Genomic DNA, 56,766 nt, shown 5'->3' on the forward strand with positions numbered 1-56,766 from the left:
CAGCCAGTAGTAGGCGCCGGCCGTGCGCCGCTTGAAGAAGGTGTCGGTGCCGCGGTCGCCGCGGACGCCGTAGACGATGTCCAGGTCCTTCTCGCGGGCCAGCTCGTACATCTCGACGATCTTCTCCGGCGGGTCCTGGAGATCGGCGTCGATGCTAACGACGTAGTCGCCCAGGGCGCGGTGGATGCCGGCGGTCAGGGCGGCCTGGTGCCCGGAGTTGCGGGCGAAGCGCACGATGCGCAGCTCGGGCCACTCCTGGCGGATCTTCTGCATGATCACCGGAGTGGCGTCGGTGGACCCGTCGTCGATCCCCACGACCTCGTAGCTGATCCCCATGCCGTCCAGGATCGGGCGCAGGCGCGCCACGGTCAGGGGCAGGGCCTCCTGCTCGTTGTAGATCGGGATCACGACGGACAGCACGGGTGCCGGCCGGTCGGCTGCGTCGCGTGCCGGGGCTGCTGCGTTCTGCATGGAGGGGCTTGTCTTCAATCTCCGAGTGCGGAAGACCGCCGGCGGGTGCCTGACGATCTGGCCTGCCGAGAGCAGGACGTCGGCAGTGGACCACCAGGCCGACGACGCGGAGGCGCACCAGCTACCGGAGCCCTTGGTGCCACAGGGCGGAAGCGAGTGACCCGGGCGAGCGGCAACAATATCATCTGTAAAGCAATCATCATGTGGCCATCTTTGATCCCCACGGGTCCCCAGGCGGGCCGAAGGCCCCGCCCCGCACGGCCCCGACGCCTCGGTAGGGTTGCGGCGTGACCACCGCAGATGACTACGCCACGTACATCGCGAGCCTGCCCCGGGTGCTGGCCGGCGCGGCCGCCCTCTACCGGGACGCCGAGGGCCGGGTCCTGCTCGTCGAGCCCAACTACCGCGAGGGCTGGGCCCTGCCGGGCGGCACCGTCGAGTCGGACCAGGACGAGTCTCCGCGCACCGCCGCCCGGCGCGAGAGCGCCGAGGAGATCGGCCTCGACCTCCCCCTCGGCCGTCTTCTTGTCGTCGACTGGGTCCTGGGCCCGGGCCGCCCGCCGCTGGTCGCCTACGTCTACGACGGCGGCGTCCTCGACGAGGCCCAGCTCGCCTCCGTCACGCTGCAGGAGGAGGAGCTGATCTCCTGGCGGCTGGTCGAGCCCGCCGAACTCACCGCCTACCTGCCCGAATCGCTCGGACTGCGCATCCAAGAGGCCTACCGGATCGTGCAGTCGGGCGAGGGCACCGCGGAACTCGAGAACGGCCGGCGCCCGGTCACCTCGTGACCGGGCGGGCCGTAACACCGGACTTACCCCGACCAGGACAGAATCAGCAGATGATCACGATGTACGCCTGGCCCAGCACCGCCGACGGGCCCGACGCCCTTCCGATGGTGCACTTCACCACCGACCAGCAGGCCGGTGGTGAAGTCACTCCGGAGGGGACCCCGGTCTGGCTCTTCGACACCGCGATACGCGAGGGCGGCTGGGCGCAGTTCACCGATTTCGAGGGCTGGTCCGTCCCGGCCGCCGGCTGGCAGGCCTTCTACCGCCGCGAGGACGACCTCCTCGCCGTCACCGGACCCGGCTCCTGCGAGGGCTGGTACCAGGGCAACCTCGGCGCCGACCCCGACTGGGTGGAGGCCGCCGCCACCCAGCAGAGCGTGGTCCTGCTCGCCGCCCCGGTCCAGCACCCCTCGCTGTACGGCTACGCCGTTGAGGCCGGAGCCGCCTTCGCGCTGCTCGTTCCGCTTCTCGTCGTCTGACCCGGCCGGGTCAGGTCAGGCCAGGAGCTTGGCCTTGGCGCGGTCGAACTCCTCCTGCGTGATGTCGCCCTTGTCCTTGAGGGCGGAGAGCTTGTGCAGCTCGTCCGCGCTGCCTCCGGAGCCCGCCGTCTTCTGGACGTAGTCCCGGAAGGCGGCCTGGTTCTCCTGAGCCTGCTTGAGGTCCCGCTCGCCCATGCTCTTGCCCCGGGCGATGAGGTAGACGAACACGCCCAGGAAGGGCACCAGGAGTACGAAGATCAGCCATCCCGCCTTCCCCCAGCCGCTGAGGCTGTGGTCACGGAAGATGTCCGTGATGACCTTGAAGAGCAGGAAGAACCACATGATCCACAGGAACAGGTACAGCATCGTCCAGAAGATGTTGAGAAGCGGATAGTCGTCCATGCCCGACTCCGATCATGTAGCGGTATTCCATTCATACAACCGCTTCAAAAACTCCGCATTTCGGAATGGGGCAGGGCCGGACCGCCCTTCGGGACCGGCCTTCGGGACAGAACTCAGGCCTGTTCTCCGGACTCGAAGGCCAGCAGCCGGACCTTGCGGTCGAGCCCGCCGCCGTAGCCGGTCATCCCGCCCGACGCGCCGATCACCCGGTGGCAGGGCACGATGATGCCGACCGGGTTCTTCCCGTTCGCCAGGCCCACCGCGCGCGAGGCGCTGGGCTTGCCCAGCCTGGCCGCGAGCTCCCCGTACGACCACGTCTCGCCGTACGGGATCCGCACGAGCTGCTCCCAGACGCTGCGCTGGAAATCCGTGCCCTCCAGGCGCAGCGGGAGGTCGAACTCCGTGAGCTCCCCGGCGAAGTACGCGGTCAGCTGGCGCGCCACCTCGGGGAAGGGCTCCTCGGCGGCGGCCACCCGCTCCCCGAAGGACTCCTCGGCCGGCCGGTGGCGCTGCCCGGTCATGTAGAGGCCGCTGAGGACCCCGTCCGTGGCGACCAGGGTCAGCGGGCCGTAGGGGCTGTCGACGACGGTGTGCGTCTTGGTGCTGTTCATGGTGGATCGCATCGCTGGTGCTCCTCAGGCGGGCAGGTGGTTGATGGGGTGGGCGTCGGTGGCCCACAGGTACTGGACGGCGTACGCGCGCCAGGGCCGCCATGCGGCCGCCCGCGCGGTGAGCGCCGAGGGGGTGGACGGCAGCCCGAGCCCCTGTGCCGCCCGCCGGATCCCCAGATCGGACGGCAGGAAGGCGTCCGGGTCGCCGAGCGCCCGCATCGCGATCACCTCGGTGGTCCACGGGCCGAAGCCGGGCAGCGCCGTCAGCTGGGCCCGCGCCGCCTCCCAGTCACTGTCGAAGCCGAGCACCAGCGAGCCGTCGGCGAGCGCCGAGATCAGGGTGGTCAGCGTGGCGCGCCGGCTGCGCGGCAGGGCCAGCGCCTCCGGGTCCAGCCCGGCGAGCGCCTGCGGGGAGGGGAACAGGTGGGTCAGCCCGCCCAGCGGGTCCTCGACCGTCTCCCCGTGCGCGGCGACCAGCCGGGCCGCGTGCGTGCGCGCCGCCGCGGTGGAGACCTGCTGGCCCAGCACCGCCCGTACGGCGAACTCCGGCGCGTCGACCGTACGGGGCACCCGGCGCCCGGGGGCCTTGTCCACGAGGGGGGCCAGCAGCGGATCGGAGCGCAGCTGCTCGTCGACCGCCTCGGGGTCGGCGTCCAGGTCGAGCATCCAGCGGCAGCGGCTGATGGCGATGGTGAGGTCGCGCAGGTCGGTCAGGGCGAGGCGGCAGCCGATGTGGTCGGGCTGCGGGGTCAGGGCGACGACACCGGTGCCGTACGGCAGGCGCAGGGTGCGGCGGTAGGCGCCGTCGCGCCACTCCTCGACCCCGGGGACGGCGGTGGCGGCGAGGTGTCCGAAGAGGTTGTCGGGGTTCAGCGGGGCCCGGAACGGCAGCCGCAGACTGATCGTGCCCGGGATCCGGGGCGGGGCGTTCCTGCCGCGGCCGGCCTTGACAGCACGCTCCCGCAGTTCGCTCGGGGCGAGGGCGAAGACCTCGCGGACCGTGTCGTTGAAGGTCCGGATGGAGGAGAACCCGGCGGCGAAGGCCACGTCGCCCATCGGGAGCTCGGAGGTCTCGATGAGCAGCCGGGCGGTCTGGGCGCGCTGGGCCCGGGCCAGGGCCAGCGGACCGGCCCCGAGCTCGGCGTTCAGCTGCCGCTCGACCTGGCGGGCGGAGTAGCCCAGCCGTGTGGCCAGGCCCGGCACCCCCTCCCGGTCCACCACGCCGTCCTGGATCAGCCGCATCGCGCGCGCGACGGCGTCGGCGCGGGCGTTCCACTCGGGGGAACCGGGACTCGTATCGGGCCGGCAGCGCTTGCACGCGCGGAATCCTGCCTGCTGGCAGGCGGCCGCGCTGGGCAGGAAGGTCATGTTCTCGACCTTCGGCGGCACGGCGGGGCAGCTGGGCCTGCAGTAGATCCGGGTGGTCAGGACGGCGGTGAAGAACCAGCCGTCGAAGCGGGCGTCCTTCGACTGCACGGCCCTTACGCAGCGCTCGGTGTCGGTGTGCATGCGTCCAGCTTCGGGGTTCCGGTTACGCCGGGCTGGCGGTTTTCCGACATCAAGGTTATGCCGTGTCCTGGCCGGGGGCTCGGAGGTGGGCGGGGGCGGGCTGGGCCGGGTCCGGTGGCGGGGCGGGGGTCGTCCGGGGTAGGCATGATTTATGGCCCCACGGCGGAATGAGAACCGGCCCGGCGGTCCGGGCCAACAAATCACGTTTTATACCCCGGACAACCCCCACCCCACCACCGGCCCCGACCCCGCCCTCGGGTGGTCGGTACGGGCCAGGAACCGCAGGACCATGCCCACCGGGGGCGGGGCTGCAGGAGGGGGCCGCGGCGGGGCGGGGAGTGTCCGGGGTGTGGCCATGCTCCGAGTCCTGTGGCACTCGCCCCGGGGGCCATAAATCATGCCTACCCCGGACACTCCCCGCCCCGCCGCCGCCTCCGGCCCCACTCCGACCCCGGCACCAGGGGAACCGCAGAGGCCCCGGGCCCCGGGAAACGGCAGAAGGCCCCCAGATGCCGATGGCATCCGGGGGCCTTCTCCGGTACAGCTAGCGCAGCGTCGCGGCGCGGGCCTCGCGGCGATTGTGGCGGAAGGTGTTGGCCTTCCGGGTCGTCGCGAAGAGCGGAATCGTCGCCGCCATCGCGATCTGCAGGGCGCATCCGGTCTGGAGCAGCAGCTGACCGCCCGGGGCGTCGAACGCCCAGGCCGCCAGGAGCCCCATCGCGCTGATGATCCAGCAGAGCATCGCCACGGCGAGAACACCCCGCGGCTTGGGGTACTCGACCCGGCTCACCATCAGCCAGGCCACCCCGATGATCGCCAGCAGCGTCGGGACGAACGGCAGCTCCAGCAGCACGATCGAGACGACCGTCAGCGCGCCGAAGGGGCTCGGCATGCCCTGGAACATGCCGTCCTTCATCGTCACGCAGCTGAATCTCGCGAGTCTGAGCACCACGGCGAGCAGCACCACGATCGCGGCCAGCGCCGACATCTTCTGGTGCGCGTCAACGGCGACCATGCCGTAGACGAGCACGAAGTAGGCCGGCGCGAGGCCGAAGCTGATCAGGTCGGACAGGTTGTCCAGCTCGGCACCCATCGGCGAGCTGCGCAGCTTGCGGGCCACGATGCCGTCGAAGAGGTCGAAGACCGCGGCGAGCAGCATCAGTATCACTGCCGTCGCGGCGCTGTTACGGGCCATGCCCGATTCGCCACTGCCGGTGAGGTGCGGGATGAGGATTCCGGTGGTGGTGAAGTACACCGCCATGAATCCGCACGTCGCGTTACCGAGCGTGAGGGTGTCCGCTATCGACAGCCGCAGCGACAGCGGCATGTCGTCCTCGGCGGACTCCTCCTCGGCAGGTTCGGGAACCCAGCCGGCGGCCGGAGTCTCAGGGTCAGTCACGGTCAATTCGTGTCACCCCCGCGGTGGTGGCCTGACCGACCTCGACCGCGACCTCGACGCCCTCGGGGAGGTAGATGTCGACGCGGGAGCCGAAGCGGATCAGACCGATGCGTTCGCCCTGCTCCACCTTGGTTCCGGCCGGCAGGTACGGGACGATCCGACGGGCGACGGCGCCGGCGATCTGCACCATCTCGATGTCACCGAGTTCGGTGTCGAAGTGCCAGACAACGCGCTCGTTGTTCTCGCTCTCCTTGTTGAACGCCGGGACGAATCCGCCGGGGATGTGCTCCACGGACGTCACCGTGCCCGCGAGGGGCGCGCGGTTGACGTGGACGTTCAGCGGGCTCATGAAGATCGCGACCCGGGTCCGTCCGTCCTTCCACGGCATGATGCTCTGCACCACACCGTCGGCGGGCGAGATGACACGCCCCTGAGCGATCTCACGCTCGGGGTCGCGGAAGAACCACAGCATGCCCGCGGCGAGCGCGGTGGCGGGCACGGCCGCCGCGGCCCAGCGTCCGGACTTGCGGGCCCGGGTGAGGCTGAGCGCCGCGGTGGCGACGGTCGGCAGAAGCCACGGCGATGCTCCGCGCGCGAGGCGTACGCCAAGGAGGCTGTCGCGAGGTGCAGAGGTTTGGCTGTGGGGCATGGATGACCTTCGTAGCGGGTGATTGCCGCGCCGTAAACGGGGGGACGGGACGGCGGCTTTACTGGAATGCTATCGGTTGCGCGCAACAACTGGGCAAGCCAGAAGCCGAGTCGATGACGGTCAGCCAGTCACTGCCAGTGATCCTTTCGCAACGAACCCATGGATGATTCGCTGCAAAAGGGACTTTCAGCCCTGAAGCCGGTACTCCTCGAGCAGGCGTCGCCCGATGATCATTTTCTGGATCTCGGCGGTACCTTCACCGATCAGCAGCATCGGGGCCTCCCGGTAGAGACGCTCGATCTCGTACTCCTTCGAGAACCCGTATCCACCGTGGATACGGAAGGCGTCCTCGACGACCTCCTTGCAGTACTCGGAGGCGAGGTACTTCGCCATCCCTGCTTCGAGGTCGTTTCGTTCCCCGGAGTCCTTTTTGCGTGCTGCGTTCACCATCATCGCATGGGCGGCTTCGACCTTGGTAGCCATCTCGGCCAGCTTGAACTGAATCGCCTGGTGCTCGGCGATCGGCTTGCCGAAAGTGTGACGTTGCTGGGCATAGGAGACACCCAGTTCGAAAGCACGCTGAGCGACGCCGCAGCCACGCGCTGCCACGTTGACGCGGCCGACCTCGACCCCGTCCATCATTTGGTAAAACCCTCGGCCCGTCTGACCGCCGAGTACCCGATTGGCCGGAATGCGCAGTCCGTCCATGATGAGCTCGGTCGTGTCGACGCCCTTGTAGCCCATCTTGTCGATCTTGCCGGGGATGGTCAGGCCGGGACGGACCTCACCGAAGCCGGGCTCCTTCTCGACGAGGAAGGTCGTCATCGACTTGTGGGGCGCGGTGCCCTCGGGGTGTCCTTCGTCACTGCGGACGAGAACGGCCACCAGGGTGGAGCTGCCGCCGTTCGTCAGCCACATCTTCTGGCCGTTCAGGACGTACTCGTCGCCGTCCTTCACCGCCTTGGACGAGATGGCCGACACGTCGGAGCCCAGCGCCGGCTCGGACATCGAGAACGCGCCGCGCACCTCGCCCAGGGCCATGCGCGGGAGGAAATGGTCCTTCTGCTCCTGCGTGCCGTGCTGCTTGAGCATGTACGCCACGATGAAGTGGGTGTTGATGATGCCCGAGACGGACATCCAGCCACGGGCGATCTCCTCGACGCACAGGGCGTACGTGAGGAGCGACTCACCCAGGCCGCCGTACTCCTCCGGGATCATCAGGCCGAAGAGGCCGAGTTCCTTGAGACCGTCGACGATCTGCTGCGGGTACTCGTCACGGTGTTCGAGCTCGGTCGCGACCGGGATGATCTCCTTGTCGACGAACTCCCGGACGGTCTTGAGGATCTCCCGCTGGACGTCGGTCAGCCCGGCGGTCTGGGCGAGTCGGGCCATGGCTACTTCCCCTGTTCCTTCAGCGTGGGGCGGCCGGGCTGCTCGCCGCCGCGCTCCTTGATGTACGTCTCGGTCGGGACCATCACCTTGCGCCGGAAGACGCAGACGAGGGTGCCGTCCTGCTTGTAGCCCTTGGTCTCCACGTAGACGATCCCGCGGTCGTTCTTCGACTTCGACGGGGTCTTGTCGAGGACCGTGGTCTCGCCGTAGATCGTGTCGCCGTGGAAGGTCGGCGCCACGTGCCGCAGGGACTCGATCTCCAGGTTGGCGATGGCCTTCCCGGAGACGTCCGGCACGGACATGCCGAGCAGCAGCGAGTAGATGTAGTTGCCCACGACCACGTTCTTGCCGAAGTCGGTCGTGTTCTCCGCGTAATTGCTGTCCATGTGGAGCGGGTGGTGATTCATGGTCAGCAGACAGAAGAGGTGGTCGTCGTACTCGGTGACGGTCTTTCCGGGCCAGTGCTTGTAGACCGCCCCGACCTCGAACTCTTCGTACGTGCGTCCGAACTGCATCGGGATCAGGCCTCCGCCGTCTTCTCGGTCGAGGGGTGTTCGAACTTGGTGGTGCGTTCCATGCCGGCGGCCCGGCCCTTGCCCGCGATGACCAGGGCCATCTTGCGGCTGGCCTCGTCGATCATCTCGTCGCCGAGCATCGCGGAGCCCTTCTTGCCGCCGGCCTCCGAGGTGCACCAGTCGTACGCGTCGAGGATCAGCTCGGCGTGGTCGTAGTCCTCCTGCGAGGGGGAGAAGACCTCGTTGGCCGCGTCGACCTGGCCCGGGTGCAGCACCCACTTGCCGTCGAAGCCCAGAGCGGCGGCCCGGCCGGCCACCTCGCGGTACGCGTCCACGTCACGGATCTGCAGGAAGGGACCGTCGATCGCCTGGAGGTTGTGCATGCGGGCCGCCATCAGGATCCGCATCAGGATGTAGTGGTAGGCGTCCGCCGGGTAGCCGGGCGGCTGCATGCCCACGACCAGGGACTTCATGTTGATCGAGGCCATGAAGTCGGCCGGGCCGAAGATGATGGTCTCCAGCCGCGGCGAGGCGGCGGCGATCTCGTCGACGTTCACGAGGCCCTTGGCGTTCTCGATCTGCGCCTCGATGCCGATCTTGCCGACCTCGAAGCCCATGGTCTTCTCGATCTGGGTCAGCAGCAGGTCCAGGGCCACGACCTGCTGGGCGTCCTGGACCTTCGGCAGCATGATGCAGTCGAGGTTCTGGCCGGCGCCCTCGACCACCGTGACGACGTCCCGGTAGGTCCAGTGAGTGGTCCAGTCGTTGACGCGCACGACGCGGGTCTTGCCGGTCCAGTCGCCGTTGTTCAGCGCGTCCACGATGGTGTGGCGGGCGCCTTCCTTGGCGAGCGGCGCGCAGGCGTCCTCCAGGTCCAGGAAGACCTGGTCGGCCGGCAGGCCCTGGGCCTTCTCCAGGAACCGCGGGTTCGAGCCGGGCACCGCGAGGCAGGAGCGACGCGGGCGAAGGCGGTTCACCGGGTGGACAGGCGTGGTCATGCGGGGACCTCCGTGCTTGCAACGAATTCGTTGTCTATGTCGAGGGGGGCGAGCTTGTTTGCCTTGCGGATCTCGTCGACGATACGGCCGATGATCTCCGTGATGCCGAAGTCCTTGGGCGTGAAGACCGCGGCGACACCCGCGGCCTTCAGGGTCACGGCGTCGGCGTTGGGAATGATGCCCCCGACGATGACGGGGATGTCACCCGCCCCCGCCAGTCGCAGCCGTTCCAGGACGTCCGGGACCAGAGCGCTGTGCGAGCCGGACAGGATGGACAGTCCCACGCAGTGCACGTCCTCGGCCAGCGCCGCGGAGGAGATCTCCTCCGGCGTCAGCCTGATGCCCTGGTAGACCACCTCGAAGCCGGCGTCGCGGGCCCGGACGGCGATCTGCTCGGCGCCGTTGGAGTGCCCGTCCAGGCCGGGCTTGCCCACCAGCAGGCGCAGCCGGCCCGAGCCGAGCTCGTCGGCCGTACGGGACACCTTCTCGCGGACCTCGTGCATCGGCGTTCCGGGCTCGGCGGTGACCGCGACCGGGGCCGAGGAGACCCCGGTGGGGGCGCGGAACTCGCCGAACACCTCGCGCAGGGCGCCGGCCCACTCGCCGGTGGTGACACCGGCGCGGGCGCACTCGAGCGTGGCCTCCATCAGGTTCTCGGTGCCCGCCGCGGCCTCCTTCAGGCGCTCCAGCGCCTGCTGGGTGGTGGGGAAGACGAACGGGTCGCCGTTCCCCTGCCGGTCCGAGGACTCCTGACGCTCTGCCCGCCAGCGGACGATGCGCTCGACGGTGAGCGCCTCCGTTGCCGGGTCGACCGTCATGATGGCGCCGTCCAGGTCGGAGGTGAGCGGGTTCTCCTCGGTCTGCTGGAAGCAGTTGACACCGACGATCTTGTCCTCGCCGGCCTCGATCCGCGCCCGCCGCTCGGCGTGCGAGGAGACCAGCTCGCCCTTCAGGTACCCGGACTCGACGGCCGCCATGGCGCCGCCCATCTCCTGGATCCGGTCGATCTCGGCCAGGCAGTCGGCGACCAGGGAGTCGACTTTGGCCTCGATGACGTGGGATCCGGCGAAGATGTCGTCGTACTCCAGCAGGTCGCTCTCGAGCGCCAGGACCTGCTGGATGCGCAGCGACCACTGCTGGTCCCAGGGCCGGGGCAGGCCCAGCGCCTCGTTCCAGGCGGGCAGCTGCACGGCGCGGGCGCGGGCGTCCTTGGAGAGGGTGACCGCGAGCATCTCCAGCACGATGCGCTGGACGTTGTTCTCCGGCTGCGCCTCGGTCAGACCGAGCGAGTTGACCTGGACGCCGTACCGGAAGCGGCGCTGCTTGTCGTTCTCGATGCCGTAGCGCTCACGGGTGACCTTGTCCCAGATGCGGCCGAAGGCGCGCATCTTGCACATCTCCTCGATGAAGCGGACGCCCGCGTTCACGAAGAAGGAGATCCGGGCGACGACCTCGCCGAAGCGCTCCTCGGGCACCTGGCCCGAGTCGCGCACCGAGTCGAGGACCGCGATCGCCGTGGACATCGCGTACGAGATCTCCTGGACCGGGGTGGCCCCGGCCTCCTGGAGGTGGTACGAGCAGATGTTGATCGGGTTCCACTTGGGGATGTGGTTGACCGTGTAAGCGATCATGTCCGTCGTCAGCCGCAGGGACGGCCCCGGCGGGAAGACGTGCGTCCCGCGCGAGAGGTACTCCTTGACGATGTCGTTCTGGGTGGTGCCCTGGAGCTGGGCGATGTCCGCGCCCTGCTCCTCGGCGGCCACCTGGTAGAGCGCCAGCAGCCACATGGCCGTGGCGTTGATCGTCATCGAGGTGTTCATCTGCTCCAGGGGTATGTCCTGGAACAGCCGCCGCATGTCGCCCAGATGGGAGACCGGGACCCCGACCCGGCCCACCTCGCCGCGGGCGAGGATGTGGTCGGGGTCGTATCCGGTCTGGGTCGGCAGGTCGAAGGCGACCGACAGACCCGTCTGGCCCTTGGCGAGGTTGCGGCGGTACAGCTCGTTGGACGCCTCGGCCGTGGAGTGGCCGGCGTACGTCCGCATGAGCCACGGACGGTCCTTCTGGCGCTCTGTCATCTCAGGCTGTCCCTTAGGCCTTTGAACGGTCTCAGACGTTACGGAAGCGGTTGATCGCATCGAGGTGCGTCGCGCGCAGCTCGTGGTCACGCACGCCCAGGCCCTCCTCGGGGGCCAGCGCGAGGACGCCGACCTTGCCCTGGTGGAGGTTGCGGTGGACGTCGTAGGCGGCCTGTCCGGTGTCCTCCAGGGAGTAGACCTTCGACAGGGTGGGGTGGATCTTGCCCTTGGCGACCAGGCGGTTCGCCTCCCACGCCTCGCGGTAGTTCGCGAAGTGCGAGCCGACGATCCTCTTGAGGGACATCCACAGGTAGCGGTTGTCGTACTCGTGGTTGTAGCCGGAGGTCGAGGCGCAGGTGACGATCGTGCCGCCCTTGCGGGTGACGTAGACGCTCGCGCCGAAGGTCTCGCGGCCCGGGTGCTCGAAGACGATGTCCACGTCCTCGCCGCCGGTCAGCTCGCGGATGCGCTTGCCGAAGCGCTTCCACTCCTTCGGGTCCTGGGTGTGCTCGTCCTTCCAGAACTTGTAGCCCTCGGCGTTGCGGTCGATGACCGCCTCGGCGCCCATGGCCCGGCAGATGTCCGCCTTCTCGGGGCTGGAGACCACGCAGATCGGGTTGGCGCCGCCGGCGAGCGCGAACTGGGTCGCGTACGAGCCGAGGCCGCCGCTGGCGCCCCAGATCAGGACGTTGTCGCCCTGCTTCATGCCGGCGCCGTTGCGGGAGACCAGCTGGCGGTAGGCGGTGGAGTTGACCAGACCGGGGGAGGCGGCCTCCTCCCAGCTGAGGTGGTCCGGCTTCGGCATCAGCTGGTTCGACTTGACCAGGGCGATCTCCGCCAAGCCGCCGAAGTTGGTCTCGAAGCCCCAGATGCGCTGCTCGGGGTCGAGCATCGTGTCGTTGTGGCCGTCCGAGGACTCCAGCTCGACCGAGAGGCAGTGGGCGACGACCTCGTCGCCCGGCTTCCAGGCGTTGACGCCCGGGCCGGTGCGCAGCACGACGCCCGCGAGGTCGGAGCCGATGATGTGGTACGGCAGGTCGTGGCGCTTGGTCAGCTCCGACAGGCGCCCGTAGCGCTCCAGGAAGCTGAAGGTGGACACCGGCTCGAAGATCGAGGTCCACACGGAGTTGTAGTTGACCGAGGAGGCCATGACGGCGACCAGGGCCTCGCCCGGGCCCAGCTCCGGCACCGGGACGTTGTCCAGGTGAAGGGACTTGCGCGGGTCCTTCTCGCGTGTCGTCAGCCCCGCGAACATCTCCGCCTCGTCCTTGTGCACGGTGATCGCGCGGTACGAGTCGGGCAGCGGCAGGGCCGCGAAGTCTGCGGCGGTGGCGGACTGCGACTGAATCGCGTCCAGGATGTCCTTCACGGTAGAGCCTCCGGCTAGCGCTGATGAGGGTGCGCTGAGGGGAACGGGGGTGCGTGGTGCAGATGTGGTGTGCCGTCGGTCCGGCTGGTGCGGTGAAGCTGGGCGACGCCCGTGGTGAGGCGTGCGGTGCCTGGTGACGCAGGCAATCCGGGGCGCGTTCCATGCCGTGTGGGCGTGGGTCGCGGGGACATCCGGACGACTTCAACGTATGGCACCCGGTGTCACCCGGCAAGGCACCGCGTGCCAAAACTTTCTCTCATTTGCCGATTGACCTGCACCGATGAGCGATGATCGATCAGAGTTACCCGCGAGTAGGGGCAAGCCGGACATACGAAAGCGGCCGCCCCCGGATCGGGAGCGGCCGCTGTGACGAGAGTGACTTCTACTTGGCGCGCAGGGCTTCTTCGATGGTTCGCATGACCTCGTCCAGCGGGGCATCGGTGCGGGCCACCGCCACCAGCACCTCGCCCTGCGTACGGACGGCCGCCGGCGCGGCCTGGGCCGTGCTCAGGGTGCGGCCCGCGCCGATGCCCGAACCGAAGGTGTTCCGGACGATCGAGAACGCGTGGTCCAGCTGCGCCTCCACGTCCCCCTGGCCACCCGCGCGCAGCCAGCGCCGCAGCACGTGGTTGTGGGCGGTCACCACCGCCGAGGCGGCCACCTCGGCCAGCAGCGGGTCGTCGTTGCCGTCGTGGTGGTCGTGCTCGTCGAAATGGGCCAGCAGGTAGCGGGTGAACAGCCGCTCGTACCGGGCCACCGAGGCGATCTCCCGCTCCCGCAGCGCCGGCACCTCGCGGGTCAGCCGGTAGCGCTCCACCGACACCGCCGGCGAGGCGGCGTACATCTTCATGACTTCCTTGATCCCGCGGCACACCGTGTCGAGCGGGTGCTCGTGCGCCGGGGCCACGTCCAGGACGGCCTCGGCGCGGGTCAGGGTGTCGTCGTGGTCCGGGAAGATCGCCTCTTCCTTGGACCGGAAGTGCCGGAAGAAGGTCCGCCGCGCCACCCCGGCGGTCGCGGCGATCTCGTCGACCGTCGTCGCCTCGTACCCCTTGGTCGCGAAGAGCTCCATGGCCGCGGCGGCGAGCTCACGGCGCATCTTGAGCCTTTGAGCGGCCGCCTTGGTGCCGGCCGGGCTCTCCGGGGTGTCGGAGGAGGCGGCGGCGCGAGGCGAGGTCTTGGCGGGCTGGGACATAGAGCGAAAGTACTTCATTCGTGCAGGGGAGCGCGCCTGTGGGGGGTGGGAGAGGGGTGGATGCGGGGGAGAGCCCGCACTGGGCTCGTGAGGGTTGGCCCGCCGTGAGGGTCCGGCGGGCCCGAGCAGCCCTCCCCACGCATCCGGCTCGTGGCCCGACGGATTACCGGCGGGCGGCGTACTCACGGAATCCGCGGCCGGTCTTCCGGCCCAGGCAGCCCGCCGCCACCAGGTGCTCCAGCAGCGGGGACGGGGCCAGGCCCGGGTCGCGGAACTCCTTGTGCAGGACCTTCTCGATGGCCAGCGAGACATCCAGGCCGACCACGTCGAGGAGCTCGAACGGGCCCATCGGGTAGCCGCCGCCCAGCTTCATCGCCGCGTCGATCTGGTCGATGTCGGCGTAGTGCTGCTCGACCATCTTGATCGCGTTGTTGAGGTACGGGAACAACAGCGCGTTCACGATGAAGCCGGCCCGGTCGCCGCAGTCCACCGGGTGCTTGCGCACCTTGAGACATATCTCCCGGACCGTGGCGTGCACGTCGTCGGCCGTCAGGACGGTCCGGACCACCTCGACCAGCTTCATCGCCGGCGCCGGGTTGAAGAAGTGCATGCCGATCACGTCCTGCGGACGCGAGGTCACGCGGGCGACCGCGATCACCGGCAGCGAGGAGGTGGTGGTGGCCAGCACCGCACCCGGCTTGCAGACCTTGTCCAGGGCCGCGAACAGCTCCTGCTTGACCGCCAGGTCCTCGGCGACGGCCTCCACGGCCAGGTCCACCTCGGCGAAGGCGTCCAGCGAGCCGGCCGGGGTGATCCGGTCCAGGGTCTGGGCCGCACCCTCCTCGGTCAGGCGGCCCTTGGACACCGCACGGCCCAAGGACTTCCCGATCGCGGCCTTGGCGGCCTCGGCCTTCTCCTGGCTGCGGGCGGCGAGCACCACGCTGTAACCGGCCTGCGCGAAGACCTGGGCGATCCCGCTCGCCATGGTTCCCGAACCGGCCACGCCGACCGAGCTGACGGGACGGCCGCTGCCCACCAGGGACCCGTCGAGCGGGGTCTGCAGGTCGCGGGCGATCACCGAGCTGCCCGGCGCCTCGTACGTGTAGAAGCCGCGGCCGGACTTCTGCCCGGTCAGGCCCGCCTCGGCCAGCTGGCCCAGGATCGGGGCCGGGGCGTGCAGGCGGTCGCCGGAGGAGGCGTACATGGCCTCCAGGACGGTACGGGCGGTGTCCACGCCGATCAGGTCGAGCAGCGCGAGCGGGCCCATGGGCAGCCCGCAGCCCAGCCGCATCGCCGCGTCGATGTCCTCGCGGGAGGCGTACCGCGCCTCGTACATGGCGGCGGCCTGGTTGAGGTAGCCGAACAGCAGGCCGTCGGCGACGAAGCCGGGCCGGTCGCCGACCGGAACGGGCTCCTTGCCGAGCTCGCGGGCCAGTTCGGTGACCGCCTCGACGGCCGGCGGGGCGGTCAGGACGCAGGAGACGATCTCGACCAGCTTCATCGCCGGGGCCGGGTTGAAGAAGTGCAGGCCCAGCACGCGCTCGGGGCGCAGGGACTCGGCGGCCAGGCGCGTCACCGACAGGGCGTTGGTGCCGGTGGCCAGGATGGTGTCAGGCCGCACGATCGCGTCGAGCTCGCGGAACACCTGCTGCTTGATCTCGTACGACTCGGGGACGACCTCGATGACCAGATCGGCCTCGGCGGCGGCGCCCAGGTCGGTGAAGGTGCGGAAGCGGGCGAGCACGTCGGCCCGCTCCTGCTCGGTGAGCCGCTCCCGGGCGACGGAGCGCGCGGTGGCGGCGGCGAGGGCGGTCGCGGCCCGGTGGGCGGCGGCCTCGCTGATGTCGATGCCGATGACCTCGCGGCCGGCCCGGGCGAGGACCTCGGCGATGCCGGTGCCCATCGTGCCGAGGCCGACGACGGCGATGGTCTGGAGGGTGGACTGACTGGACTGACGGTCCATCGAGGGACTCCAGTGGAAGAGGGTGACGACTGAGGGGCGCGCGGCGCACGGCGCGCGCGGATGCCGTACGGAAGAGCCGTGCGGTGAAGGACCCGGGGTGAGCGGGCCCGAGGAGAGGAGCCCGCGGGGAGCGAGTCCCCGGGGCGGAAACGGCGGAACCCTGTCCCGGGGTCACACCGTGGAGAAATGAACCGACCGGCACGAGGCGGCTGCGTCACCAGGCCGCCCTCGTACGTGTTGCAACGACAGTAACCCGCCGGTAACTGGTCCGCCAGAGCTGGGAGATGTGACCTGTACCGCCGAAATGTACCGATCATCGATCATCGATCAACCGGCTGTCGCTGATGTCCGGAAACCCGGCGCGGCGACCGCTGTGTCCCCCTAGGGTGGCCGGGTGAACGACGTGCTGGAGCGCCTGCGGGCGGAAGCGGGACCGTCACCCGAGTACCAAGTGCTGCTCGCGGCCGCCCCCGACGCCCTGGCCGCTTCCCTCACTTCGGCCGGACTGCCCCTGTGGGCCCGCGAACTGGCCGCGTACCGGCTGGGCCTCGCCGGGGACCGCCGCGCCTTCGAATCCCTCGTCCTGCTCCTCAACCACCGGGAGCCGGCGCGCTGCGCCGCCGCCGCGGAGGCGCTGGCCGTCCTGGACGACCCGCGCACCGCCCGCGCGGCGGCGGCCCTCGCCACCAACGGCCTGCGCACGGCCTACGCCCTGCAGCCCGTGCGGCTGCTCACCGCCCTGCGCGCCCCCGAGTCCGTACCGGCCCTGATGGCCACCCTGTCGCGGCTGCTGTCCCCGCACGAGCCGTACTGGCGGGTGGCCCTGGCCTGCGTCGAGGGGCTCGGCACCCTCGGCGACCCCCGTGCCCGCGAACTGCTCGTCCGCGCCCAGTCCCACCCCCGCCTCGCGGTCGCGGCGACGGCGGCCCTGAACAAGCTGCGCAGGCCGTGCTGAGGCGACCGGCGGCATGAGCCGTCCACAGCACCAGGGGGTGTCCGGCCTGATCGGCAAGACACCCCCTGGAGTCACGACTGCCCGCCTCCTCAGCCGGAGACCGAAGCCCTCTCGTCCGACGCCCGGACGGCCGCCTGACCGTCCGACCCGGCCTCCGGCCCCTGGTGCGGGACCGCGGCGGGCGCGGCGGGCGCGGCGGGCGCGACCGCGGCGGCGCCCGGCCGACGGCGCTGCGCCGCCCGCTGGACCCGTCGGCCCAGGCGCTGCGCGGGCAGCTCGACCAGGCGGTACATCAGCCAGCTCGCGACCATCAGCGTGCTGAGGAAGATCCCCGTCCAGGCGATCTTTCCGAGCGGGGACTCCGGCAGCGGCGGGACCCCCAGCGGCTTGGCGATCGTGTGCAGCAGCGGGATGTGCAGCAGGTACATCGAGAAGCTGACCGCACCGAGCCAGGTCATCTGCTTCGGGAAGCGCCGCCCCCGCAGCAGGAAGAAGATGCCGAACAGGACCCAGGCCGCGAGGTACGACAGTGACCAGGCCTTCCAGCCGGAGGTCCAGGTGTGGTCCTGGATCCCGTTCCGGTTGTAGAGCCATCCGACGAGCACGCCCGCGACGAGTACGAAGCCGCAGGCGAGCAGCGCCGGAACCCGGCGGATCGTGCCGTGCTGCGCCCGGTACACGACGGTGCCGGCGAACATGGTCGCGAAGATCATCAAGGTCTCGAACGCGACGGCCCGGCCGTTGAGGATGGCCAGCACCAGGCCGATCGTGCCGAGCAGCAGTGCCCCCGCCGAGGTCGCCCTGCGGTTGCCGCCGAGCACGCACCAGAAGCCCACGAGGATGAGCGGCGTGACGATCATCAGGAGCTGGCGGACCGTGACGAACTCCCGCAGCAGCAGCGCGGGGGCGAGGGCGGTGCCGATCACCAGCGCGGCACCGGCGAAGACGATGGCGATCGGCGCGCTGTGCCGGTGCAGATTCCGGGTGAACAGGGCCGTGACGAGGAAGTAGAAGACCATCTCGAAGCAGAGCGTCCAGGTGACGTTCATGCCGTTGACGACACCGAGCATGTCCTGGAGCATCAGGCCGTTCGCGACGAGCGAGGCGAGGTCGTCGTTGGTGCGCAGCAGCGCGATCGAGCCGTTCTCGGGCGGGAGCATCAGGATCGAGACGATGAAGGCGACGATGACGGCCGGGTAGATGCGGAAGAGCCGGCCGATCCAGAAGCCGCGGACGTCGCCCCGGCGCTCCAGGGAGGCCGGGATGATGTAACCGCTGACGATGAAGAAGAGCATGACCCCGAAGAGGCCCAGGTCGAAGTTCCGCCAGACCATCCCGCCGAAGGGGAGCAGCCGCAGAATCTCGAAGTGCTGCATGACCACGACCAGGGCGGCGATGCCGCGCAGCGCGTCCAGCCAGCCGAGTCGGGCGCCGGCGGCGGAAGCGGCGGCGGGGGTCGAGGTGCCGGCGGTCGAGGGGCCCGGGGCCGCTGTGGCCGCACGTCGGGCGAAGGGGGGTATCAGCTTCTTCACCGCTGGACCTTAGCCCATGTCCGCCCGTCCCGTCCGCGTTCACACGGGCGTTGGGGACGGGACGGACGGAATCAGGTCAAAAGGGCATAAAAGGCTGCGATTCGAGGCCTACCCCCGGAAGCCGAGCAGGCCGTGCAGGGCCGCGCCGCCCGCGGAGGCGGGCACGGCGCGGGTCGCCGTGGTCGGCTTCGGGGCCGCCTGGGCGGGACAGGTGGCGTCCGCGGCCCTGCCCGTCGTCAGATAGGCCGAGACCTTCTCGTCCAGGCACTTGTTGCCGCTCAGGGCGATGCCGTGGTTGCCGCCGCCCTCCTCCACCACCAGGGCCGAACCGGACAGCTTCTCCCGCATGCTGAGCGCCCCCTCGAAGGGGGTCGCCGCGTCGTCCGTCGCCTGGAGCAGGAGGGCGGGCGGGAGATCCGCGTTGGTCACGTCCGGCGCCTGCAGCGGTTCCGTCGGCCAGAAAGCACAGGGGGCGTTGTACCAGGCGTTGTTCCAGGTCATGAACGGCGCCTTGGTGTGGGTGCGCCACATGTCCGCGCGCCACTGGTTCCAGTCCTTCGGCCAGGCCGAGTCCCGGCACTGGACCGCCGTGTAGACGCTGTAGCCGTTGCCCGCGGAGGGCTCCACCGCGCCGAACCGCTCGTAGGCGGCCACCAGCGGCTTCGGGTCCTTGGCCACCGCGTACGCGGCGAAGGCCTCGGCCAGGTGCGGCCAGTAGCCGTTGTAGTACCCGCCCGGCATGAAGGTGTCCTCCAGCTCCGCCGGGCCCACCTTGCCTCCCGCCGGACTCTCGCGCAGCGCGTCGCGCATCGCGTACCAGGCCTCCTCGACCGAGGCCGGGTCGGTGCCGAGCTTGTAGGTGGCGTCGTACCGGGCCACCCAGGCGAGGAAGGCCTTGTGGCGGGCGTCGAAGGCGAGGTCCTGGGCGAGGTTGTCCTCGTACCAGACCCCGCCCGGGTCGACCACGGAGTCCAGGACGAGCCGGTGCACGCGGCCCGGGTGGAGCTTGGCGTACACCGCCCCCAGGTAGGTCCCGTACGAGTAGCCGAAGTAGCTGATCCGCTCCGCGCCCAGGGCGCCCCGCAGCGCCTCGATGTCCCGGGCGGCCGAGACGGTGTCGATGTACGGCAGCACGTCCGCGTGCTTGGCCCCGCAGGACTCGGCGAAGGAGCGCACCCGGTCCAGGTTGGCCTGCTCGGTGGCCTCGTCCATGGGGACGGAGTCCGGCCGGGCGGGCTTGAAGTGCCCGGCCGCGCAGTCCAGGGCGGGCTCGCTCTTGCCGACGCCCCGGGGGTCGAAGCCGATCACGTCGTACTGGGCGGCCACCTCCTTGGGCAGGGCGGAGGCGATGTAACCGGCCAGGCTGCGGCCGCTGCCGCCCGGCCCGCCGGGGTTGACCAGCAGCGGACCCTGGGAGGTGGGGCCGGTGTGGGGGACCCGGGTCAGGGCGAGGGTGATCTGCCGGCCGTCCGGCCGTGCGTGGTCGAGGGGCACCTTGAGGGACGCGCACTGCAGCGTGGGGTACCGCGGAGTGGAGCAGCCGCTCCAGCGCAGCGCGGCCCGCGCCGGGGCGGCGGGATCGGCCGGGGCGGCGGGCGCGGCCGTGACCGGGCTCGCGAGGGCGGCGGCGACGGTGGCGGCAACGGTGGAGATCGACAGCAGGACAGCGGCGCGCTTCTTCAAGGGGTGGAGCATGGGGCCTCCCAGCCGAGGGTTCTGGGCGGAATCGTCCCGGAAACCACGCCTGGAAGGCGGGATTGGGCCGCCGATTGGCCCGATGTGATGACCGTTCAGGCGGCGCCTGCCGTCACAGGAGGCTGAGCTGCGTGGCTTCGGCGGGCGCGGAGCCGTCCGGACGCTCAGGTGCGACGATCTTGCGGACCTCGCCCCGGCGGGCCGGGCCGATGCCGAATTCGGCCGCCAGTTCGTGGACTTGGCGGGTGATCCGGCGCTGGTACCAGGTGGGCGCGTACGACCCGCCCGCGTACATCCGCTCGTACCGGGGGACCAGGTGGGAGTGGTGGGCGGCCAGCCAGGCCATGAACCACTCGCGCGCCCCGGGCCGCAGATGGAGTACCAGGGGTGTCACGGAGGTCGCGCCGGCCCCGGCCACGGCCCGTACGGTCGCCCGCAGCTGCTCCGGCGAGTCCCCGAGGAAGGGGATCACCGGGGCCATCAGCACCCCGCACTCGATCCCGGCGTCGGTGAGCGTCCGTACGGCGCCCAGCCGGGCGGCGGGGGAGGGGGTGCCGGGCTCGACGGTCCGCCAGAGCCCGGTGTCGGTGAAGCCGACCGAGACCGAGATGCCGACCTCGGTGACCTCGGCGGCCTCCCGGAGCAGGGGGAGGTCGCGCAGGATGAGCGTGCCCTTGGTGAGGATCGAGAAGGGGTTGGCACGGTCGCGCAGGGCCTCGATGATCCCGGGCATGAGCCGGTAGCGGCCCTCGGCGCGCTGGTAGCAGTCGACGTTGGTGCCCATGGCGATGTGCGCGCCGGTCCAGCGGGGCGAGGTGAGCTCGCGGCGCAGCAGGTCGGGGGCGTTGGTCTTGACGACGATCTGCGAGTCGAAGCCGATGCCGGTGTCGAGGTCGAGGTAGCTGTGCGTCTTGCGGGCGAAGCAGTACACGCAGGCGTGGCTGCAACCCCTGTAGGGGTTCACGGTCCATTCGAACGGCATGCGCGAGGCGCCGGGCACCCGGTTGACGATCGACCGGGCGCGTACCTCGTGGAAGGTGATCCCCCGGAACTCGGGGGCGTCGATGGTCCGGGTCACGACGGCGTCGGCCCCGAAGAGCGCGGCCGGCCCCGCGGACCCCTCGGTCAGGTTCTCCCAGCGCATGATGCGCCTCCCTCGGTAGCTCGGGGCCCGAGAATAGAACAAATGTTCCCATGATCGTGCGGACCGGATTTCCTTCGATCGCGCCGGGGCCGCGAGGCCGGGCCCCGGCCACCGTCACGACCAGGTGGCTGGAGGAGCTGCCCGGGGACACCCTCCCGGTCCGCCTCCGCTGCCACGTCCGATCCGGATTTGGGTCACCGCCCCGAAGGTGGTTGGCTTCGCCGTGACGAGCGATCACAACTGCTGGAGGAACAGCTATGGCGCAGGTCGAGGCCACCACGGAGCGGATCATCGCGGCTGACGCGGAGACCGTGTTCGACGCGCTGGCGGACTACACCGGGACCCGCAAGAAGCTGCTGCCCGAGCACTTCAGCGAGTACGAGGTGCGCGAGGGCGGCGACGGCGAGGGCACCCTGGTGCACTGGAAGCTCCAGGCCACCAGCAAGCGCGTGCGCGACTGCCTGCTGGAGGTCAGCGAGCCCACCGACGGCGAGCTGGTGGAGAAGGACCGCAACTCCTCCATGGTCACCACCTGGCGGGTCACCCCGGCCGGTGAGGGCAAGTCCAAGGCCGTGGTCACCACCGTCTGGAACGGCGCCGGCGGCATCGGCGGCTTCTTCGAGCGGACCTTCGCGCCCAAGGGCCTCGGCCGGATCTACGACTCCGTGCTGGAGAACCTGGCCACCGAAGTGGAGCGCTGAGCAACGGCGTTGACGGTGAGGCCGGGACAGCGGCCTCACCGGATCGGGTGAACCGGGCGCGTCCGCGGGCCGCAGCTCCCGGGCCGAAGGGCCTCAGCCCCCGGGCCGACGGGCCGGCGGCCGGGGCCGAGGCGTCGGGTGCCGACGGGCCGCGTGCCGAGGGGCCGCGTGCCGAGGGTCACCCACCGCGCGCCGCGCCGGAGCGTGAGCCCCACGGCCACCGGGGGCCCCGGCGGCTAGGGTGGCCCCCTGAGCGCAACCGACCGCCCGGGGGCCCGATGAAGATCCTCATCTCCGCCGACATGGAAGGCGCCACCGGCGTCACCTGGCCCGCGGACGTGCTGCCCGGAACCCCGCAGTGGGAACGCTGCCGCGCGATGTTCACCTCCGACGTCAACGCCGCCGTACTCGGTTTCTACGACGGCGGAGCCGACCAGGTCCTCATCAACGAGGCGCACTGGACCATGCGCAACCTGCTCCTGGAGAAGCTCGACGCCCGCGCCGAAATGATCACCGGCCGCCACAAGACCCTCTCCATGGTCGAGGGCGTCCAGCACGGCGACGTCGACGGGATCGCCTTCGTCGGCTACCACACCGGAGCCGGCTCCGAGGGGGTCCTCGCCCACACCTACCTCGCCAACTCCATCACCGGAGTCTGGGTCAACGGGACGCGCGCCAGCGAGGGGCTGCTCAACGCACACGTCGTCGCCGAGTACGGGGTCCCCGTCATCCTGGTCACCGGTGACGACCTCACCTGCGTCGACGCCGCCGGATACGCCCCCGGAGCCGCGACCGTCGCCGTCAAGGACCACGTCTCGCGCTACGCCGCCGTGTGCCGCACCCCGGCCCGTACCGCCGCCGACATCCGGGCCGCGGCCAAGGAGGCCACCGCCCTGGCCGTGCGCCACGATCCGGTCCGCGGCGGCCCCTTCACCGTGGAGCTGGAGTTCGACGCCGCGCACCTGGCCATGTCCGCGACGGTGGTCCCCGGCGTGGAACGGTCCGGGGAGCGCAAGGTCGCGTACACCAGCGAAACCATGTACGAGGGGATCCGGGCCTTCAAAGCGGTCACGACGGTCGTCTCGGCGGCCGTGGAGGAGCAGTATGGCTGACATGTGCGCAATCAACGCCGAGATCCCCGCGGGCGCGGGCGCCGGCGCCGTCGACACCGCGGACCCGGTGGACACCGCGGGCGGGGCGGGCACGGCGAGCGTGGTGGGCGTGGTGGACGTGGTCGACGAGGTGGCTCTCGGCGAGGCTGTCGAGTTCACCTCCGGCCTCATCCGGATCGACACCACCAACCGGGGCGGCGGCGACTGCCGCGAACGCCCCGCCGCCGAGTACGTCGCCGAGCGGCTCGCCGCCGCCGGCCTGGAGCCGCTCCTGCTGGAGCGCACCCCCGGCCGCACCAACGTGGTCGCCCGGATCGAGGGCACCGACCCCTCCGCCGAGGCCCTCCTCGTCCACGGCCACCTCGACGTGGTCCCGGCCGAGGCCGCCGACTGGAGCGTGGACCCCTTCTCCGGCGAGGTGCGGGACGGCGTGGTCTGGGGGCGCGGCGCCGTCGACATGAAGAACATGGACGCGATGGTGCTGGCCGTCGTACGGGCCTGGGCGCGCGCCGGAGTCAAGCCGCGCCGGGACATCGTGCTCGCTTACACCGCCGACGAGGAGGACAGCGCCGTCGACGGCTCCGGCTTCCTCGCCGCCCGCCACCCGCACCTCTTCGAAGGCTGCACCGAGGGCGTCAGCGAGTCCGGGGCCTTCACCGTGCACGGCGGCCCCGGCGGCCGCGCCCTCTACCCGATCGCGGCGGGGGAGCGGGGCACCGCCTGGCTGAAGCTGACCGCGCACGGCACCGCCGGCCACGGCTCCAAGCCCAACAGGGCCAACGCCGTCAGCCGGCTCGCCGCCGCCGTCGCGCGGATCGGCGAGTACGAATGGCCGGTCCGGCTCACCGACACCGTCACCGCCTGCATCACCGAACTCGCCTCCCTGCAGGGCCTGTCGGTGGACCCCCGGCGGCCGGGCCTCGACGTCGACGAGCTCCTGGGCGCACTCGGACCGGCCGGCGCCCTGGTCCGCGCCACCGTGCGCAACAGCGCCAACCCGACCATGCTCAGCGCCGGTTACAAGCTCAACGTCATCCCCGAGCACGCCACCGCCTACGTCGACGGCCGGACCGTGCCCGGCGGCGAGGCCGAGTTCGCCGCCACCCTCGACGCCCTCACCGGCCCCGACGTGCGGTGGGAGTTCCACCACCGGGAGGTCGCCCTCCAGGCCCCTGTGGACGGCCGGACGTTCGGGATCCTGCGCGAGTCCGTCGAGCGGTTCGACCCGGCCGGACACGTGGTCCCCTTCTGCATGGCGGGCGGCACCGACGCCAAGCAGTTCTCCCGCCTCGGCATCACCGGCTACGGCTTCTCCCCGCTGAAGCTGCCGCCCGGCTTCGACTACTGGGCCCTCTTCCACGGAGTGGACGAGCGGGTGCCCGTCGAAGCCCTGCACTTCGGCGTCCGCGTCCTCGACCGCGCACTGCGGACCCTGTGAGCGGGGCCCGGTGATGACGGCGGCGACCCGGCCCTACGGCAGCTGGCCCTCACCCATCGACGCGGGCCTCGCCGCCTCCCTCGACGGGCGGCCCGAGTACCTCGGCACGGTCGGACCCGAGGTGTGGTGGACCGAACCCCGGCCCGAGGAAGCCGGCCGCCGCACCCTGGTGCGCCGCCGCCTCGCCGACGGCGAGCCCGATATCACCGAACTGCCCGCCCCGTGGAACGTGCGCAGCCGCGTCACCGAGTACGGAGGCCTGCCCTGGGCCGGGATGGAACGGCCCGCCGGCGGACCCCTACTGGTCTTCGTCCACTTCGCCGACCAGCGGCTGTACGCGTACGAGCCCGACGCCCCCGGAGGCCCCGAGCCGCGGCCCCTGACCCCGGTCTCCCGGACCGGCGGCGGGCTGCGCTGGGCCGACCCGGTGCTGCGCGGCGGCGAAGTGTGGTGCGTGCTGGAGGAGTTCACCGGACCCGCGCCGACCGATGTGCGCCGGGTACTGGCCGCCGTACCGCTGGACGGCTCGGCGGCCGGGAACCGCGGCGCGGTGCGGGAGCTGACGCACGACCGGTACCGGTTCACCACCGGGCCCCGGCTCTCCCCGGACGGCCGGCGGGCCGCCTGGCTCGCGTGGGACCACCCGCAGATGCCGTGGGACGGTACCGAGCTGAGGGTGGCCGAGGTCACCGGGGACGGGGAGCTCGCCCACGCCCGGACCGTGCTCGGGGGCCCCGACGAGGCCGTCGCCCAGGTCGAGTGGACGGCCGAGGGGACCCTCCTCGCGGTCAGCGACCGCGGCGGCTGGTGGAACCCGTACAGCGTCGACCCGCGGACCGGCTGGGCGATCAACCTCTGCCCGCGGGAGGAGGAGTTCGGCGGCCCGCTGTGGAAGCCGGGGCTGCGCTGGCTCGCACCGCTCCCCGGAGACACCCCGCACCCGGCGGGCCCGGGGGCCGGGCTCGTCGCCGTCCTGCACGGGCAGGGCTCCCCCGTGCTCGGCGTCCTCGACCCGGAGAGCGGCGACCTGGTGGACGCCGCCGGGCCGTGGACCGCCTGGCAGCCGACCCTCGCCGTGCACGGCACCCGGGTCTACGGGGTCGCCGCCAGCCCGCGCAGCGCGTACGAGGTGGTCGAGCTGGACACCGCCACCGGGCACGCCCGTGCGGTCGGCGGACAGCGCCCGGACCCCGTGGACCCGGCCTACTACCCGGAGCCGCAGAGCCGCACCTTCCTCGGCCCCGACAACCGCCGCATCCACGCGCACGTCTACCCGCCGCACCACCCGGCCTGCCGGGCCGCCGCCGACGAACTGCCCCCGTACGTGATCTGGGCGCACGGCGGACCCACCGACCATGTGCCGCCCGTACTCGACCTGCACATCGCCTACTTCACCTCGCGCGGCATCGGCGTGGCCGAGGTGAACTACGGCGGGTCCACCGGCTACGGCCGCGCCTACCGGGAGCGGCTGCGCGAGCAGTGGGGCGTGGTGGACGTGGAGGACTGCGCGGCGGTCGCCCGCGCGCTGGCCGCCGAGGGCACCGCCGACCCCGCCCGGCTCGCGATCCGGGGCGGCAGCGCGGGCGGCTGGACGGCGGCGGCCTCGCTGGCGGCCACCGACCTGTACGCGTGCGCCGCGATCATCTACCCGGTGCTGGACCTGCTGGGGTTCGCCGGGGAGACCCACGACCTGGAATCCCGCTACGTCGAGAGCCTGGCCGGGCCGCCGCAGACCCTGGCCGTACTCAACCGCGAGCGTTCCCCGGTGGCCCGTGCCGAGGGGATCACGGCGCCGTTCGTCCTCCTCCAGGGACTGGAGGACCCGGTCTGCCCGCCGGCCCAGGCGGAGCGGCTGCTCGACGCCCTGCGGGGCCGGCCGGTACCGCACGCGTACGTGACCTTCGAGGGCGAGGGCCACGGCTTCCGGCGGGCCGACACCATGATCCGCGCGCTGGAGGCCGAACTGTCGCTGTACGCGCAGGTCTTCGGCATCGAACGCACCGACGTGCCGCAGCTGGACCTGGCCCCCTAGGCGACCGGGGGTCGACGGGACACCTGATGCTACGGCGGGAAACGGGGCGCGCCGTCTCCGCCGTAGCATGGGGCCCGGTGGTCACCGGGAAGTGGCGGGGGGCGCGTGGTCAGCCGGGACGTGCGGGTCATGAGGGCAGTGGTCAGGGCGGCGGGCATGGGATCCGGCCCTGCGGCGGATGCGGGAATCGCCCGCTCCTCGCCGTGCGCCGCGGACCTGGCCACTCTCGCTCGCGCTGCCGCGGGGGTTCGCCCGGCTGGCCGCGAACGCCCTGCTGATGTGGTCGACTTGGCAGCGGTGCTGGCTCGTGTGCCGGACCTTCAGCGGGCGTTGGACGTCGTCCGCCTGCTTCACGGACCCGCTGAGCAAGCGCCGGCGTGGCTCGCCGTCGTACGCGAAACCGCCGCCGGCGGCGATCACACCGCCGCCCTGGTGCTGGTCGAAGCGATGGAGCATAGGCCTTCGCGGGCCGAGGCGGCAGGGATGCTCGCGCAGGTCCGCGCCCGGAACGGCGAGCACGAACAGGCCCGGGCTCTTGCGGAAACGATTCCTTACCCGCATGCCCGTCTGCTCGCCTGGGCCATGCTGGCGCAGGCCGCGGCCGATTCCGGCGATCACCCGTGGACGCTCGAATTCCTCGACCGGGCAGAGCAGGTCGAGACGGGGCACGACGAGTGGACAGCGCCCGCCATACCCGTCCTGATCCGCGCGGCCGCAGCCGTCGGCGATCGCGACAGGACCCTCGCATGGATCGAGCGGCTCGAAGGGGTGGCACGGCGTGAGAGCGCCGCCCGGACAGCGCTCCGGGCGGGGCGGGACGAGTCCCGGTCGAAGACGAGTCCGCTGAGCGACACCCCGACGCTGCAGCCCCTGCTCCGGACAGTGGCCGGTGTCGGAGAACACGAGCGGGCAGAGGCCTTGTTGAAGTCGGTGCGCGACAAGGCCCACCGGGCCGTGGCGACGGCGGCGGCTGCGCGGGCATGTGCGCAGTACGGCGACCGCGTCCGTGCCCTGCGTCTGGCACGCTCCATCGAGGACCCCGGTCACCGGGCCGGAGCCCTGGCGGCGGTCGCGGATGCCGCCGCTCGTGCGGGCGACGTAGACATGATCAACACGGTGGGCGAGCTGGTCACGGACGGCGAGCAACTGGTGGATGCCGCAGCTGTCCTCGCGGTGGGCGAGGCGTGGGCCCGAGTGGGTGCGGCCGACCGGGCCGAGGCCTGGACCCGGTCGATCCGCACGCCCGCGCTGCGCCACGAAGCGCGGGCGGTCGTGGCCGAGGGGTTGGCGGGGGCAGGCGACCTCGAGCGGGCAGAGGCCCTCGCCCGTACGCTCGGCGATCCGGAACTCTGTGCGGAGGTGCTGGCCGAAGTCGTTTCCGCCCTGGCCCTGGCGGGATCGACGGGCCAGGCCGAGGCGGTGGCCTACTCGATCCACCGGTCCACCTGGCGGGCACGGGCCCTGGCCGTCGTGGCAGTCCACGCTCAGGACCCCGATGCGCGCCGACTGGTCGTACCGGCACTGGAGCGGGGTGACTGGCCCTCGGTCATCGAGGTCCTGGCCCGGGTGGAGCCGGCCGCGGTGGCCGCCATCGCCGACGAGTCACTGCTCCGGGCCGCCGACCGCCGGAGATGAGGACAGCGGCGCCGCCCACGCCGGCTGCCGAGGCGTCGTACAGGGAGACGAGGAGACGACAGGTGGTGCAGGACTTCGACGGGACCGCCCGCGTGGCGCAGACGGCTCGCGCGCGAGTGGGTTTCGACGGCAGAGCCGTCACCGCACGTCTGCGCCCCGCACCCGGCCTGCCGTGGCGATCCACCACGTACGGCCTCCAGCGGGTGCTGGGCGCGAATCTGGTCTGGCTGGGAGGTGAGGGGGAAAGGCGTCGGTTCGATCTCCACCTCTCCAAGGCGCCGACCCTCGGGATCTCCGTGGCTGTCGGCCGCAACCCCCACCAGGAGGCCAGCCGGAGTACGGCAGAAATAGGCAACAGGCATGACGGCGGTCAGTTCTCTTCTTGATCCGCCTTGGCGCCTGCGCTGAGCAGGTCGGCCAGGCCCTGGAGATGGGCGGCCGGGCCGAGGTCGGTGAATGTGGAGTCGTCGGGCAGCGGCGGCAGCTGTGCGGGGATGGGGGCCTGTTCGAACCGGACGTCGCGCTCCGCGAGCGAGTCGGCGATCTCCTACAGGTGGCGGATGGAGCGGCCGAGCCGGTCGAGTTTGGTGATGGTGAACTCGTCGCCCTTGCGGGGCCCCTTGAGCGCGGTGCGGAGCTCGGGCCGGTTGGAACGTGATTTCGACGGCGCGTCGCCTAGTGTTGATCATGTTCCGTAGACGACCGTTTCCGAACAGGGCACCGAGCCGAGCCGTTGTCACCTCATGTGACACCAAACTGCATGCTCTGGCTGATTTGTACTTGATCTCCACATTGCGGGCTATCGGCAGGGATCGGTGGTGTCAGCGGACTCGCCCGGTGAGACGAGTCCTGTCTCGTAGGCGAGGACGACGGCCTGGGCCCGGTCGCGCAGGGTCAGTTTGGCGAAGATCCGGGCGACGTGGGTCTTCACCGTCGCCTCACTGAGCGTCAGTTTTTGCGCCAGTTCGGTATTCGAAAGACCCCGGCCCATAAGCGTCAGCACCTCGCGCTCGCGCGGCGTCAGTACGGCCAGGTCTCGGTGGACGGCCGGGGTTGCGAGGCGCGAAACGGTTCTGGGGGCGTTGGAGGCGAAGCGCTCCACCAGGCGGCGGGTAATGGAGGGTGCGAGTAGGGCGTCACCGGTGTTGACCAGGCGTACGGCGGCGGCCAGATGCGCGGGGGTGACGTCCTTGAGCAGGAATCCGCTGGCTCCGGCGGCGAGGGCGGCGTAGACGTAGTGGTCGAGGTCGAAGGTGGTCAGCATGATCACCCGGCAGTCCGGGGACTGCGCGAGTATGCTGCGGGCGGCTTCCAGGCCGTCCATGGTGGGCATACGGATGTCCATCAGGACGACGTCAGGCTGCAGCCTCCGCACGGCGGCCACGGCCTCGGCCCCGTCACCGGCTTCGCCCACCACGTCGACGCCGCGGGCGGTCAGGATCAGGCGGAAGCCGGTGCGGACCAGCTCCTGGTCGTCGGCGATCACGACGCGCGGGGCGCGCTCGGTGTGCGTCGTCATGGCCGGTCCAGCGGGATCCGGGCGCGGACGCGGTAGCCGCCGCCGAGGCGACGGCGGGCATCCAGGTCGCCGCCGTAGACGGCGACCCGCTCCCGCAGGCCGAGCAGCCCGCGTCCTGTTCCGTCCGCCCTGCGCGGGGCCAGCTCCTTCCGCGCGGGCCGGCTGCCCGACAGAACGCTCGGTCCGCTGTTCAGCACCTCGACCCGCAGGTAGTGGTCCGCGTATCGCACCGTCACCTCGGCTTTCGCTCCATCCCCGTGTTTGAGGGCATTGGTCAGAGCCTCCTGAATGATCCGATAGGCGGTGACGTCGACCCCGGTCGGCAGCGGGCGCGGCTCGCCCGAGATGCGCATCTCGACGGGCAGGCCGGCAAAGGCGATCCGGTCGACCAGCGGGCCGAGCCGGCTCAGGCTCGGCTGCGGTGACAGGTCGATGTCGTAGGGCTCGTCGTCGCCGTTCTGCGCGGGTGCGAGCAGGCCGAGCAGGTGCCGCAGCTCGGTCATCGTGTTCCGGCCCGCGGTCTCGACGGCGCTCATCGCCGCCGCCGCCTCCTCGGGCATCGTGGCCAGCACCTCGCGAGCGGCCCCGGCCTGGACCACCATGAGGCTCACGTTGTGGCTGACGATGTCGTGGAGCTCGGCGGCGATCCTGGCCCGCTCGGCGTCGACCGCCGCCCGCGTCGCGCTCTCGCGCTCCCGCTCCAGCAGCCAGCCGCGCTCCTCGATGGCCGCCCGGTGCCGCCGCCGCGCCCGCACCGCCACCACGCCCAGCCACCCGGCGGCGCCAACTGCCGCCAGCAGGGCGATGACCAGCCAGATCGTCCAGGATTCCACCAGATCATCTTCGCAGGTGCACGACGCGCCCCGCATCGGCCGCCGGATGCAGCTCTGTACATCCCCGGGATGACCTGCCCGGACGGATACATCCGGGGGGTGACGCCCCGTCATCGGCCCCGGCCTAAGTTCGAGCCATGACAACTGATCACGACAGTGCCCGGCAAGTGGTGGTGCGGCTGGACGGCGTGCACAAGGAGTACGGCGACGCGAAGGCCCTGGACGGCCTTTCGCTGGAGATCCGGGCGGGCGACGCGGTCGCCGTGATGGGCCCCTCCGGCTGCGGGAAGTCCACCTTGCTCAACATGGTGGCCGGCCTGGACCGGCCGACCTCGGGCACGGTCGAGGTGCAGGGCCACGACCTCGGGAAGCTGAACGAGACCGGCTTGGCGCTGTTCCGGCGGCGGAACGTCGGCATGATCTTCCAGTTCTTCAACCTCATCGACGATCTGCCCGTCCTGGACAATGTGGCGCTGGCCGCGCAGCTGACCGGCACCCCGGCCCGGCAGGCGCGCCGCCGTGCCCTGGAGCTCCTGGACGAACTCGGTGTCGCCGAGCGCCGGAACAACTATCCGGCGACGCTCAGCGGCGGCGAGCGTCAACGCGTCGCCGTAGCACGGGCATTGATGAACCGCCCGGCCCTGCTCCTTGCCGACGAGCCGACCGGCGCCCTCGACAGCCGGTCGGGCGAGCAGGTGATGGACCTGCTGATCGACCTCAACCAGATCGGCCAGACCCTGTTGATCGTCACCCACGACCCGCAGCTGGCCACCCGCTGCGCCAGCCGGCTCATCGAAGTCGCCGACGGCCGGGTCGCCCGCGAAAGCACGCTGGAGGCGACCGCGTGAGCGCCGTATGGAGAGCCTCGCGCGCGGCCGTGAAGCGCCGTCGGCTGCAGACCTTCGTCATCGGGCTCGTCGTGCTCTGCTCCACCACGACCGTCCTGCTCGCGCTGGGGCTGCTTGCCGCCGCCTCGGGCCCCTTCGAGAAGGCGTACGCCGAACAGCGCGGTGCCCATACGGTGGCGACTTTCGACACCACGAAGGTCTCGCAGGAGCAGCTGGCGCGGACCGCCCGGCAGCCTGGGGTGGAGGCCGCGGCCGGGCCCTTCGGGCAGGCCGTCGTCGACATCCCCAAGGACTGGCTCTGGATGCCGGGCGGCACCCTCACGGTGGTGGGCCGGGCCGATCCGGCGGGCCCCGTGGACCGGATCGAGCTGCTGGAAGGCCACTGGGCCACCGCGCCCGGCGAGATCGTCGTCAACTGGTCCGTCCAAGGCTCCCCCGGCCCGGAGCTGCTGGGCACCAAGCTGGAGACCCCCGGCGGAGCGACGCTGACCGTCGTCGGATTCGCCGCCAGCATGAGCAAGTCGGCGAGCGCCTGGGTCTCACCCGGGCAGATGGCCGCACTGCACCCGTCCTCCGCCCAGATGCTCTACCGCTTCACGGACTCCTCGACGGAGGCCCAGCTGAGCGCCGGGCTGGCCGGGGCCACCGCAGGGCTGCCCGAGGAATCGCTGACCGGCGCACAGACCTACCTCACCCTCAAGCAGGCCTTCTCCGCGCTGGCCGACTCCTACCTCCCGTTCATGACGCTCTTCGGCATCCTCGGCCTGCTCGTCTCCACCCTGATCGTCGGCAACGTGGTCAGCGGGGCGGTCGTCTCGGGGTACCGGCACATCGGGGTGCTCAAGTCCCTGGGGTTCACCCCGAACCAGGTCGTCGCCGTCTACCTGACGATGCTCTCCGTACCGGCGGTGGTGGGCTGCTTGCTGGGCACTCTGGCCGGCAACGCGCTGGCCCGGCCGATCCTGAAGGTCGCGTTCGCCGGCATCGACGTGGGCCGGGCCTCGGTCGGCGACATCAGCCCGTGGGTGTCCGTGGCCTGCCTCGTGGGCATGCCCGCCCTCGTCCTGCTGGCCGCGCTGGTCCCCGCCCTGCGAGCCCACCGGCTACCCGCCGCGCAGGCGATCAGCGCGGGCGGCGCGCCGCGGGCCGGGCGCGGGCTGCGCGTCCAACGGGTGCTCGGCGCCACCCGGCTGCCGCGCCCGGTCAGTCTGGGCCTGGGCCAGCCGTTCGCCCGCCCCAGCCGCACCCTGCTGACCATGGCGGCCATCGTCCTCGGGGTCACCACGGTGACCCTGTCGACCGGACTGACCAGCACCATGATGGCGTACGGCGAGGTCGGGCGGGAGGACCGAGGCGCCAGGATCCACGTGACGACCGGGGGGTCCGGCAACGACCGGACCCCGCCCCGGCTCAGTGACCTGCAGATCGAGAAACGGCTGCGGTCCCTGCCGGGTGCGGAGGGGGTACGGGCCCGCGCGCTGTCCCAGGTGAACATGACCGGGCAGACCCAGCCCGTCTTCGCCGACTTCTACCGTGGCGACGATTCCTTGTACGAGCACACCATCGTCAAGGGCCGTGCGCCGGCCGCGGCGGGCGAGATCGTGGCCGGGCCGGCGTTCCTGACTCAGCGCGGGCTGAAGCTCGGTGACCGGGTCACCCTGGAGCTGAACGGCAGGAAGATCACCGCGACCGTCGTGGGTCAGCTCATAGAGGGCAACGCCCGGGCCCTGGAGGCCGCTTGGGACAGTTTCGCCCAACTCGCACCGGACGCCCACGCCACCGAGTACACGGTGCGGCTCGCCCCCGGCGCCGACGCGCGCGCCTACGCCGAGGCGGTCGCGGCGCTCGACCCGGGCCTGCACGCCTCGGTGATGGACTCCGGCAACGCCGGCACCGCCACCGTCATCACCTTCTCGACGGTGTTCACGGTGCTGCTGACGCTCGTCGCGTCGCTCGGTGTCTTCAACACCGTCCTGCTGAACACCCGCGAGCGGCGCCGGGACCTGGGCATGCTCAAGTCGATCGGGATGACCCCCCGGCAGGTGGTGGTGATGACGGTGACCTCGGTCGCCGGGCTGGGCGCGGTCGGCGCGCTGCTCGGCATCCCGCTCGGGATCGTGGCGCACCGCCTCGTCGTGGACCATGTCGGGGTGGTCGACTTCCCCGCGTATATGAAGGACGTGTGGCACGCGCCGCAGCTGGCCGCGATGCTCCTGGCGGGTGTAGCGATCGCAGTCCTCGGCGCCCTGGTCCCGGCCCGGTCGGCGGCCCGGATGACCATCGCCTCGGTGCTGCACACCGAGTAGATCCCCGTCAGCACCAGCCTCTGGAACCGGCCCAAGGCAGCCGACGGCGTCAGCCGTCGGCTGCTGGCTCTACGGTTACGCCCGTGTGCTGCTGACCGTCGCGGGCGACGGCACCGCCGAGGGCCAGCTGCTGGGCGGCGCGGTCTCCTTCATGTCCGCGCGGAACCACGCCGCCCCCGTCTGCGGCAACCCCGCCCACTGGGCCGCCGGCCTCCCGGAGAAGGGGCGGGCGGCCCGGCACAGCCCGGAGCGGATCAGCGCCGCGGCCGAGGAGGCATTCCACGTGCGGTTCCTCGTCCAGTCCGCGGTGTCGGACGCACAGATGACAGAAGTCACCGTGCACGATGTCGACGGTCACCTCGGACTCGTTCTTCAGCAGCCCCTCGAACAGATACACCGCCTCCCATACCCCGCACGGGATGAAGTGGCTGAACAGCGCGATGTAGGTATCGGAGACATGCCGTAGCGAGAGCCCGCCAAATCCCCCGTACCGGATGTGGGACTCGGCGAGGAGGTTGTTCTCCCAGGTGTCGTACTGGGAGCCTAGGGGGTGCGCAGGCTCCACCAGACGGAGCCGAGCAGCAGGACGCCGGGGGCGATGCCCGCGACGGCCGCGATGACGGCGAGGGAGGCCCCGCAGGCGGCCAGGACCAGACCGGCGGCGCCGCAGGCGGCCATCGTGGCCGCCAGCAGCCGGAGCGCCGGCATGCGCCAGACGACCGCAAGACCGGAGAAGTGCAGGCCGACGACCAGGGAGATCCAGGCCACCGTGGCCTGGGGGACGTGCAGCACGAGGTTGATGACGAGGACGCCGGCCAGCGCGGCGGCCACCTCGGCGGCCACCACGAGGACGTAGCCCCGCCCGAACATCCTCGGCGCCGTACCGGGGCGGGTGTCGCCGCCCACGCCGCCGGCCGGGGACGTACGTGCCCGCCGCAGTGCGATGAACAGCCAGATGAAGGAGGCGATCGCGAGGAGGCGCAGGGGAACGGCGGCGGCCGTGGGCAGGGCTCCGGCATTCGCCACGACGAAGACGAGTCCGAATAGGGCGCCGATGAGTCGGCTTGTCTGATGCGATGTCACGGCGTCAGTCTCACCCGAAGTTGATCACTGGGCCAAAAAGCCAGACCCGCAGCGGGCCGATGGGGGCGAAGCCGCACCGGATCGCCGCCTCCAGGTCCTCCCCGCGCTCGTAGCCGACCACGTCCAGCTCCGGCCACCGGGCGCAGACCGCACCGAGGACACCCGCCCAGGCGGCCCCGAACAGGTTGGACACGCCGACCACGCCCCCGCCGGTGCTCGCGACGGCCCCGGCGACGATCCTGCCGTCGGCGCGCCCGGCCAGGAAGACGATCCCCTCGCCGAGCAGGCCGGGCCGGAACAGCCCGTCGCCTTCGGCGCTTTCCCCGCCGCCGAAGGCGGCCTCCCAGGCCACCAGCTCCCCGGCACCCGAGACCTCGGACCACTCCAGCCCCGCCGCTTCCCCCTCGGCCTCGGGGAGCGGCGCCCCGGCGGGCCGATGGATCCACTGCGCCTCGAACAACACCTCGAAGCCCGCCCCGGTCAGGTCCAGGTCGGCGAAGCTGTCCTTCACGGAGCAGCCGGGGGAGGCGGTGTCGACGCCCCGGACCACGCTCCCGGCCGGCAGGGCCGGTTCCAGGGTCACGGCATCGGGATACATCGGCGGAGTCCGCCGTGTGCTGAACCACAGGCGCTCGCCGTCGTGGCCGGGCGTCAGCCCGTGCGCACGGCAAACCGCGTCACACCACGCTGCGTTGTTCACCGCGGCCCGGCGGAGGATCGTCGTCTTCGTCGTCTCGTCCGTGATCACGCGGTGATGGTGCCACCGTCCGGCGGCGGTGTCGATCGGGTTGTGCGATCAAGATATTGTTCGTCCTTTGCGTGTGCATCATGCGGAGGGAACACGGCGCCATGGGACTGACCGAACGGATAGCCAGTTGCCGTGAAGGCCGGGGGGATCCGGCGCGCTTGGTGGGGGAGTTCCGCCGCACTGCCCTCCTCGTGCCGCTCACCACGACCGACGTCGATGCGGATGCCGAACGTCCCTTTGTTGCCGCCGGTGGTCTGATGTCGGCGGTGTCGGGCGGGATCCGCTGGCTGTACGCGTTCACGGACGAGGAGGCCCTCGTCCGCTTTGCACAAGCGCGGGGAGAGGGCAGCCGGGACTGGCCGTACCTGGCGATGCTCGGCGCCCGGCTGCTGGATGCGGTCGTGCCGATGTCGGACGGTCCGACGGGAGTTGCCGTCGACGTTGCGGACGGTGACGGATCGATGCTGTTCCCGCCGGTGGCCGGGATCGTCCCGGATGCCTTCGCCGTCGACCTGCGCCAGGGTGCCGACAGCGACAGCGACAGCGACAGCGACAGCGACCGCGGAGCGGTGGCCTGATGGCGGGCGACGGCGACCTCGAGGTCTCCCCACAAGCGGTCGCGGCGATCCAGTCCGGCCTGCGGGCCGCGATATCCGAGCTCCGCGAGTCCGGGGACGCGGCGGGCGCCTCGCAGGGCGCCGGCTTCGAGAACCTGTCGATGACGGGGATGGAGACCGGACACGCCGGACTGGCGGCCGACTTCGAGGACTTCTGCGAGCGCTGGGAGTGGGGTGTGCGCGCCCTGATCCAGGACGCGTCGACGCTGGCCGCGAACCTGGGGATCGCGGCGGGGACGATGTGGGAGGAGGACCAGTACATCGAGGGCGCCTTCAAGGTCGCCGCGAACGCCGCGTACGGAAATCCGTTCGCGAGCGAGGACGAGATCGAGAAGAAGAAGTGGGGCGACATCTTCCGCGCTGACGTCTACAAGCCGGACTACAGCGACGAGTCGTTCGAGAAGGGCGCCAAGGACATCAAGCAGACGTGGTCGGACACCAAGGACACGGTGACCTCGAACGGCAAGATCGGTTCGCTGATGGACCTGCTGGACCAGTCCGGCGTGAGCAACGGGGGAAAGGGCTAGATGGGCTGGCGGGATTGGGTACCGGACTCGGCGGAGGACTGGGCCGAGGACCGGGCGGAGGACATCGGTGACTTCGTCGAGTGGGGCGGCGACAAGGCCGCAGGCTTGGCCGACGAGGTCGGCGCGCACGACGCGGGCAACTGGCTGCGGGACAAGAGCCGCTCCGCCGCGAACCAGCTCGGCGCGGAGGTCGGCGAGCTCGAACTCGGGCAGACCGACGACCCGAAGCGGCTGGTCTACGGCAGCACTGCCAAGATCCGCGAACAGGTCGCCCATCTGAACGACTTCAAGAAGGCCTTCGAGTCCGTCGGCAACGGCCTGAAGAACCTGGCCGAGCCCGACGGGCTCAAGGGCGCGGCCGCCACTGCCTTCCGCGAGTCCGTCGCGAAGGAGCCGCCGCGCTGGTTCGACGCGGCCGACGCGTTCGGCAAGGCCGCCGATGCGATGAACCGGTTCGCCGAGACCGTCGAGTGGGCCCAGGGCAAGGCCAAGGAGGCCCTGGAGGACTACAACAAGGCGCTGAAGGCCTCCCAGGACGCCTACGACGCGCACGAGAAGCTCCGCAAGACCTACAACGACGCCCTGAAGGCGAAGTCGGACCACCTGCCGCCGCGGCCGTCGGAGGACTACCCCGACCCCGGGAAGGAGATGGAGAAGGCCGCGAAGGAGAAGCTCAACAGCGCCCGCAAACAGCGCGACGAACAGGCCGACACCGTCGCGGCGGCCGTCCGCGCGGCCCGGGAGTCCGCCCCGCGCAAGCCCTCGTACAGCGAGCAGCTCGCCGACGGCGTCGACTACCTCGACCTGGCCTCCACCCACCTGGTCGGCGGCCTCGTCAAGGGTGGCGCCGGCGTGGTCAACTTCGCCCGCGGACTCAACCCGTTCGACCTGTACAACCTGTCCCACCCCGCCGAATTCCGGACCAACCTGAGCTCCACGGCCGCCGGCCTGGTCGTCATGGCCAACGACCCCGTGGGCGCGGGCAAGCAGATGCTCGACGAGTTCATGAAGGACCCCACCGAAGGAGTCGGCAAACTCATCGCCGAAGCCATCGGCTCCAAGGGCACCGGCGCGGCCAAGAAGCTCGCCACCGCCACCAAGCACCTGGACGATGTCAAGGGCCCGGCCCGCAACGGACTGGACACGGATGGTCCGCACCACTCGGAACGGCCGGACAACACCAAGACGAGCGGTAAGACGGACCCCATCGACCTGGCGACGGGGCGGATGTACCTCCCCCAGACCGACGTGGTCCTTCCGGGTACGCTCCCCCTCGTCTTCAGCCGCCGGGCGGAATCCGGGTACACCGCCGGACGCTGGTTCGGGCCGACCTGGTCGTCCACGATCGACCAGCATCTGGAGATCGATCCCGAGGGCATCGTTCTCGTCACCGAGGACGGCCTTGTCATCGCCTATCCGCACGTGGCGCCCGGCATTGCGGTACTACCCGTCTCCGCGTCGGCGCCGCAGCGCCGGCTCGAGCGCCTGCCGGAAGGTGACTGGACGGTCACGGACCCGGTGACCGGCCACTCCCGCCGTTTCAGCCTGCCGGCCGGATCCACCGCGGGAGACGAGCACGGCGAGGTGAACGGCATTGCGCCGATCGTCGAGCTGGAGGATCGCCACGGCAACCTCATCACGTTCGAATACGACGAGCAGGGCACTCCGAACGGCATCAGCCACAACGGCGGTTACCGGCTCCGGCTCGATTCCGCCGATGGTCGCATCACTGCGCTGCACCTCGACGATGGGCCGCGCATCCTCTCGTACGGCTACACCGACGGGAACCTGACCGATGTCACGAACTCGTCCGGCCTGCCGTTGCGTTTCACCTACGACGAGCACGCACGGATCACCTCCTGGACCGACAGCAACGGGAGCAGCTACGCCTACACCTACGACGAACTCGACCGGTGTGTCGCGGAAGCAGGAGAAGCCGGTCACATCGCCCTGACCATCACGTACGGGGAGGCCGATCCCGAAACCGGTCTCCGTACGACCCGGTTGACCACGGCTGCCGGCCAGTCCCACCGTTACCTCATCGACAAGCGCTGCCGAGTCGTCGCGGAGATCGACCCGCTGGGTGCCGAGACCCGCAACACGTATGACCTCAAAGGCCGTCGGCTCGCCCAGATCGGGCCGCTCGGCATGACCACGCAGAACGCCTATGACGATGAGGGACGTTTGGTCTCGGTCACGCGTCCGGACGGCCGCGCGGCACGAGCCGAGTACGACGTACACGGGAACGCGGTCAAGCTGGTCGGCTGGGACGGCAATGTCGTCCGTCAGACCTTCGACGACCGGGGCAACCGGACGTCGATCACCCGGGCGGACGGTTCCGTCACCCGGTATACCTACAACGATCGTGGGCACCTCACCACGATCACGGATCCGCTTGGGTCGGTAACCCGTATCGCCTGCAATCCGGCAGGTCTTACCGTAGCGGTCACAGACCGTCTGGGCGCCACCACCGCGTGCAAGAGGGACGGCTTCGGCCGACCGGTCGAGGTCACCGATGCCGCGGGCGGTGTCACCCGCACCGAATGGTCGGTCGAAGGCAAGCTGCTACGCCAGGTCGGACCGGATGGCGGGGAGCAGCGTTGGGTCTACGACGGCGAGGGCAACTGCCTCTCGGAGGACGACGGTTCCGGCACGGCATCCACGCGCTTCGAGTACACCCACTTCGATCTTCTTGCCGCGCGAACCGACGCGGACGGTGCGCGCCATGAATACACCTACGATGCCGCCCTGCGCCTGACAGGGGTGCGAAATCCGCAGGGCCTGCTCTGGGAGTACGAGTACGACGCGGCCGGACGGCTTGTCGCGGAGACGGACTTCGACGGTCGCTGTCTGCGCTACGAATACGACGCGGCATCACGGCTCGTCGCCCGCACCGACGCGCTGGGACAGCGGGTCACGTACGAGCGCGACACCATGGGCCAGGTCGTCCGCAAGGACGCTCAAGGCTTTGTGACATCGTACGAGTACGACATCTTCGACAAGGTGGCAAGGGCTGCCAGCGCCGACTCGGTACTGGTCCGTCTGCGCGATCGCACGGGACGGCTCCTGCGGGAGACCGTCGACGGCCGCACCCTCACCTTCGACTATGACGCCGCTGGCCGTCGTACGGGTCGAACCACTCCGACCGGTGCGAGCACAGAGGCTGGGTTCGATGCGGCGGGGCGTCGGGAGACGCTCACCACCTCCGGACGGCCGATCTCGTTCACTCACGACGCCCTGGGCCGCGAGATCGGCCGCGCATACGGTGACGTGGTGTCCTTGGTCAGCAACCGGGACGCGGTCGGCAGGCTGACGGGCCAGTTGCTGACCGATCGGGACGGGCGCGTTCTTCAGCGCCGCGGCTACGCCTACCGGGCCGACGGACACCTGACCGGCATGGACGATCTCCTTGCCGGGCCGCGCACCTTCGAACTCGACGTGCTCGGCCGCGTGACGGCGGTCCACGCCGAGGACTGGACCGAACGGTATGCCTACGACGTGGGCGGCAACCAGACGTCGGCCTCCTGGCCCGATTCCCACCCGGGCGGCCAGGACGCCGGCGGCCCCCGCATTTACGACAACGGCCGGTTGGTCCGTGCAGGTGGAGTGCGGTACGAGTACGACGGACTCGGCCGCATCACCCTCCGCCAGAAGACCCGGCTGTCGCGCAAGCCCGATACTTGGCTGTTCAAATGGAACGCCGAGGACCAGATCACCGAGGTCACCGATCCGGCCGGCACCCGGTGGCGGTACACCTACGACGGACTCGGACGGCGCACCGCCAAGGAGAAGCTGACGGCCGACGGCCGGGAGGTGGCCGAGCGGACGGTCTTCACTTGGGACGGCGAGGTGCTGTGCGAGCAAGTGACCCATGCTCCCGCAGACAGTCGGTCGACCGGAGTGGCGATCACCTGGGACCATCAAGGCTCCATACCTATCGCACAGACCGAGCGCGTCCTCTCGGACGCAGAAGTGGTCGATGAGCGATTCTTCGCAATCGTCACAGACCTCATCGGTGCACCTCGCGAGCTGGTGGACGAAGACGGCAACATCGCCTGGCGAACCAGATCCACCCTCTGGGGCAGCACCACATGGAATCGCGATGCCTCCGCGTACACTCCGTTGCGGTTTCCCGGCCAGTACTACGATCCCGAATCGGGCCTGCATTACAACTATTTCCGCACCTATGACCCGGAAACCGCTCGGTATCTTTCCCCGGACCCGCTAGGGCTGGCGCCTGCTGCGAACCCGGTGGCCTATGTCCAGAACCCTCATCGGTGGGCCGACCCGCTCGGCCTCTCTCCGTACGATCTGGAGGATTTGGGTGACGGCTGGTTCCGTAGCCGGGAGGGACTGGACTACGGACCGGGCCGGAACGGTGAGCATCGGATCACGCATGTGATGGACCATGGGCATCCGAATCCTGCCAAGCCTGATCACGGTGTCTTCGATACGGGCAGCAAGGGCATCCTCGAAACAGTTGACGAGGCGTGGGTGAAGCGAGACCTTGCCGTGAATGTGAACGTCCAAGGGGCGCGTACCACCTATATCATCCCCATGAGCAGACAAGTCGGCTATGAATTCGGGCAGGACTATATATCGATAACCGTCGAGCACGGAAACGAAGTCATCACCGCCTTTCCCAGGAGCTTCCCATGAGCAGCAAGGTCGTCTGTCGTCACTGCCAGCAGGACTGGCTGGCCCCGTACGAAGTCAAATCCACGGGCGAGAAGTTCTTCATGTGCCCGGAGTGTGAATCGATTTGGCTGGGTCACCAGGACACGTCCGAGGAGACGGAGGATTATCTCAGCGAGTTCCTCGAGTCGAGAGGGCTCTCCTGGAGTGACCTCGAAAGGCGGGAATCCTAGATTCGCCGAACTCACATTGAGCGACCGCGGTCCGTGGCGCTGACAGCCGTCGCGCGGCCGCTCCGGGGAAATGCCGGGCCCCGAGGGGGCGCATCGCACAGGATGAAGGCATGCGAACCCTCGTGCTTCTCGATGCCCCCTCCAACCTCGGACTGCGCCCGCCCGCGCCCGGCGCCGTACCCGGCGTATACAAGCTCGCCGGGGCCCTGCGCGAGCAAGGCCTGCTGGCCCGGCTCGGTGCCATCGAGGGCGGGGTGGTGGTGCCGCCGCGCTACGACCGCGGCGACTGGCGGGAGGGTGACGGCGTGTTCCACGCCGAGGCCCTCGCCGCGTACACCGTCACCCTCGCCGACCGCATCGAACGGCACCTGCGGGCGGGGGAGTTCCCCGTCGTGCTCGGCGGCGACTGCTCCATCCAGCTCGGCGCGGCCCTCGCCATGCGCCGCCTCGGACGCTACGGACTGGCCGCCATCGACGGCTCCGCCGACTTCCGCCACCCCGGCAACGAGGCCGTGAACGGACCTGTCGGCGCCGCCGGCGGCGAGGAGCTCGCCCTGTCGACCGGCCGCGGCCAGGCGGATCTCGCCGAGCTGGAAGGGCGCGGCCCCTACCTGCGCGACGAGGACGTACGGCTCTTCGGGCTGCGCGACGGCGACCCGGACCTGGCCGAACTGCACGCGGCCCGGATCTCCGTCGCCACCGTCGGGGAGATCCGGCGGCGCGGCGCGGGACCGGTGGCCCGGGCCGCCCTGGACGGACTGCACCCGCCGGAGACCGCCGGGTTCTGGGTGCACCTGGACGCCGACGTGCTGGACCCCGCCGTCATGCCGGCCGTGGACAGCCCCGACCCGGGTGGCCTGCTCCCCGACGAACTCGCCGAACTGCTCGCCGTCCTCGTGGGCTCGCCGCGCTGCGCCGGGCTCAACGTCACGATCTACGACCCGGACCTGGATCCGGACGGACGTGCGGGCGCCCTCCTCGCCGACCTGGTCGCGGGCGCCTTTGCGTAATCCTGACCGGTGGTGATCCGCGGAACCCCTGTGCACCGGCCGCCGTGGCGTGTTCCATTTCCCTCATGGCCACCACCGTCCGACGCGCCGTACTGACCCTCCCCGCAGCCCCGTTGGGCTCGGACAACCCGCTGCCCGCCCTGCGCGCGCCCGACGAGGCGCACGTACTGGACGAGCGTGCGCGCCAGGGGATGCCGCGCGACATGGCACGCCAGATCGGCTACGAGCCACTGCGCTCGCTCCTGCCCGTCCGGATCCGCGACGGGTACGGACGGGAGCGCGCGGAGCGGGAGTTCGAGTCGATCGTCATCGAGAACGACCACCTCCGGGTCACCGTGCTCCCGGGCCTGGGCGGGCGCGTCCACTCGCTCGTGCACCTGCCGACCGGCCGTGAACTCCTCTACCGCAACCCGGTGTTCCAGCCCGCCAACTTCGCGCTCAACGGCGCCTGGTTCTCCGGCGGCATCGAGTGGAACACCGGTGCGACCGGACACACCACCCTGTCCTGCGCCCCGGTGCACGCCGCGCTCGTCCCGGCCCCCGACGGGGGCGTGATGGTCCGGCTCTGGGAGTGGGAGCGGCTGCGCGACCTGCCCTTCCAGGTGGACCTGTGGCTGCCGGAGGACTCGGAGTTCCTCTACGTCGGCGTCCGCGTGCGCAACCCGCACGAGCGGCCCGCCCCCGTGTACTGGTGGTCCAACATCGCCGTCCCGGAGGACCACGGCACCCGGGTGCTCGCCCCCGCCGACGAGGCCTGGCACTTCGGCTACGAGCGCGCGCTGCGCCGCATCCCCGTACCGGAGTGGGAGGGCGCGGACCGCACGTACCCGCTGCGCGGCGAGTATCCGGCCGACTTCTTCTACGAGGTCCGGGGCGGGGCCCGGCCCTGGATCGCCGCCCTGGACGCCGCCGGGCACGGGCTCGTGCAGACCTCCACCGCGCGGCTGCGGGGGCGCAAGCTGTTCGTGTGGGGCGCGGGCGGTGGTGGCCGGCGCTGGCAGGAGTGGCTGACCGAGCCGGGCACCGGTGGCTACGCGGAGATCCAGGCCGGGCTGGCCCGGACCCAGCTGGAGCACGTACGGCTCGAGGGCGGGGCGGAGTTCAGCTGGCTGGAGGCGTACGGGCCGCTGTCGGCGGATCCGGAGCAGGTGCACGGCGCGGACTGGGCGGCGGCCCGTGGCGCGGCCGAGGGCGCGCTGGACGCCGTACTGCCGCGGGAACGGGTGGACGCGGCGTACGAGGCGTGGCGCGGCCGCGCCGACGCCGAGCCGGGGGAGCGGCTGGCACAGGGCTCCGGCTGGGGCGCGCTGGAGCTGCTGTGCGGGCGCTTCGAGCTGCCCGGCACCCCCTTCGCGGAAGACACGCTCGGGGAGGAGCAGGAGCCGTGGCTCCAGCTCTGGCGCACGGGCGTCCTGCCGACCCCGCGCCGGGTGGTTCCGCCGGGGCCGAGCCTGGTCGCCACGCACTGGCGGGACATGCTGGAGACGGCCCCGGCGGACCCGCTGACGGAGTACCACCTGGGTGTGGCCCAGTGGCACGCCGGGGACGTGGCCCAGGCGGTCCGCAGCTGGGAGCGCGGGCTGGCGCTGGCCCCCTCGCGGTGGCCGCTGCTGCGGTGCCTGGCAGTGGCGGACGCCCTGGCGGGCGACACGGAGAGGGCGGCCGACGGATTCGCGGCGGCCTTCGAGGACCTGGCCGTGGAGAGCCGCGGCAGCGAGCCGTGGACGGCCGCCGAGTCGGCGCTCGGCCAGGAGGCGATGGCCGCCCTCCTCGCGGCGGGCCGGCTGCCGCAGGCCCGCGCCGTCTGGGACCGGATGCGGCCCGCCCTGCGCGAACAGGGCCGCTTCCGGCTCCTCGCGGCCCGGCTCCTCGCGGCGGAGGGGCATGTGCGGGCGGCGCGCCGGGTCTTCGAGGACGGCTTCGAACTCCCGGACCTGCGGGAGGGCGAGGAGACCCTCGCCGAGGTCTGGTCCACCCTCACCGACTGCCCGCTGCCGGCCCGCTACGACTTCCGCATGCGGCCGCCTACTTCTTCTTGATCCCGTCGAAGCAGAGCACGAACCGCTTGCCGGACTTGTGCCGGGCCCTGTCGGCCTGCTCCTCGTAGCCGATGTCCGACACCCCCAGGCACCTGGCGGTGTCGACCGTGTCGTGGAGCACCTGGACCACCTTGTATTCGGCGTCGGCGTCGCCACAGTCGACCACGCGCAGGTCGGGGAAGATCGGGTCCCCGTCGTTCTTGAGGCAGTCGCCGGCCACGGCACGGTCCGCGCCGTCCTGGCTCAGGAAGTAGTAGCCGACGCCGACCCCGACGGCGACGAGGACGGCCAGGGCCCCGATGATCGCCAGGGCCTTCCGGCCGCCGACGCCTCCGCTCCGGGACGGCGGCTGCGGGAGCGGCGACTGCTGGGGCGGGGCTCCCTGCGGCGGTTGGGTCATGGGTGTGTCCCCCGGTGTGCGTGACGTGCGTATTGACGTGCACACGCTATATCAACGGGCTGACACTCCCGGGGGCGAGGCGAGGCCGCCTGGCATCGGACCCGGCGTCGGACCCGGCGTCACGCCCGGCACAGGATCTCGGCGTTCAGGACCGAGAACCACGCGTCGGGGTCCGCGCCCCAGGCGTGCCAGGCGTCGGCGACGGCCGCCAGCTCCGCGGCCGTCGTGTGGCCGCCGCGGGTGGCCACGGAGGCGTATGCGGAGGCCTGCGTACGGTCCGCCCACAGCGCCGACCACCAGGCCGTCTCCTCCGGGGTGGCGAAGCACCAGGCCGCCGCCGAAGAGGCCACGTCCGTGAAACCGGCCTGCCGGGCCCAGGCCCGCAGGTGGCGGCCCGCGTCCGGTTCGCCGCCGTTGGCGCGGGCCACCCGCCGGTACAGGCTCAGCCAGTCGTCCAGGCCCGGCGCGGCCGGGTACCAGGTCATCGCCGCGTAGTCCGCGTCGCGCGCGGCCACGATCCCGCCCGGCCGGCACACCCTGCGCATCTCGCGCAGCGCCTGGACCGGATCGCCGACGTGCTGCAGCACCTGGTGGGCGTGGACCGCGTCGAAGGAGTCGTCCGGGAAGTCCAGGGCGTGGACGTCCGCGGTGGCGAAGGACACGGAGTCGTCCAGGCCGCGCTCCGCGGCGTACGTACGGGCCTGCTCCAGGACGTCCTCGGCGGCGTCGACGGCGGTGACGTGGCCGCCCGGCGCGACCAGCTCCGCCAGGTCCGCGGTGATCGTGCCCGGGCCGCAGCCGACGTCCAGCACCCGCATCCCGGGGCGCAGCTCGCCGATCAGGTACGCGGCGGAGTTCTGGGCGGTGCGCCAGCGGTGCGAGCGCAGCACCGACTCGTGGTGGCCGTGCGTGTAGACGGCGGTCTCCCTGGCGGCGACTTCGCTGGCGGCGACTTCCCTGGCGGCGGTCATGGCCGGACCCCTCCTCGTTTCCTCGTCGAAGCGTTGTCCCCACCGTAGAGGATCAGTTCGTCATATGAGATCGCCGTTTTGACATGTGGACAGGGGTGTTGTGTGCCAAGGCGATCGGGTGGGGCGGTGGCAGGCCGATGCGGGTGCGAGGAGAGTGGCTTCAGGGGACACAACCCCATGGCGGAGGGCGGTGAGGGTCATGACGGACACGCTGCTCGAACGGCACGCCGAGGCACTGAGGCTCTTCGGCGAGCGGGTGCGTGACGTCCGTGGCGGCCAGTGGGGGGAGCCGACCCCGTGCACGGAATGGAACGTGCGGGAGCTGGTCAACCACGTCACGGCGGAGCAGCTCTGGATCCCTCCACTGGTCATCGAGGGCCGGACCGTCGAGGAGCTGGCGGGCAGGTTCTCCGGCGACGTGCTGGGCGAAGACCCCGTCGCGGCCTGGGACCGGGCCTCGGCCGCCGCGCACGCCGCCTTCGCCGCGTCCGGCGCGATGGACCGGACCGTGCGCCTGTCGTACGGGCCCGCGCTCGGATCGGCGTACTGCTCGGAGCTGACCGCCGACTGTGTCGTGCACACCTGGGACCTCGCGAGGGGCATCGGCGCGCAGGACCGGCTGCCCGACAGCCTCGTCGAGTTCTCGATCAAGGAGATCATGCCGTACGCCGACGGGCTCGCGGCCAGTGGCGCGTACGCCGAGCCGGTGGAGGTCCCGGCGGGCGCGGACGCGCAGACCAGGCTCCTGGCGATGGTGGGGCGCAAGGGCTGACGCGCAGAGGCGGGTATCCGCATAACAGGCATCCAGTACTAAATAATCGTATAAAGGTCAGGTCTGGCGGGGTGTCGTGGTGCGTCGCGGGACCCGGCGGGCGTGGCAGGGCGAGCGCGGAAGGCGGGAAGCGGTGGAGGGGATGCAGCGCACGGCGGCCGAGGGCCGCGGCCCGGTCCGGTACGGCCCGCCCGCCCCCCAGCCCGGCCTGCCCGTGCTCCCCGAGCTGCTCTCCGTCCTCGCCGCGGCCGCCGGACGCGCCGCCCCCGAACCCCCGGGCGGCGGCGAGGCCGTACGGGCGGCCGCCTGCCGGCACTGGGGACGGCGGGGGCTGGCCACCTCCCCCGAGAACGTGGCCGCGGGCCCCGGAGCCCCCGCGCTGCTCCTGGCCCTGCTCGGGGCATACGGGGGAGACGTGATGCTGCCCCGGCCCTGTCCCGCCTGGTGGACCCCGCAGGTCCGGCTGCTGGGACGGCGGGCCTACCACGTGCCGACCCCGGCCGAGTGCGGCGGAATTCCCGACCCCTACGCCCTGCTGGAGACCGTCCGTCGGGTGCGCGCCGAGGGCGGTGACCCGCGCGTGCTGCTGCTGTCGGTCGCGGACGACCCCACGGCGACCGTGCCGCCGCCCGAGATGCTCCGTGAGGCCTGCGAGGCCGCCGAATCCGCCGGACTGTTCGTCGTCAGTGACGAGAGCTGGCGAGACACCGTCCACCGTCCCCACGACACCCTGGTCCTGAGCCCCGCCGAGATGCTCCCCGAACAGGCGGCCGTCCTCGTCGACCTGTCCGGGGCGATGCTGCCGGCCGGCTGGCCCGCCGCCGTCGTCCGCTTCCCCGACACCCCGCGCGGGACCTGGCTGCGCGCCCGTACCCTCGACGTCCTCACCGCCACCGGGGCGATGGTCGCCGGACCCGTCGCGGGGGCCGCCGCGCACGCCCTCGACGAACCCGACGCCGTCACCGGGCGTGCCGGCGCCGCCGCCGCCCTGCACGGGGTGGTGGCCGCCGCCGCGCACCGGCGGCTGCTGGAGGCCGGGGCGCTGGCCCGGCCCCCGCAGGCCGGCCGGCACCTGTACGCCGACCTCACCCCGCTGCGCGCCGGACTCGCCCGGCACGGGGTCGGCGACGCCATGGAGCTGGAGGACTGGCTCGGCGGCCGGCTCGGCGCGCCCACGCCCGGCGGGCAGCGGTTCGCCGACGAACTGGGCGCGCTGCGCGTGCGGTTGTCCACCGGACCGCTGCTCGGCGCCACCCCGCAGGAGCGGCTGGCCGCGCTCACCGCCCGCGACCCGCTCGGGCTCCCGCACGTACGCGACTCCCTCGAACTCCTCGGATCAGTCCTGGCCGGGCTGGCCTGACCACCCGACCCCGGTGAACGGAGACTTCGCGATGAGGGACCGGACGGACGCCCCCGCCCATGCCCCGCCCGTACGTCCGCCCGTACCCCCGGCGCCGCAGCCGGCCCGGCCCCCGCGGCGCCGCAGCCCGCGTCCGCGTCCGCGCCGCGCCCGCTCGGTGCGCACCGCCGGTGGCCCGGCTCGTTCGCTGACCGGCTGACCGCCCCGCTCCCCGGGGTCCGCAGCTACGCCCGCCTCGCCCGCGAGGGCGCCTTCCGGCCCGGCCCCGAAGGGCTGCGCGGCATTCCCGACCTGCCGTACGAGCCCGGCCCGCTGCCCCCGGCGCCCCCCGGCACCGTCTGCGTCACCTGGGCCGGACGCGCCAGCTGGGTCCTGCGGACCGGCGGGCTGACCAGGAACCCCTGCACCGCACCGTGGCCGCCTGGCACCGGGCCGGCCTGCCCCGCGAGGACCTCTGGGACCTGCCGATCGGCGCTTCCCGCACGCTGGCCCCGGAGGCCTCCCGGACCGGCGGGTGAGTGGCGCCGCCGGGCTCAGTGGTGCCAGGCCCGACCGGCCGCGTTGTGGATGAACCGCTGGAGCACCTTGAGGGTGATCAGGTACTCCTCGTCGGAGATTCCCGCGTGCCGCTCGTCCCACAGGTCCTTCTGCAGGGCTGCGGCCCTGTCGAAGAACACCCGCCCCTCGGGAGTCATCTCCAGGCGCCCTCCGGCGTCCTGCGTGATCCAGCCCCGGACGATGACCGTGTCCATCTCTTCGGACAGCGCCTCCTCGCCCACGGCGAGGTAGCCCCGCAGGGTCTCGGTCAGCCCGTCCCCGGTCCTGACCTCGTCGCCCGCCAGGGCGACCCGGGCGAGGATCCACCACTGCGGCTGGGTGGTACCGAGCTCGGCGAGCGCGCCGCGGGTGCGGCTCACGATCGCGTCGTAGGCGGCCCAGCTCCAGTAGCCGATGGGCTGGCGGATCAGTTCGGCGTCGTCGTGCGAGTACTCCATGGCGGATCGACTCCCCGTCGGTGGTGCGGGGTGATGCGGTGCGGTGCGATGCGCAAGACCCTATGAACTCAACCGCACTTGAGGTCCAGCCCCGGGCGGACCCGTCCCGATCCCGCCCCCCGCGCGGGTGCGGCGGGGCCTGGGCGTTCTGTCCGGGGACGGTCTCCCCGGGTGACATCACGCGGGGCGAGGCCGATCCGCCGGACGCGCGGGACCACGGCATTGGAGTGGCCGCCGGCCGTTCCGATGGCGTGGCTCCCGCACCGGCGCCCGGCGCTTCCTAGGGTCGGCGGGGGTACGGCACCGGGCCGGCCGACCGTCCGGATCAGGTGGGTGAGTCGTGGAACGCATGACGGCCGAGTCACGAACGCAAGCACCCCGGGCCGCCCGGCGGTGGACCCGGCGGCTGGCCGCAGCGGTGGCGCTGCTGATGCTCTGCGCGCTCCCCGCAGGCGCGGCGCAGCCCGCGGACCCGCGGTCGCCCGCCGGCCCGCCCCTGTACGTGTCCGACTACGGCAACAACCGGGTCGTGACCCTGCCCGCGGACGGCGGCGACCAGAGCACCGTCCCCCTCGACGGTCTGGTGCGCCCGACCGGCCTGGCCTGGGACGCCGCGGGCCGGCTCTACGTCGCCGACACCGGCAACAACCGGGTCCTCGTACTGCCCCCGGACGGTGGGCAGCAGGCCGTCGTCCCCACCACCGACCTGTCGCGCCCGCTGGGGCTCGCCGTCGACCCGGCCGGCAACCTCTACATCGCCGACAGCTTCAACGACCGGATCGTGAAGGTGCCGGCCGGCGGCGGGGGCCAGACGACCGTCCCCACCACCGGGCTGCTGCACCCCTGGGGGCTGGCGTGGGCGCCCGGCGGGGAGCTGTACGTCTCCGACTTCGTCAACGACCGCGTCGTCGAGGTGGCCGTGGACGGGAGCGGCCAGAGCACCGTGCCCACCACCGGCCTCTCGCAGCCGACCGGGCTGGCCCGGAACGCCGCCGGTGACCTCTACATCGCCGACAGCGGGAACAACCGCGTGGTGAAGGTGGCCGCGGGCAGCGGCGCGCAGAGCACGGTGCCCACCACCGGCCTCAGCTCACCGCTGGGCCTCGCGCTCGACGGCTCCGGCCACCTCTACGTGGCCGACGGCTTCAACAACCGGGTGGTCCGGGTCCCCGAGACGGGCGGCGCACAGGTCACGCTCGCCTCCACCGGCCTCAACACGCCGACGGGCCTCGCGTTCCCCCCACCCGGCGCCCGCCCGGGACACGACCGGGACCGGTAGGACCCCGCAAGGCCCCGCTGGGCCCCGCAAGGCCCCAGTAAATGCAGGCAGGCCGTGAGGGCCGGCTCAGGGGCGGCGGCGCAGGCGGCGCCAGAGCGAGGGGCCCGTGCTGATCGCGAGGGCCAGGCCGACCGCCAGGGCCACGCCCTTCCAGGGCTCCGCGAAGAGGGTGCCGCCCAGGATGCCGATCAGACCGTACGTCGCCGCCCAGGCCAGGCAGGCCGGGGCGTCGCCGCGGGCGAAGCGGCGCAGCGGCATCTGCGCCAGGAGACAGGCCAGCATCACCGGGATCCGGCCCGCCGGGACCAGCCGCGACAGGACCAGGACCAGTACCCCGTGCTCGTCGAGCCGCGTCCGCGCCTGCTCCAGCCGCTCCGGCGTGGCCCGGCCGCGCAGCGTCTCCAGCCAGCGAGAACCGCCCCGTGAGCGCACCCCGCGCTGCCCGAGCCAGTACAGCGTCATGTCCCCGGTGAACGCCGCCAGCGCCGACACCGCGAACACCAGCAGCACCCCGTAGGGCAGCGACTGGTGGTGGAAGGCCACCACCGCCGCCGAACTCACCAGCGCACCCGTCGGGATGACGGGTACCAGCGCACCCAGGGCGACCAGCAGGAACAGCGCCGGGTACCCCACCGCCTGCTGGGTGCTCTCCGGCGGTACCTCCCCGGCCGCCGCGGCGAACTCGCGCCACGTCACGGCAGTCGCACCCGCTCGCCGTGCCGCGGCACCCGTACGGTCACCTTGGGCGCCAGGTGCCGCGCGAGCCGCTCGAAGTCCTCGCCCGGCGCGTGGAATTCATGCGGCCGCACCGCGTCCATCCCGACGGGCCAGTAGGTCCCGTAGTGCACCGGGACCGCCGCCGCGGGCGCCAGCCGGGCCAGCGCCTGCGCCGCCCGCCCCGCGTCCAGGTGCCCCGGGCCGAGGTACGGTCCCCAGCCGCCCACCGGCAGCAGGGCCACGTCCACCGGCCCGACCTCCTCGGCCATCGTGTCGAACAGCCCGGTGTCCCCGGCGAAGTACGTCCGCGCCGCGCCCCGCACCACGTAGCCGAGCGCCGGACACCGGTGCGGCCCGAACGGCAGCCGTCGTCCGTCGTGCCGCGCACCGACCGCCCGGATCCGTACGCCGTCCCGTACGGGGACCTCCTCGCCCGGCACCACCTCCGTCACGGCCAGCCCGCGCAGCCCGGCGACCCGCGCCAGCCCCGGCACGGCCCGGCGCGCCCCGCGCGGCACCAGCAGCCGGGTGCCGGGCGCGAGGCGGGCCAGCGACGGCAGGTGCAGGTGGTCCGCGTGCAGATGGGAGACCAGCACGACGTCCGCCACCGCCGCCTCGGGCGGGGGCACCGCCCCGCGCCGCCGTCGCAGGTGCGCGAGCCGCCGCGCGAACAGCGGGTCCGTGAGCAGCCGGACCCCGGAGTCCTCCACGGTGCACGTGGCATGACCCCACCAGGTGATCTCGACCGGCACCCGGCCCTCCCTCCCTCACGCCTCGCTCACGAGCCTAGGTCCTGTCGTCGAAGTGGCGTCGCGGGCCCGACGGGACTTTGACGGCAGGGCCTAGTAGGGGGTGTCTGCCCCGCACGGCCGCTCGGAACCGGATCTCGGCCGCCCCCTCCTCTACGGCGGAGTATCGGAGTAGGGTCCGGCGGCATGGAAGAATTGCGCGTGGCCGCGATCACCAGCCTGGCCCCGCTCGAAGACCTCGACGCCGACCCCTTCGCCGTGGACACCCGCGGCCAGCACGCCATGTGCGCGCGCTGGGCCGCCGACCGGGGCTACGTCGTGACGAAGCAGTTGCTGGTCTACGGGCTGCGCGCCGACCACTGCGGGCTCTGGTCCGACGTCGACACCGGGCAGGTCGACCTCTTCGTCGCCGCCAACCACCGGGTGCTGGCCCGCGCGCTGCGCTCCGTCGAGGAGTTCACCGCCGAGTGCGAGCGGCGCGGCGTACGGCTGGAGACCGCCGGGGGCGAGGAGCCCCGGTACACCTCCGCGATGAAGGCCGAGGTGCACCGCAGGCTGTCCATGCCGACCGCCGGCTACGACGGCACCTGACCGGGCCGGGACGCGCGGCCCGCCCTCTGCGGCCTGCCCCGCCCCCGTCCGCCCCGATCCGGCCCGCCCCGCCCCGCCGGCCATGTGCCCCTGTGCGCCGTCCGCTTCGCCCGACCGGGTGCGCCGGGCTGTGCGAGCCTGGAAGGCGGGACCGGGCGCGCGGGAGGTGGCGGCGTGGGGCGAGGACGGTGGCGGACCGCGGGCAGCGCCCTGGTGCGGGTGCTCCTCGTCTGGGCCGTGTCCACCCTCACGATGCTCGCCCTGGCCGGGATCCTGCCGGACTTCCGGCTCCAGTCCGACGACGGTGACAGCATCACGCAGATCGGGCTGACCGCCGCCTGGACCGCCGGGGCCTTCGGTCTGCTGAGCGCGCTGGTCTGGCCGGTGCTCGTCCGGGCCCTCCTGCTGGTGCCCGCCCTGGTGCTCGGGCTGCTCGTCTTCTTCCTCAACGGCTCGCTCCTGCTGATAGCGCTCAGCCTGATCCCGGACGGCCGCAGCGAGGTGGCCCCCGAGACCGCGGTGGTCGTCGCCGCCGTGATGTCGGCGGTGGCGTCGGCGACCTCCACCGCCCTCGCCGTGCGCGACGACGAGGCCTACCGGCGCCGGCTCTACCGGCTCGCCGACCGGCGCCGCCGCAGGCAGGGCGGGGCGGGCCCGTCCCGGGCGGCCGCGGAGGCGCCGCCCGGCCTGCTGATGCTCCAGCTGGACGGGCTGGGGTACGAGGAGTTGCGCCGCGCGTGCGGCAGCGGGCTGATGCCCACCGTCGCCGGCCTGCTGGAGGACAGCCACCGCGCCCGGCCTTGGCATACGGACTGGTCGAGCCAGACCGGTGCCAGCCAGCTCGGGATCCTGCACGGCTCCACCTTCGACGTGCCCGCCTTCCGCTGGTACGAGAAGGACACCGGCGAGGTGATGGTCTGCAACCGGCCGACCAGCGCCGCCGAGCTCCAGCGGCGGGCCATCGGGCGCACCGGTGACGGCGGACTGCTCACGCTCGACGGGGCGAGCCGGGGCAACCTGTTCAGCGGCGGCGCCGACCAGCTGGCGCTGGTGCTGTCGGTCTCGGCCCGGCGGGGGCGGGCCAACCGCTCCCGCGCGGGCTACTTCGCGTACTTCTCCGATCCGGCCAACGCCGTCCGTACGGCCGGGTCCTTCGCGGCCGAGGTGGTCCGGGAGATCGTCCAGTCACTGCGGGCGCGGATCCGCGGGGACCGGCCACGGGTGTCGCGCGGCGGGCTGTACCCGCTGATCCGGGCCTTCGCGACCGTGGTCGAACGGGACGTGGTCGTCGCGGCCGTGATCGGCGACATGCTCGCCGGGCGCACCGCGGTCTACGCCGACCTGGTCGCCTACGACGAGGTCGCGCACCACTCGGGCCCGCGCGGCCGGGACACCGACCGGGTGCTGCAGCGCCTGGACCGCAGCCTCGCGCTCATCGCCCGGGTCGCCGAGCACGCGCCGCGCCGGTACCGGATCGTGCTGCTCTCCGACCACGGCCAGAGCCCGGGGGAGACCTTCCTCGGCCGGTACGGGCTGACCCTGAAGGACCTGGTCCGGGCGGGCTGCGGGCTGCCGGTACCGCGCCGGGCCGGCCGTACCCGCAGCGGGGCCGAGGCCCGGGCGGCCGTGCTCGCGGCGCTCCACCGGCCGGTGGAGGAGGGCGAGGAGGCGCGCCCGGGCCCGGGCTCCGATCCGGTGGTGCTGGCCTCGGGCAACCTCGGACTGATCTCCTTCCCGGACATCCCCGGCCGGGCTTCGCGGGCGCGCGTCGAGCGTGCGCACCCCGCCCTGCTGACCACGCTGGCGAACCATCCGGGTGTGGGATTCCTGCTGGTGGGCGGGGTGGTGCTGGGCCGGGACGGAAGGGTGGCCCGGCTGGACGTCCCGGGGGAGGCGGAGGAGCTGCTGGCTCCCTTCGGCCCGGGCGCGGCGCAGGCCGTCCGCCGGACCGACGCCTTCCCGCACGTGGCGGACGTCATGGTGAACTCGGCGTACGACCCGCGGACGGGCACGGTGCACGCCTTCGAGGAGCAGATCGGCTCGCACGGCGGGCTGGGCGGGGAGCAGGGGCACCCGTTCCTGATGTGGCCCGCGGAACTGTCCGACCCCGGGTCCGGGGAGGAACTGGCCGGCGCGGAGGCGGTGCACGCCGTGCTGCGGCGCTGGCTGCGGGAGGCGGACGGGCCGCAGATACCGGTGGCCGCACCCCGGGCCGCGCCCCTGGCCGCGCCCCTGACCGTGCCCCTGGCTCCGCCGGTGGAGGAAAGCCCGCCCGAGGACGGAAATAACGGAAGCCTTCCTTCCGCAGGGGTGCCCGCACGGGACGAAATCCGCTGATTTTGTGGCGCATTCAGGGTGGTCAACCATGTGTTGACCTGCCCAGCATGTGAGACATCCAGAGGCGCACCACCGATGACCAGCACCGCAACCCTGCCCGCCGAGGCCGCCGCACCCCCCGAGCAGGGCCGCGACCCCCGCGCGAGCCGTGACCCCCACGTGCGCCGCTTCGGCCTGCCCGTCGCGACCTGCCTGGTCATGGGCAACATCATCGGCGGCGGGATCTTCATCCTCCCCGCCTCGGTGGCCCCCTTCGGCACCATCAGCCTCGTCGCCTTCGCCGTCCTCACCGCCGGCGCGATCGCCCTCGCCCTGGTCTTCGGCCGGCTCGCCGAACGCCACCCGCAGACCGGCGGCCCCTACGTCTACGCCCGCGCCGCCTTCGGCGACTTCGCCGGCTTCCTCGCCGCCTGGAGCTACTGGATCACCGCCTGGGTCTCGAACGCGGCCCTGGCCGTCGCGGCCGTCGGCTACCTCACCGTGCTGTTCCCCGCCGCGGGCGAGCACAAGTGGTCCATGTGCCTGGCCGCCCTCGCCGTCCAGTGGCTCCCGGCCCTCGCCAACCTGGCGGGCACCCGCTACGTCGGAGCGGTGCAAGTCGTCGCCACCGTACTGAAGTTCGCCCCGCTCCTCCTGGTGGCCGTCGGCGGGCTGTTCTTCTTCGACCCCGCCAACCTCGGCCCCTTCCGGGCCACCGACCAGAGCGCGGCCGGCGCCGTCTCGGCCTCCGCCGCGATCCTGCTGTTCAGCTACCTCGGAGTCGAGTCCGCCACCGTCAGCGCCGGCGAGGTCCGCGACCCGGCCCGCAACGTCGGCCGGGCCACGGTCCTGGGCACCGTGGGCGCCGCCACCGTGTACCTGCTCGGCACGGTCGCCGTCTTCGGCCTGGTCGCCCACGACCGGCTGATCGCCTCCACCGCCCCCTTCACCGACGCCGTCAACGCCATGTTCGGCGGCACCTGGGGCGGCACCGTGGTCGCCTGCGCCGCCGTGATCTCGATGCTCGGCGCCCTCAACGGCTGGACCCTGCTCAGCGCGCAGACCCCGTACGCCGCCGCCAAGGACGGGCTCTTCCCGACGGCCTTCGAGACCAAGAAGCGCGGCGTCCCCGTCGTCGGCGTGATCGTCACCGTCTCCCTGGCCTCCGCCCTCACCGTCTACAACTACACGGCCGCAGCCCAGGGCGTCTTCGAGAGCCTGGTCCTGATCACCACCTTCACCGCCACCGTCCCGTACCTGCTGGCCACCGCCGCGCAGATCTACTTCCTGCTCTCCGGGCAGCGTGAGCGGGTCCACCCCGGCCGCCTGGCCCGCGACGGCGTCCTCGCCGCCCTCGCCTTCGGCTTCTCGATGTGGCTGGTCGCGGGCTCCGGCTACGCGGCCGTCTACCAGGGCGTGCTCTTCCTCTTCGCGGGCGTCCTCGTCCACGCCGCCATGTCCGCGAGGAAGCACCGCGCCGCCGCGTCCCCAGCGGAGTAGCGTGGAGGAAGGGGCCGGCCAGGGGGCGCCAAGGAACCATCATGTCCGCGATGAGGAAGAGCATCGACATCGACCGCAGGCCCGAGGACGTCTACGCGTACCTGACGGACCCCACGCACCTGCCGGAGTGGCAGGACAGCGCCGTATCCGCCGTCCCGATCGGCGATCTCCCCGTGCACGTCGGTTCGAGGGTGCTCGTCACCCGGCAGATCGGCCGCCGGCGGGTCCCCACGACCATGGAGTTCGTGGAGCTCGACCCGCCGAGGAGCTGGCACGTGCACGGGGTCGACGGCCCGGTACGACCCGATGTGCGCGGCACCGTCGAACCCCTTGACGGCGGCGCCCGCTCCCGCCTCACCCTGGACATCGACTTCGAGGGCCACGGCGTGGGCCGGGCCCTGGTACCCCTCGTGGTGAGGCCCATGGTCCGCAAGGAGATGCCCCGGGGCGAGGAGAAGCTCAAGCACCTCCTCGAGGCCTGACGGCTCGCGGCCGGGGCCGGGTGAACAGCCGGGGGAAAACCGGATGCCCCGCGGTCCTCGGCGGCCTGGCCAGCGGCCTGAAGAGGCGCATCCGGCGCGAACACGCCTATCTGATCCCCCAGGGCGCCTCCCTGCCGTTCACCCCCAGGGGACCGGTCTTCGGCCTGGCCTGAC

Annotated in this window: 48 protein-coding genes and 4 pseudogenes; 25 read left to right on the forward strand and 27 right to left on the reverse strand. The window is 71.8% G+C overall.

Features of this window, described 5'->3' with window-relative positions; translation table 11 throughout:
* A partial coding sequence (locus ACZ573_RS04915) for a glycosyltransferase family 2 protein (RefSeq protein WP_471299116.1) occupies positions 1-471 on the reverse strand: 471 nt, incomplete at its 3' end.
* A 287-nt stretch (positions 472-758) separates the two neighbouring features.
* Between ACZ573_RS04915 and ACZ573_RS04920 the strand changes: the two genes are divergently transcribed.
* Together ACZ573_RS04920 and ACZ573_RS04925 are read left to right on the forward strand one after the other, a co-directional pair.
* Positions 759-1,259, forward strand: coding sequence for an NUDIX domain-containing protein (locus tag ACZ573_RS04920; protein WP_471299118.1), 501 nt, complete (start codon positions 759-761; stop codon positions 1,257-1,259).
* A 50-nt stretch (positions 1,260-1,309) separates the two neighbouring features.
* Entirely contained in the window at positions 1,310-1,738 is a 429-nt protein-coding gene (locus ACZ573_RS04925) for a hypothetical protein (RefSeq protein WP_471299121.1), read from the forward strand.
* A gap of 15 nt (positions 1,739-1,753) precedes the next feature.
* Here the strand turns inward: ACZ573_RS04925 and ACZ573_RS04930 are convergent, their stop codons facing one another.
* The 12 genes from ACZ573_RS04930 to ACZ573_RS04985 form a co-directional block, all read right to left on the reverse strand.
* Positions 1,754-2,140, reverse strand: coding sequence for an SHOCT domain-containing protein (locus ACZ573_RS04930; protein ID WP_471299124.1), 387 nt, complete (start codon positions 2,138-2,140; stop codon positions 1,754-1,756).
* A gap of 113 nt (positions 2,141-2,253) precedes the next feature.
* Positions 2,254-2,763: a methylated-DNA--[protein]-cysteine S-methyltransferase gene (locus ACZ573_RS04935; protein ID WP_471299126.1), complete on the reverse strand. Its 510-nt coding sequence runs from the start codon at positions 2,761-2,763 to the stop codon at positions 2,254-2,256.
* A 12-nt stretch (positions 2,764-2,775) separates the two neighbouring features.
* Complete coding sequence (locus ACZ573_RS04940; protein ID WP_471299129.1) at positions 2,776-4,260, reverse strand: AlkA N-terminal domain-containing protein; 1,485 nt, start codon at positions 4,258-4,260, stop codon at positions 2,776-2,778.
* 544 nt (positions 4,261-4,804) lie between these two features.
* Entirely contained in the window at positions 4,805-5,665 is an 861-nt protein-coding gene (gene pssA, locus ACZ573_RS04945; protein WP_327265231.1) for a CDP-diacylglycerol--serine O-phosphatidyltransferase, read from the reverse strand.
* Positions 5,652-6,308, reverse strand: coding sequence for a phosphatidylserine decarboxylase (locus ACZ573_RS04950; RefSeq protein WP_030010161.1), 657 nt, complete (start codon positions 6,306-6,308; stop codon positions 5,652-5,654). The genes pssA and ACZ573_RS04950 overlap by 14 nt, the downstream gene beginning before the upstream one ends.
* A gap of 186 nt (positions 6,309-6,494) precedes the next feature.
* The gene (locus ACZ573_RS04955; RefSeq protein WP_189967951.1) at positions 6,495-7,700 is read right to left on the reverse strand and encodes an acyl-CoA dehydrogenase family protein; all 1,206 of its coding nucleotides are present in this window, start codon (positions 7,698-7,700) and stop codon (positions 6,495-6,497) included.
* 2 nt (positions 7,701-7,702) lie between these two features.
* Positions 7,703-8,215 (reverse strand): MaoC family dehydratase, encoded by a 513-nt coding sequence (locus tag ACZ573_RS04960; RefSeq protein ID WP_030010163.1) that lies wholly within the window; start codon positions 8,213-8,215, stop codon positions 7,703-7,705.
* 5 nt (positions 8,216-8,220) lie between these two features.
* On the reverse strand, positions 8,221-9,213 hold the full coding sequence (locus tag ACZ573_RS04965) for an HpcH/HpaI aldolase/citrate lyase family protein (RefSeq protein ID WP_030729863.1): 993 nt from the start codon (positions 9,211-9,213) through the stop codon (positions 8,221-8,223).
* The gene (locus ACZ573_RS04970) at positions 9,210-11,291 is read right to left on the reverse strand and encodes a protein meaA (RefSeq protein WP_471299132.1); all 2,082 of its coding nucleotides are present in this window, start codon (positions 11,289-11,291) and stop codon (positions 9,210-9,212) included. The genes ACZ573_RS04965 and ACZ573_RS04970 overlap by 4 nt, the downstream gene beginning before the upstream one ends.
* Positions 11,292-11,322: 31 nt before the next feature.
* Complete coding sequence (ccrA, locus tag ACZ573_RS04975; protein ID WP_053169246.1) at positions 11,323-12,660, reverse strand: crotonyl-CoA carboxylase/reductase; 1,338 nt, start codon at positions 12,658-12,660, stop codon at positions 11,323-11,325.
* Between the two features lie 382 nt (positions 12,661-13,042).
* A complete protein-coding gene (locus ACZ573_RS04980; RefSeq protein WP_471299135.1) occupies positions 13,043-13,855 on the reverse strand; it encodes a TetR family transcriptional regulator in 813 nt (270 codons plus the stop codon).
* Between the two features lie 163 nt (positions 13,856-14,018).
* On the reverse strand, positions 14,019-15,818 hold the full coding sequence (locus ACZ573_RS04985; protein WP_471299137.1) for a 3-hydroxyacyl-CoA dehydrogenase family protein: 1,800 nt from the start codon (positions 15,816-15,818) through the stop codon (positions 14,019-14,021).
* Positions 15,819-16,212: 394 nt separating this feature from the next.
* Here ACZ573_RS04985 and ACZ573_RS04990 point away from each other — a divergent pair, with 394 nt between their 5' ends.
* Positions 16,213-16,773, forward strand: coding sequence for a HEAT repeat domain-containing protein (locus ACZ573_RS04990; protein ID WP_471299140.1), 561 nt, complete (start codon positions 16,213-16,215; stop codon positions 16,771-16,773).
* Between the two features lie 89 nt (positions 16,774-16,862).
* On the opposite strand, the gene ACZ573_RS04995 is transcribed toward ACZ573_RS04990, so the two are convergent.
* From ACZ573_RS04995 to ACZ573_RS05005, 3 genes are all read right to left on the reverse strand, one after another.
* On the reverse strand, positions 16,863-18,305 hold the full coding sequence (locus ACZ573_RS04995) for an acyltransferase family protein (protein WP_471299143.1): 1,443 nt from the start codon (positions 18,303-18,305) through the stop codon (positions 16,863-16,865).
* A 108-nt stretch (positions 18,306-18,413) separates the two neighbouring features.
* Positions 18,414-20,000, reverse strand: coding sequence for an alpha/beta hydrolase (locus ACZ573_RS05000; RefSeq protein ID WP_471299146.1), 1,587 nt, complete (start codon positions 19,998-20,000; stop codon positions 18,414-18,416).
* Positions 20,001-20,112: 112 nt separating this feature from the next.
* Positions 20,113-21,144, reverse strand: a complete 1,032-nt coding sequence (locus ACZ573_RS05005; protein ID WP_471299149.1) for an Rv2578c family radical SAM protein — start codon at positions 21,142-21,144, stop codon at positions 20,113-20,115.
* A gap of 257 nt (positions 21,145-21,401) precedes the next feature.
* Between ACZ573_RS05005 and ACZ573_RS05010 the strand changes: the two genes are divergently transcribed.
* The 5 genes from ACZ573_RS05010 (at position 21,402) to ACZ573_RS05030 (ending at position 28,062) form a co-directional block, all read left to right on the forward strand.
* The gene (locus tag ACZ573_RS05010; protein ID WP_033220130.1) at positions 21,402-21,845 is read left to right on the forward strand and encodes an SRPBCC family protein; all 444 of its coding nucleotides are present in this window, start codon (positions 21,402-21,404) and stop codon (positions 21,843-21,845) included.
* A 278-nt stretch (positions 21,846-22,123) separates the two neighbouring features.
* Positions 22,124-22,957, forward strand: a complete 834-nt coding sequence (locus tag ACZ573_RS05015; RefSeq protein ID WP_189740868.1) for a M55 family metallopeptidase — start codon at positions 22,124-22,126, stop codon at positions 22,955-22,957.
* A 1-nt stretch (position 22,958) separates the two neighbouring features.
* Entirely contained in the window at positions 22,959-24,395 is a 1,437-nt protein-coding gene (locus ACZ573_RS05020; RefSeq protein ID WP_471299152.1) for a M20/M25/M40 family metallo-hydrolase, read from the forward strand.
* A 13-nt stretch (positions 24,396-24,408) separates the two neighbouring features.
* Positions 24,409-26,427: a S9 family peptidase gene (locus ACZ573_RS05025; protein WP_471299155.1), complete on the forward strand. Its 2,019-nt coding sequence runs from the start codon at positions 24,409-24,411 to the stop codon at positions 26,425-26,427.
* Positions 26,428-26,736: 309 nt separating this feature from the next.
* Complete coding sequence (locus ACZ573_RS05030) at positions 26,737-28,062, forward strand: hypothetical protein (RefSeq protein WP_471299158.1); 1,326 nt, start codon at positions 26,737-26,739, stop codon at positions 28,060-28,062.
* A 547-nt stretch (positions 28,063-28,609) separates the two neighbouring features.
* Here ACZ573_RS05030 and ACZ573_RS05035 read toward each other — a convergent pair.
* From ACZ573_RS05035 to ACZ573_RS05045, 3 genes and pseudogenes are all read right to left on the reverse strand, one after another.
* Positions 28,610-28,708, reverse strand: a pseudogene (locus tag ACZ573_RS05035) (recombinase family protein); the annotation flags it as partial.
* 153 nt (positions 28,709-28,861) lie between these two features.
* Complete coding sequence (locus tag ACZ573_RS05040; RefSeq protein WP_471299161.1) at positions 28,862-29,581, reverse strand: response regulator; 720 nt, start codon at positions 29,579-29,581, stop codon at positions 28,862-28,864.
* Entirely contained in the window at positions 29,578-30,414 is an 837-nt protein-coding gene (locus ACZ573_RS05045) for a sensor histidine kinase (protein WP_471299164.1), read from the reverse strand. The genes ACZ573_RS05040 and ACZ573_RS05045 overlap by 4 nt, the downstream gene beginning before the upstream one ends.
* A gap of 137 nt (positions 30,415-30,551) precedes the next feature.
* On the opposite strand from ACZ573_RS05045, the gene ACZ573_RS05050 reads away from it, so the two are divergent.
* From ACZ573_RS05050 to ACZ573_RS05060, 3 genes and pseudogenes are all read left to right on the forward strand, one after another.
* Positions 30,552-31,262 (forward strand): ABC transporter ATP-binding protein, encoded by a 711-nt coding sequence (locus ACZ573_RS05050; protein ID WP_471299166.1) that lies wholly within the window; start codon positions 30,552-30,554, stop codon positions 31,260-31,262.
* Positions 31,259-33,568: an FtsX-like permease family protein gene (locus ACZ573_RS05055; RefSeq protein ID WP_471299169.1), complete on the forward strand. Its 2,310-nt coding sequence runs from the start codon at positions 31,259-31,261 to the stop codon at positions 33,566-33,568. The genes ACZ573_RS05050 and ACZ573_RS05055 overlap by 4 nt, the downstream gene beginning before the upstream one ends.
* A gap of 61 nt (positions 33,569-33,629) precedes the next feature.
* Positions 33,630-33,920: pseudogene (locus ACZ573_RS05060) on the forward strand (ATP-grasp peptide maturase system methyltransferase); the annotation flags it as partial.
* On the opposite strand, the pseudogene ACZ573_RS05065 reads toward ACZ573_RS05060, so the two are convergent.
* The 3 genes and pseudogenes from ACZ573_RS05065 to ACZ573_RS05075 all read right to left on the reverse strand — a co-directional run.
* Positions 33,900-34,112, reverse strand: a pseudogene (locus ACZ573_RS05065) (Tn3 family transposase); the annotation flags it as partial. The pseudogenes ACZ573_RS05060 and ACZ573_RS05065 overlap by 21 nt on opposite strands.
* Positions 34,112-34,651, reverse strand: a complete 540-nt coding sequence (locus ACZ573_RS05070) for a hypothetical protein (RefSeq protein WP_471299172.1) — start codon at positions 34,649-34,651, stop codon at positions 34,112-34,114. The gene ACZ573_RS05070 and the pseudogene ACZ573_RS05065, both read right to left, overlap by 1 nt.
* A gap of 10 nt (positions 34,652-34,661) precedes the next feature.
* Positions 34,662-35,399, reverse strand: a complete 738-nt coding sequence (locus tag ACZ573_RS05075) for a hypothetical protein (RefSeq protein ID WP_471299174.1) — start codon at positions 35,397-35,399, stop codon at positions 34,662-34,664.
* A 101-nt stretch (positions 35,400-35,500) separates the two neighbouring features.
* Here ACZ573_RS05075 and ACZ573_RS05080 point away from each other — a divergent pair, with 101 nt between their 5' ends.
* The 6 genes from ACZ573_RS05080 to ACZ573_RS05105 all read left to right on the forward strand — a co-directional run bounded on the left by ACZ573_RS05080 (position 35,501) and on the right by ACZ573_RS05105 (position 44,460).
* Positions 35,501-35,977: an SseB family protein gene (locus ACZ573_RS05080; RefSeq protein ID WP_471299177.1), complete on the forward strand. Its 477-nt coding sequence runs from the start codon at positions 35,501-35,503 to the stop codon at positions 35,975-35,977.
* Positions 35,977-36,543, forward strand: coding sequence for a hypothetical protein (locus tag ACZ573_RS05085; RefSeq protein WP_471299178.1), 567 nt, complete (start codon positions 35,977-35,979; stop codon positions 36,541-36,543). Before ACZ573_RS05080 ends, ACZ573_RS05085 begins: the two co-directional genes overlap by 1 nt.
* Entirely contained in the window at positions 36,544-41,202 is a 4,659-nt protein-coding gene (locus tag ACZ573_RS05090) for a putative T7SS-secreted protein (protein ID WP_471299180.1), read from the forward strand.
* The gene (locus tag ACZ573_RS05095; protein WP_471299183.1) at positions 41,199-41,411 is read left to right on the forward strand and encodes a hypothetical protein; all 213 of its coding nucleotides are present in this window, start codon (positions 41,199-41,201) and stop codon (positions 41,409-41,411) included. The genes ACZ573_RS05090 and ACZ573_RS05095 overlap by 4 nt, the downstream gene beginning before the upstream one ends.
* A gap of 110 nt (positions 41,412-41,521) precedes the next feature.
* Positions 41,522-42,421 (forward strand): arginase family protein, encoded by a 900-nt coding sequence (locus tag ACZ573_RS05100; RefSeq protein ID WP_471299186.1) that lies wholly within the window; start codon positions 41,522-41,524, stop codon positions 42,419-42,421.
* A gap of 65 nt (positions 42,422-42,486) precedes the next feature.
* A complete protein-coding gene (locus ACZ573_RS05105) occupies positions 42,487-44,460 on the forward strand; it encodes a DUF5107 domain-containing protein (RefSeq protein ID WP_471299188.1) in 1,974 nt (657 codons plus the stop codon).
* Here ACZ573_RS05105 and ACZ573_RS05110 read toward each other — a convergent pair.
* Together ACZ573_RS05110 and ACZ573_RS05115 are read right to left on the reverse strand one after the other, a co-directional pair.
* Positions 44,447-44,860, reverse strand: a complete 414-nt coding sequence (locus tag ACZ573_RS05110) for an LppU/SCO3897 family protein (RefSeq protein ID WP_471299191.1) — start codon at positions 44,858-44,860, stop codon at positions 44,447-44,449. The genes ACZ573_RS05105 and ACZ573_RS05110 overlap by 14 nt on opposite strands.
* Positions 44,861-44,979: 119 nt before the next feature.
* Positions 44,980-45,831: a methyltransferase domain-containing protein gene (locus ACZ573_RS05115; protein WP_471299194.1), complete on the reverse strand. Its 852-nt coding sequence runs from the start codon at positions 45,829-45,831 to the stop codon at positions 44,980-44,982.
* Positions 45,832-46,030: 199 nt separating this feature from the next.
* Here ACZ573_RS05115 and ACZ573_RS05120 point away from each other — a divergent pair, with 199 nt between their 5' ends.
* From ACZ573_RS05120 to ACZ573_RS05130, 3 genes and pseudogenes are all read left to right on the forward strand, one after another.
* Entirely contained in the window at positions 46,031-46,603 is a 573-nt protein-coding gene (locus ACZ573_RS05120) for a TIGR03086 family metal-binding protein (protein ID WP_471299197.1), read from the forward strand.
* Positions 46,604-46,745: 142 nt separating this feature from the next.
* Complete coding sequence (locus tag ACZ573_RS05125; protein ID WP_471299199.1) at positions 46,746-47,963, forward strand: aminotransferase class I/II-fold pyridoxal phosphate-dependent enzyme; 1,218 nt, start codon at positions 46,746-46,748, stop codon at positions 47,961-47,963.
* A gap of 72 nt (positions 47,964-48,035) precedes the next feature.
* Positions 48,036-48,356: pseudogene (locus tag ACZ573_RS05130) on the forward strand (MBL fold metallo-hydrolase); the annotation flags it as partial.
* Positions 48,357-48,496: 140 nt separating this feature from the next.
* Here the strand turns inward: ACZ573_RS05130 and ACZ573_RS05135 are convergent.
* The gene (locus ACZ573_RS05135) at positions 48,497-48,958 is read right to left on the reverse strand and encodes a MarR family transcriptional regulator (RefSeq protein WP_471299201.1); all 462 of its coding nucleotides are present in this window, start codon (positions 48,956-48,958) and stop codon (positions 48,497-48,499) included.
* Between the two features lie 349 nt (positions 48,959-49,307).
* Here ACZ573_RS05135 and ACZ573_RS05140 point away from each other — a divergent pair, with 349 nt between their 5' ends.
* A complete protein-coding gene (locus ACZ573_RS05140; RefSeq protein WP_471300588.1) occupies positions 49,308-50,237 on the forward strand; it encodes a virginiamycin B lyase family protein in 930 nt (309 codons plus the stop codon).
* Between the two features lie 66 nt (positions 50,238-50,303).
* Here ACZ573_RS05140 and ACZ573_RS05145 read toward each other — a convergent pair whose 3' ends face one another.
* A complete protein-coding gene (locus tag ACZ573_RS05145) occupies positions 50,304-50,933 on the reverse strand; it encodes a DedA family protein (RefSeq protein ID WP_471299204.1) in 630 nt (209 codons plus the stop codon).
* A complete protein-coding gene (locus ACZ573_RS05150) occupies positions 50,930-51,706 on the reverse strand; it encodes an MBL fold metallo-hydrolase (protein WP_471299207.1) in 777 nt (258 codons plus the stop codon). The genes ACZ573_RS05145 and ACZ573_RS05150 overlap by 4 nt, the downstream gene beginning before the upstream one ends.
* Positions 51,707-51,889: 183 nt before the next feature.
* On the opposite strand from ACZ573_RS05150, the gene ACZ573_RS05155 reads away from it, so the two are divergent.
* From ACZ573_RS05155 to ACZ573_RS05170, 4 genes are all read left to right on the forward strand, one after another.
* Positions 51,890-52,294 (forward strand): recombinase family protein, encoded by a 405-nt coding sequence (locus ACZ573_RS05155; RefSeq protein WP_314246320.1) that lies wholly within the window; start codon positions 51,890-51,892, stop codon positions 52,292-52,294.
* A gap of 174 nt (positions 52,295-52,468) precedes the next feature.
* Positions 52,469-54,631 (forward strand): phage holin family protein, encoded by a 2,163-nt coding sequence (locus ACZ573_RS05160; protein ID WP_471299211.1) that lies wholly within the window; start codon positions 52,469-52,471, stop codon positions 54,629-54,631.
* Between the two features lie 75 nt (positions 54,632-54,706).
* Positions 54,707-56,110: an amino acid permease gene (locus ACZ573_RS05165; RefSeq protein ID WP_471299214.1), complete on the forward strand. Its 1,404-nt coding sequence runs from the start codon at positions 54,707-54,709 to the stop codon at positions 56,108-56,110.
* Positions 56,111-56,151: 41 nt separating this feature from the next.
* A complete protein-coding gene (locus ACZ573_RS05170) occupies positions 56,152-56,592 on the forward strand; it encodes an SRPBCC family protein (RefSeq protein WP_471299216.1) in 441 nt (146 codons plus the stop codon).
* Positions 56,593-56,766 lie beyond the last annotated feature (174 nt).

The sequence above is a fragment of the Streptomyces sp. NPDC040545 genome (genome assembly GCF_055595065.1).

Bases quoted from the DNA above. Each gene is read 5' to 3' on its own strand.
- ACZ573_RS04925 (WP_471299121.1), top strand. From the start codon at position 1,310: ATGATCACGATGTACGCCTGGCCCAGCACCGCCGACGGGCCCGACGCC.
- ACZ573_RS04930 (WP_471299124.1), bottom strand. From the start codon at position 2,140: ATGGACGACTATCCGCTTCTCAACATCTTCTGGACGATGCTGTACCTG.
- ACZ573_RS04935 (WP_471299126.1), bottom strand. From the start codon at position 2,763: ATGCGATCCACCATGAACAGCACCAAGACGCACACCGTCGTCGACAGC.
- ACZ573_RS04940 (WP_471299129.1), bottom strand. From the start codon at position 4,260: ATGCACACCGACACCGAGCGCTGCGTAAGGGCCGTGCAGTCGAAGGAC.
- ACZ573_RS04950 (WP_030010161.1), bottom strand. From the start codon at position 6,308: ATGCCCCACAGCCAAACCTCTGCACCTCGCGACAGCCTCCTTGGCGTA.
- ACZ573_RS04955 (WP_189967951.1), bottom strand. From the start codon at position 7,700: ATGGCCCGACTCGCCCAGACCGCCGGGCTGACCGACGTCCAGCGGGAG.
- ACZ573_RS04960 (WP_030010163.1), bottom strand. From the start codon at position 8,215: ATGCAGTTCGGACGCACGTACGAAGAGTTCGAGGTCGGGGCGGTCTAC.
- ACZ573_RS04965 (WP_030729863.1), bottom strand. From the start codon at position 9,213: ATGACCACGCCTGTCCACCCGGTGAACCGCCTTCGCCCGCGTCGCTCC.
- ACZ573_RS04970 (WP_471299132.1), bottom strand. From the start codon at position 11,291: ATGACAGAGCGCCAGAAGGACCGTCCGTGGCTCATGCGGACGTACGCC.
- ACZ573_RS04980 (WP_471299135.1), bottom strand. From the start codon at position 13,855: ATGTCCCAGCCCGCCAAGACCTCGCCTCGCGCCGCCGCCTCCTCCGAC.
- ACZ573_RS04985 (WP_471299137.1), bottom strand. From the start codon at position 15,818: ATGGACCGTCAGTCCAGTCAGTCCACCCTCCAGACCATCGCCGTCGTC.
- ACZ573_RS05000 (WP_471299146.1), bottom strand. From the start codon at position 20,000: ATGCTCCACCCCTTGAAGAAGCGCGCCGCTGTCCTGCTGTCGATCTCC.
- ACZ573_RS05005 (WP_471299149.1), bottom strand. From the start codon at position 21,144: ATGCGCTGGGAGAACCTGACCGAGGGGTCCGCGGGGCCGGCCGCGCTC.
- ACZ573_RS05010 (WP_033220130.1), top strand. From the start codon at position 21,402: ATGGCGCAGGTCGAGGCCACCACGGAGCGGATCATCGCGGCTGACGCG.
- ACZ573_RS05015 (WP_189740868.1), top strand. From the start codon at position 22,124: ATGAAGATCCTCATCTCCGCCGACATGGAAGGCGCCACCGGCGTCACC.
- ACZ573_RS05020 (WP_471299152.1), top strand. From the start codon at position 22,959: ATGTGCGCAATCAACGCCGAGATCCCCGCGGGCGCGGGCGCCGGCGCC.
- ACZ573_RS05025 (WP_471299155.1), top strand. From the start codon at position 24,409: ATGACGGCGGCGACCCGGCCCTACGGCAGCTGGCCCTCACCCATCGAC.
- ACZ573_RS05040 (WP_471299161.1), bottom strand. From the start codon at position 29,581: ATGACGACGCACACCGAGCGCGCCCCGCGCGTCGTGATCGCCGACGAC.
- ACZ573_RS05050 (WP_471299166.1), top strand. From the start codon at position 30,552: ATGACAACTGATCACGACAGTGCCCGGCAAGTGGTGGTGCGGCTGGAC.
- ACZ573_RS05080 (WP_471299177.1), top strand. From the start codon at position 35,501: ATGGGACTGACCGAACGGATAGCCAGTTGCCGTGAAGGCCGGGGGGAT.
- ACZ573_RS05085 (WP_471299178.1), top strand. From the start codon at position 35,977: ATGGCGGGCGACGGCGACCTCGAGGTCTCCCCACAAGCGGTCGCGGCG.
- ACZ573_RS05090 (WP_471299180.1), top strand. From the start codon at position 36,544: ATGGGCTGGCGGGATTGGGTACCGGACTCGGCGGAGGACTGGGCCGAG.
- ACZ573_RS05095 (WP_471299183.1), top strand. From the start codon at position 41,199: ATGAGCAGCAAGGTCGTCTGTCGTCACTGCCAGCAGGACTGGCTGGCC.
- ACZ573_RS05100 (WP_471299186.1), top strand. From the start codon at position 41,522: ATGCGAACCCTCGTGCTTCTCGATGCCCCCTCCAACCTCGGACTGCGC.
- ACZ573_RS05105 (WP_471299188.1), top strand. From the start codon at position 42,487: ATGGCCACCACCGTCCGACGCGCCGTACTGACCCTCCCCGCAGCCCCG.
- ACZ573_RS05110 (WP_471299191.1), bottom strand. From the start codon at position 44,860: ATGACCCAACCGCCGCAGGGAGCCCCGCCCCAGCAGTCGCCGCTCCCG.
- ACZ573_RS05115 (WP_471299194.1), bottom strand. From the start codon at position 45,831: ATGACCGCCGCCAGGGAAGTCGCCGCCAGCGAAGTCGCCGCCAGGGAG.
- ACZ573_RS05120 (WP_471299197.1), top strand. From the start codon at position 46,031: ATGACGGACACGCTGCTCGAACGGCACGCCGAGGCACTGAGGCTCTTC.
- ACZ573_RS05125 (WP_471299199.1), top strand. From the start codon at position 46,746: ATGCAGCGCACGGCGGCCGAGGGCCGCGGCCCGGTCCGGTACGGCCCG.
- ACZ573_RS05135 (WP_471299201.1), bottom strand. From the start codon at position 48,958: ATGGAGTACTCGCACGACGACGCCGAACTGATCCGCCAGCCCATCGGC.
- ACZ573_RS05140 (WP_471300588.1), top strand. From the start codon at position 49,308: ATGACGGCCGAGTCACGAACGCAAGCACCCCGGGCCGCCCGGCGGTGG.
- ACZ573_RS05155 (WP_314246320.1), top strand. From the start codon at position 51,890: ATGGAAGAATTGCGCGTGGCCGCGATCACCAGCCTGGCCCCGCTCGAA.
- ACZ573_RS05165 (WP_471299214.1), top strand. From the start codon at position 54,707: ATGACCAGCACCGCAACCCTGCCCGCCGAGGCCGCCGCACCCCCCGAG.
- ACZ573_RS05170 (WP_471299216.1), top strand. From the start codon at position 56,152: ATGTCCGCGATGAGGAAGAGCATCGACATCGACCGCAGGCCCGAGGAC.